This is a genomic window from Sphingobacterium olei (assembly GCF_005048855.1).
In the GTDB taxonomy this organism is placed as follows: Bacteria; Bacteroidota; Bacteroidia; order Sphingobacteriales; family Sphingobacteriaceae; genus Sphingobacterium; species Sphingobacterium olei.
This window is the reverse complement of sequence record NZ_SUME01000012.1, coordinates 57,672-115,342: the sequence shown is the minus strand read 5'-3', so window position 1 is coordinate 115,342 and position 57,671 is coordinate 57,672. Positions and strand designations below refer to the sequence as shown.

Annotated in this window: 51 protein-coding genes (1 of these 51 only partly in view); 32 read left to right on the top strand and 19 right to left on the bottom strand. The window is 39.1% G+C overall.

The window, feature by feature from the left end; all coding sequences use genetic code 11:
* Nucleotides 1–34: 34 nt before the first annotated feature.
* On the bottom strand, nt 35–1,378 hold the full coding sequence (locus FAZ15_RS21200) for a deoxyguanosinetriphosphate triphosphohydrolase (protein ID WP_136903378.1): 1,344 nt from the start codon (nt 1,376–1,378) through the stop codon (nt 35–37).
* A gap of 78 nt (nt 1,379–1,456) precedes the next feature.
* Nucleotides 1,457–1,939 carry a hypothetical protein gene (locus tag FAZ15_RS21195; protein WP_136903377.1) on the bottom strand — a complete coding sequence of 161 codons (483 nt, stop codon included), beginning with the start codon at nt 1,937–1,939 and terminating at the stop codon, nt 1,457–1,459.
* A gap of 57 nt (nt 1,940–1,996) precedes the next feature.
* On the opposite strand from FAZ15_RS21195, the gene FAZ15_RS21190 reads away from it, so the two are divergent.
* A complete protein-coding gene (locus FAZ15_RS21190; RefSeq protein WP_136903376.1) occupies nt 1,997–3,055 on the top strand; it encodes an aldose epimerase family protein in 1,059 nt (352 codons plus the stop codon).
* A 30-nt stretch (nt 3,056–3,085) separates the two neighbouring features.
* Here the strand turns inward: FAZ15_RS21190 and argH are convergent, their stop codons facing one another.
* Nucleotides 3,086–4,417: an argininosuccinate lyase gene (gene argH, locus FAZ15_RS21185; RefSeq protein ID WP_136903375.1), complete on the bottom strand. Its 1,332-nt coding sequence runs from the start codon at nt 4,415–4,417 to the stop codon at nt 3,086–3,088.
* A gap of 203 nt (nt 4,418–4,620) precedes the next feature.
* Here argH and FAZ15_RS21180 point away from each other — a divergent pair, with 203 nt between their 5' ends.
* The 5 genes from FAZ15_RS21180 to FAZ15_RS21160 all read left to right on the top strand — a co-directional run bounded on the left by FAZ15_RS21180 (nt 4,621) and on the right by FAZ15_RS21160 (nt 10,736).
* A complete protein-coding gene (locus tag FAZ15_RS21180) occupies nt 4,621–7,539 on the top strand; it encodes an alpha/beta hydrolase family protein (RefSeq protein ID WP_136903374.1) in 2,919 nt (972 codons plus the stop codon).
* Between the two features lie 433 nt (nt 7,540–7,972).
* On the top strand, nt 7,973–8,344 hold the full coding sequence (gene rbfA / locus FAZ15_RS21175; RefSeq protein ID WP_136903373.1) for a 30S ribosome-binding factor RbfA: 372 nt from the start codon (nt 7,973–7,975) through the stop codon (nt 8,342–8,344).
* 22 nt (nt 8,345–8,366) lie between these two features.
* Nucleotides 8,367–9,035 (top strand): leucyl/phenylalanyl-tRNA--protein transferase, encoded by a 669-nt coding sequence (aat, locus tag FAZ15_RS21170; protein WP_136903372.1) that lies wholly within the window; start codon nt 8,367–8,369, stop codon nt 9,033–9,035.
* Complete coding sequence (locus FAZ15_RS21165; RefSeq protein WP_136903371.1) at nt 9,013–10,104, top strand: aminotransferase class V-fold PLP-dependent enzyme; 1,092 nt, start codon at nt 9,013–9,015, stop codon at nt 10,102–10,104. The genes aat and FAZ15_RS21165 overlap by 23 nt, the downstream gene beginning before the upstream one ends.
* Nucleotides 10,089–10,736, top strand: a complete 648-nt coding sequence (locus FAZ15_RS21160) for a hypothetical protein (RefSeq protein WP_136903370.1) — start codon at nt 10,089–10,091, stop codon at nt 10,734–10,736. Before FAZ15_RS21165 ends, FAZ15_RS21160 begins: the two co-directional genes overlap by 16 nt.
* Nucleotides 10,737–10,748: 12 nt before the next feature.
* On the opposite strand, the gene FAZ15_RS21155 is transcribed toward FAZ15_RS21160, so the two are convergent.
* On the bottom strand, nt 10,749–11,159 hold the full coding sequence (locus FAZ15_RS21155) for a hypothetical protein (RefSeq protein WP_136903369.1): 411 nt from the start codon (nt 11,157–11,159) through the stop codon (nt 10,749–10,751).
* A 378-nt stretch (nt 11,160–11,537) separates the two neighbouring features.
* Between FAZ15_RS21155 and hemA the strand changes: the two genes are divergently transcribed.
* From hemA to FAZ15_RS21125, 6 genes are all read left to right on the top strand, one after another.
* Nucleotides 11,538–12,779, top strand: a complete 1,242-nt coding sequence (gene hemA / locus FAZ15_RS21150) for a glutamyl-tRNA reductase (RefSeq protein ID WP_136903368.1) — start codon at nt 11,538–11,540, stop codon at nt 12,777–12,779.
* Between the two features lie 105 nt (nt 12,780–12,884).
* The gene (hemC, locus tag FAZ15_RS21145; protein ID WP_136903367.1) at nt 12,885–14,471 is read left to right on the top strand and encodes a hydroxymethylbilane synthase; all 1,587 of its coding nucleotides are present in this window, start codon (nt 12,885–12,887) and stop codon (nt 14,469–14,471) included.
* A 67-nt stretch (nt 14,472–14,538) separates the two neighbouring features.
* On the top strand, nt 14,539–15,510 hold the full coding sequence (gene hemB, locus FAZ15_RS21140) for a porphobilinogen synthase (protein ID WP_136903366.1): 972 nt from the start codon (nt 14,539–14,541) through the stop codon (nt 15,508–15,510).
* A 22-nt stretch (nt 15,511–15,532) separates the two neighbouring features.
* Complete coding sequence (gene hemL, locus FAZ15_RS21135) at nt 15,533–16,846, top strand: glutamate-1-semialdehyde 2,1-aminomutase (RefSeq protein WP_136903365.1); 1,314 nt, start codon at nt 15,533–15,535, stop codon at nt 16,844–16,846.
* 69 nt (nt 16,847–16,915) lie between these two features.
* Nucleotides 16,916–17,728, top strand: coding sequence for a hypothetical protein (locus FAZ15_RS21130; protein ID WP_136903364.1), 813 nt, complete (start codon nt 16,916–16,918; stop codon nt 17,726–17,728).
* Between the two features lie 154 nt (nt 17,729–17,882).
* Nucleotides 17,883–18,311, top strand: coding sequence for a hypothetical protein (locus tag FAZ15_RS21125; RefSeq protein ID WP_136903363.1), 429 nt, complete (start codon nt 17,883–17,885; stop codon nt 18,309–18,311).
* 49 nt (nt 18,312–18,360) lie between these two features.
* On the opposite strand, the gene FAZ15_RS21120 is transcribed toward FAZ15_RS21125, so the two are convergent.
* From FAZ15_RS21120 to porD, 4 genes are all read right to left on the bottom strand, one after another.
* Complete coding sequence (locus tag FAZ15_RS21120; RefSeq protein ID WP_136903362.1) at nt 18,361–18,900, bottom strand: SAM-dependent methyltransferase; 540 nt, start codon at nt 18,898–18,900, stop codon at nt 18,361–18,363.
* Between the two features lie 69 nt (nt 18,901–18,969).
* Nucleotides 18,970–20,358, bottom strand: coding sequence for an APC family permease (locus FAZ15_RS21115; protein ID WP_136903361.1), 1,389 nt, complete (start codon nt 20,356–20,358; stop codon nt 18,970–18,972).
* Between the two features lie 136 nt (nt 20,359–20,494).
* Nucleotides 20,495–22,153 (bottom strand): DNA repair protein RecN, encoded by a 1,659-nt coding sequence (gene recN / locus FAZ15_RS21110; RefSeq protein ID WP_136903360.1) that lies wholly within the window; start codon nt 22,151–22,153, stop codon nt 20,495–20,497.
* Between the two features lie 4 nt (nt 22,154–22,157).
* A complete protein-coding gene (gene porD, locus FAZ15_RS21105; RefSeq protein ID WP_136903359.1) occupies nt 22,158–23,054 on the bottom strand; it encodes a type IX secretion system protein PorD in 897 nt (298 codons plus the stop codon).
* Between the two features lie 79 nt (nt 23,055–23,133).
* On the opposite strand from porD, the gene FAZ15_RS21100 reads away from it, so the two are divergent.
* Genes FAZ15_RS21100 through FAZ15_RS21090 form a run of 3 tightly spaced genes read left to right on the top strand, consistent with a single transcriptional unit; the run spans nt 23,134 to nt 25,917 of the window.
* Nucleotides 23,134–23,754 carry a SprT family zinc-dependent metalloprotease gene (locus FAZ15_RS21100; protein WP_136903390.1) on the top strand — a complete coding sequence of 207 codons (621 nt, stop codon included), beginning with the start codon at nt 23,134–23,136 and terminating at the stop codon, nt 23,752–23,754.
* 24 nt (nt 23,755–23,778) lie between these two features.
* On the top strand, nt 23,779–25,443 hold the full coding sequence (locus tag FAZ15_RS21095; RefSeq protein ID WP_136903358.1) for a M28 family metallopeptidase: 1,665 nt from the start codon (nt 23,779–23,781) through the stop codon (nt 25,441–25,443).
* Between the two features lie 57 nt (nt 25,444–25,500).
* Complete coding sequence (locus FAZ15_RS21090) at nt 25,501–25,917, top strand: hypothetical protein (protein ID WP_136903357.1); 417 nt, start codon at nt 25,501–25,503, stop codon at nt 25,915–25,917.
* 53 nt (nt 25,918–25,970) lie between these two features.
* On the opposite strand, the gene FAZ15_RS21085 is transcribed toward FAZ15_RS21090, so the two are convergent.
* Entirely contained in the window at nt 25,971–27,362 is a 1,392-nt protein-coding gene (locus tag FAZ15_RS21085; RefSeq protein ID WP_136903356.1) for a pectate lyase family protein, read from the bottom strand.
* Between the two features lie 256 nt (nt 27,363–27,618).
* On the opposite strand from FAZ15_RS21085, the gene FAZ15_RS21080 reads away from it, so the two are divergent.
* The 8 genes from FAZ15_RS21080 to FAZ15_RS21045 all read left to right on the top strand — a co-directional run bounded on the left by FAZ15_RS21080 (nt 27,619) and on the right by FAZ15_RS21045 (nt 35,896).
* Nucleotides 27,619–28,467 carry a transketolase gene (locus FAZ15_RS21080; protein ID WP_136903355.1) on the top strand — a complete coding sequence of 283 codons (849 nt, stop codon included), beginning with the start codon at nt 27,619–27,621 and terminating at the stop codon, nt 28,465–28,467.
* Between the two features lie 73 nt (nt 28,468–28,540).
* Nucleotides 28,541–29,494, top strand: coding sequence for a transketolase family protein (locus FAZ15_RS21075; RefSeq protein ID WP_136903354.1), 954 nt, complete (start codon nt 28,541–28,543; stop codon nt 29,492–29,494).
* A gap of 5 nt (nt 29,495–29,499) precedes the next feature.
* Nucleotides 29,500–30,045: an RNA polymerase sigma factor gene (locus FAZ15_RS21070; protein ID WP_136903353.1), complete on the top strand. Its 546-nt coding sequence runs from the start codon at nt 29,500–29,502 to the stop codon at nt 30,043–30,045.
* Nucleotides 30,038–31,045 (top strand): hypothetical protein, encoded by a 1,008-nt coding sequence (locus FAZ15_RS21065; protein ID WP_238387334.1) that lies wholly within the window; start codon nt 30,038–30,040, stop codon nt 31,043–31,045. The genes FAZ15_RS21070 and FAZ15_RS21065 overlap by 8 nt, the downstream gene beginning before the upstream one ends.
* Entirely contained in the window at nt 31,045–31,467 is a 423-nt protein-coding gene (locus FAZ15_RS21060) for a hypothetical protein (protein ID WP_238387333.1), read from the top strand. The genes FAZ15_RS21065 and FAZ15_RS21060 overlap by 1 nt, the downstream gene beginning before the upstream one ends.
* A 56-nt stretch (nt 31,468–31,523) precedes the next feature.
* Entirely contained in the window at nt 31,524–32,711 is a 1,188-nt protein-coding gene (locus tag FAZ15_RS21055) for an aspartate aminotransferase family protein (RefSeq protein ID WP_136903350.1), read from the top strand.
* Between the two features lie 132 nt (nt 32,712–32,843).
* The gene (locus FAZ15_RS21050) at nt 32,844–33,596 is read left to right on the top strand and encodes an SGNH/GDSL hydrolase family protein (RefSeq protein WP_136903349.1); all 753 of its coding nucleotides are present in this window, start codon (nt 32,844–32,846) and stop codon (nt 33,594–33,596) included.
* A 38-nt stretch (nt 33,597–33,634) separates the two neighbouring features.
* The gene (locus FAZ15_RS21045) at nt 33,635–35,896 is read left to right on the top strand and encodes an inorganic phosphate transporter (protein ID WP_136903348.1); all 2,262 of its coding nucleotides are present in this window, start codon (nt 33,635–33,637) and stop codon (nt 35,894–35,896) included.
* A gap of 40 nt (nt 35,897–35,936) precedes the next feature.
* Here the strand turns inward: FAZ15_RS21045 and mtaB are convergent, their stop codons facing one another.
* The gene (mtaB, locus tag FAZ15_RS21040) at nt 35,937–37,256 is read right to left on the bottom strand and encodes a tRNA (N(6)-L-threonylcarbamoyladenosine(37)-C(2))-methylthiotransferase MtaB (protein ID WP_136903347.1); all 1,320 of its coding nucleotides are present in this window, start codon (nt 37,254–37,256) and stop codon (nt 35,937–35,939) included.
* Nucleotides 37,257–37,455: 199 nt separating this feature from the next.
* On the opposite strand from mtaB, the gene FAZ15_RS21035 reads away from it, so the two are divergent.
* Nucleotides 37,456–38,277, top strand: coding sequence for a thymidylate synthase (locus FAZ15_RS21035; protein ID WP_136903346.1), 822 nt, complete (start codon nt 37,456–37,458; stop codon nt 38,275–38,277).
* A gap of 43 nt (nt 38,278–38,320) precedes the next feature.
* Nucleotides 38,321–38,821, top strand: coding sequence for a dihydrofolate reductase (locus FAZ15_RS21030; RefSeq protein ID WP_136903345.1), 501 nt, complete (start codon nt 38,321–38,323; stop codon nt 38,819–38,821).
* A 25-nt stretch (nt 38,822–38,846) separates the two neighbouring features.
* Here FAZ15_RS21030 and FAZ15_RS21025 read toward each other — a convergent pair whose 3' ends face one another.
* On the bottom strand, nt 38,847–39,854 hold the full coding sequence (locus tag FAZ15_RS21025) for a D-alanine--D-alanine ligase (RefSeq protein WP_136903344.1): 1,008 nt from the start codon (nt 39,852–39,854) through the stop codon (nt 38,847–38,849).
* Nucleotides 39,855–40,322: 468 nt separating this feature from the next.
* Here FAZ15_RS21025 and FAZ15_RS21020 point away from each other — a divergent pair, with 468 nt between their 5' ends.
* The 6 genes from FAZ15_RS21020 (at nt 40,323) to FAZ15_RS20995 (ending at nt 46,477) form a co-directional block, all read left to right on the top strand.
* The gene (locus FAZ15_RS21020) at nt 40,323–41,075 is read left to right on the top strand and encodes a PASTA domain-containing protein (RefSeq protein WP_136903343.1); all 753 of its coding nucleotides are present in this window, start codon (nt 40,323–40,325) and stop codon (nt 41,073–41,075) included.
* Between the two features lie 6 nt (nt 41,076–41,081).
* A complete protein-coding gene (gene mltG, locus FAZ15_RS21015; protein WP_136903342.1) occupies nt 41,082–42,122 on the top strand; it encodes an endolytic transglycosylase MltG in 1,041 nt (346 codons plus the stop codon).
* 2 nt (nt 42,123–42,124) lie between these two features.
* A complete protein-coding gene (locus FAZ15_RS21010; RefSeq protein ID WP_136903341.1) occupies nt 42,125–42,532 on the top strand; it encodes an acyl-CoA thioesterase in 408 nt (135 codons plus the stop codon).
* A 1-nt stretch (nt 42,533) separates the two neighbouring features.
* Nucleotides 42,534–43,502, top strand: a complete 969-nt coding sequence (locus FAZ15_RS21005) for a YihY/virulence factor BrkB family protein (RefSeq protein WP_136903340.1) — start codon at nt 42,534–42,536, stop codon at nt 43,500–43,502.
* 112 nt (nt 43,503–43,614) lie between these two features.
* Nucleotides 43,615–45,549 carry a 30S ribosomal protein S1 gene (gene rpsA / locus FAZ15_RS21000; RefSeq protein WP_136903339.1) on the top strand — a complete coding sequence of 645 codons (1,935 nt, stop codon included), beginning with the start codon at nt 43,615–43,617 and terminating at the stop codon, nt 45,547–45,549.
* Nucleotides 45,550–45,646: 97 nt separating this feature from the next.
* Nucleotides 45,647–46,477: a sulfurtransferase gene (locus FAZ15_RS20995; protein ID WP_136903338.1), complete on the top strand. Its 831-nt coding sequence runs from the start codon at nt 45,647–45,649 to the stop codon at nt 46,475–46,477.
* 5 nt (nt 46,478–46,482) lie between these two features.
* Here the strand turns inward: FAZ15_RS20995 and FAZ15_RS23065 are convergent, their stop codons facing one another.
* The 6 genes from FAZ15_RS23065 to hutH are packed head-to-tail and all read right to left on the bottom strand — an operon-like array spanning nt 46,483 to nt 53,230.
* Complete coding sequence (locus FAZ15_RS23065) at nt 46,483–46,608, bottom strand: pirin-like C-terminal cupin domain-containing protein (protein ID WP_317130500.1); 126 nt, start codon at nt 46,606–46,608, stop codon at nt 46,483–46,485.
* On the bottom strand, nt 46,572–47,357 hold the full coding sequence (locus FAZ15_RS20990; RefSeq protein ID WP_317130499.1) for a pirin family protein: 786 nt from the start codon (nt 47,355–47,357) through the stop codon (nt 46,572–46,574). The genes FAZ15_RS23065 and FAZ15_RS20990 overlap by 37 nt, the downstream gene beginning before the upstream one ends.
* 42 nt (nt 47,358–47,399) lie before the next feature.
* On the bottom strand, nt 47,400–48,377 hold the full coding sequence (hutG, locus tag FAZ15_RS20985; RefSeq protein ID WP_136903337.1) for a formimidoylglutamase: 978 nt from the start codon (nt 48,375–48,377) through the stop codon (nt 47,400–47,402).
* 5 nt (nt 48,378–48,382) lie between these two features.
* A complete protein-coding gene (locus FAZ15_RS20980; RefSeq protein WP_136903336.1) occupies nt 48,383–50,389 on the bottom strand; it encodes a urocanate hydratase in 2,007 nt (668 codons plus the stop codon).
* A gap of 6 nt (nt 50,390–50,395) precedes the next feature.
* Nucleotides 50,396–51,646: an imidazolonepropionase gene (gene hutI / locus FAZ15_RS20975; protein WP_136903335.1), complete on the bottom strand. Its 1,251-nt coding sequence runs from the start codon at nt 51,644–51,646 to the stop codon at nt 50,396–50,398.
* A gap of 15 nt (nt 51,647–51,661) precedes the next feature.
* Nucleotides 51,662–53,230, bottom strand: a complete 1,569-nt coding sequence (gene hutH, locus FAZ15_RS20970) for a histidine ammonia-lyase (RefSeq protein ID WP_136903334.1) — start codon at nt 53,228–53,230, stop codon at nt 51,662–51,664.
* A gap of 77 nt (nt 53,231–53,307) precedes the next feature.
* Here hutH and FAZ15_RS20965 point away from each other — a divergent pair, with 77 nt between their 5' ends.
* Complete coding sequence (locus FAZ15_RS20965; protein WP_136903333.1) at nt 53,308–54,198, top strand: LysR family transcriptional regulator; 891 nt, start codon at nt 53,308–53,310, stop codon at nt 54,196–54,198.
* Between the two features lie 60 nt (nt 54,199–54,258).
* On the opposite strand, the gene FAZ15_RS20960 is transcribed toward FAZ15_RS20965, so the two are convergent.
* On the bottom strand, nt 54,259–56,493 hold the full coding sequence (locus FAZ15_RS20960; protein ID WP_136903332.1) for a sodium-translocating pyrophosphatase: 2,235 nt from the start codon (nt 56,491–56,493) through the stop codon (nt 54,259–54,261).
* Nucleotides 56,494–56,589: 96 nt separating this feature from the next.
* On the bottom strand, nt 56,590–57,671 hold the 3' portion of the coding sequence (locus FAZ15_RS20955; protein ID WP_136903331.1) for a RecQ family ATP-dependent DNA helicase. 817 nt of this gene lie beyond the right edge of the window; the window shows 1,082 of its 1,899 coding nt (coding positions 818–1,899); its start codon lies off the right edge, out of view; its stop codon occupies nt 56,590–56,592.

Here is a 57,671-nt window from a genome sequence, read left to right as displayed (position 1 = left end):
CGGATACCAAATAGAAAAAGTAAAATTCAAAAAACTACAGCGACGGTATTGAAATGCCTTTCATCTTCCGATACAAATCTACGGCATAGATATCGGTCATCCCGGAGACATAATCTAATACGGCACGGATTTTCGAATACGTATCCGTTCTATCAGTATGAAATTGTTGTGGAATCATGGCGACGATCTTTTTATCAAAGTGACCTTTATCTGCTTTCAGGTAAGCCGGAATAAATTCTTCCAGCAAGGCATTCATTACTTTGAAACCCGCTATTTCTATTTGTACTACTGTTGGTGCATTATAGATGCGCTTTACCGATATTTCTTCTATTCGCTCCATCTGCGCTACTATTTGCGAATCTAATGCATCCATCAGTGGTTTTTCAAATGTACCCGCCAGAAACTTATCCTGATTTCGGGCAAAAACTCCTGCACAACCATTGATCAAGGTATTGATCGCTTTGGCCCGCAACAATTCCACCCGGCTACCACTATCTGCCAATCCAGCTAATCGACCTCTCAGACCTCCGCCTCCGCATAAAGGCAGCAACAATTCCTCTACCTCCTCATAGGAAAGTATTTTCAGATGATGTGCATCTTCCAGGTCGATGATATTATAACAGATATCATCTGCAGCTTCTACCAAATACACCAATGGATGACGTAAATAGCCCCGTGGATTAGTAGGATCTTTCTCCAAGCCCAATTCGGTTACTATTTTTTCAAATGCCTCTTTCTCCGAATCAAAAAAACCATATTTCTTGCGGTGATGATTTCCTTTAACATGTCCATCGATGGCCGCACAAGGATACTTCACGATGGAAGCCAGCGTGGCATAAGTCAACGCAAAGCCTTTGCCATCCTTTCCATTAAAAGGGTGTGTCAAAATTCGCAATGCATTTGCATTGCCCTCAAAATGGGTTAGATCTGCCCACTCTTCTTCGGTCATTTCCTTTTGATAATCCTGTCCTTTTCCTTCGGTAAAAAAAGACGATATAGCAGCTTCACCTGAGTGTCCAAAGGCGGGATTCCCTAAATCGTGGGATAAACATGCCGCGGAAACAATATTCCCCACTTCCTGTAAAAAAGGATATTCCGAATCGAGATCTGGATTCTGTTGTTTCATCAGATTATAAAATAGCCTTCCTAACGATCTTCCTACACTGGCTACCTCTAGACTATGGGTCAATCTGTTATGCACAAATACCGCTCCCGGAAGCGGAAAAACTTGTGTTTTATTCTGTAAACGACGAAATGGGGACGAAAAAACCAACCGATCATAATCTCGTTGGAATTCAGAACGCGCATCAAATTGATCATTCGGTATACGCGCTTCATAGCCCCATCGCTTTGCAGATAACAGTTGTTTCCAGTTCATATAATATTCAGATTTTGCTGAGCAAACTTAGATAAAATGCTTTTATCTAAGTCAAAATATTTAAAAAAAGGTTTGTAATTACTGCAAAACGCGGTTCTTTCCTCTAGACAATAATCCGGCAACAAGATTAACAATATAAACCGCTTGCCCCAGCAATAAGATGATAAACAAAATAGTAAAGTTTCGTCTTATTGTAGCATTTTTAGCGACCAATCGGCTCCACTCACCATCCACACTATATTCTACCAGTTGCAATTGCCTAAGGAATGCGGAATCGTAATAACAATAGACCGTCAACGAAATACAGAGACAGGTGTACAACAGTACATGTGCCGAAATCCAATTTGCCAAATACATCCATTTTAATGTAAGTTGATAAAGCAGAGCCCAGCCAAATGAAAAGATAAACAATAGTTTGAACATTTGATGAAGATCAAAAACAAGAAAAGAGAGCGCACCTTGAACTGTAGCCGAATACGGTTTACCAATACCCAATCCATATAATACAAGAAATAGCAGACCGTAAAAATAAAATACGTAAAAGGATTTTTGATGAACCATAATATTATTCAATAATAACTTAAAAATATGTATTTTTATACGATATAAAAATATATTATGACAACTTATTCCCTACCCGATCCTTCACACTTTGTACGTAACATACATGGCAAAAATACGCACTTAATTATCCTGACGAATCCCGCGGGTATGCAAGTCGCGTTAACGGACTATGGTGCTCGTCTAGTAAGTGCATTAGTCCCGGACAAGGGTGGAAACCTTGTGGACGTTGTCCTCGGCTTTGGTTCCATAGATGGATACCTTCATGCGCATGAAAAATATCATGGAGCAACGATTGGACGTTTCGGGAATAGAATAGCGAATGGAAAATTTAGTCTGGATGGCGAGGACTACACCTTAGCGCAAAATAATGGCCCAAACAATCTCCATGGTGGCGAGGGAGGCTTTCACTCAAAAGTATGGGACAGACAGGTAAGTTTCAAACAAAAAGTAGATTTTTATTACGTTTCGCCCGATGGTGAAGAAGGTTTTCCCGGTGAAGTGAAGGTCAATGTATGCTATGAACTGACGAACGAAAACGAGATTATCATCCGTTTTAGAGCGACAACGAATAAACCTACCGTGATCAACTTGACGAACCACGCATATTTCAATCTAAATGGAGAAGGTAATGGCGATATTCTAAATCACATTCTTCAAATCCCATCCACGCACTTCATTCCAATTGATGACAATCAAATTCCTTTTGGCGAAGAGTCTCCGGTAGAAAATACGCCTTTTGACTTTAGACGTCCCAAAAAAGTTTCGGAAGATATTGGTCAAGATAATCTCCAGATAAAAGCCGGAAGCGGATATGATCATACCTTTGTAAATCCAAGTCCACTTTCTCAAGCGGCAGCAACCGCATATGCCGAAGACTCTGGCATTCAACTCCAAGTGTACACTACCGAACCTGGAATTCAATTGTATACTGGTAATTTCTTATCCGACGACACCGGAAAATCTGGAAGTAAATACCTGAAGCGAGGTGGGTTTTGCTTCGAAGCGCAACACTATCCAGATAGCCCAAACCAACCGAATTTCCCAAATGTGGTATTACGACCGGGAGAAGAATTTCAATCACAAATTAGTTATAAGTTTAATATCGTAAAATAAGAAATTCGGTCTTTTGAAAGACCAAATTTCTTATTTTATCAACTCCTGCAATGCATATTCTACTTTTTCAAATCCAAAACCTGCCTTTGCCTCATTAAACATTCGCTGAATCTGATCGTTGCACAGGTTGCCTATACTTCCTTCGTGCGTATGATGTACTTCCTTAGAAGGTTGAAAAGTACCGTCCTCAATTGCCAAACCAATATTCTTATAAGCTTCCCGAAACGGAACGCCTTTCAACACTTCATTATTTACAACTTCTACACTGAAAAGATAGTCATATTTTGGATCATCCAGCACATTCTCTTTTACCGTGATATGCTCGAGCATAAATTTAGCAATTTCCAAACAGTCACTCAACGATTGAAATGCCGGAAATAGATTCTCTTTCAACAGCTGCAAATCGCGGTGATATCCTCCCGGAAGATTTGTTGTCATCAAGGCAATCTCATTTGGTAACGCCTGAATTTTATTACAGCGCGACCGTATCAATTCAAAAACATCCGGATTCTTCTTATGTGGCATGATGCTCGACCCTGTCGTAAGATTTGCCGGAAATGAAATAAAACCAAAGTTTTGGTTTATAAATAGCGTCACATCCATCGCGAACTTCGCTAAAGTAGCAGCTACAGAGCTCATTGCCTGTGCTAAGATGCGTTCTGTCTTCCCCCTCCCCATTTGTGCATATACCACATTATAGTTTAAATCGTCGAAACCTAACAATGTCGTCGTCATGGTACGATTCAGGGGAAATGAAGAACCGTAGCCGGCAGCCGACCCCAGGGGATTTTTATTGCAAACCCGCCATGCAGCCTTCATCATTTCCAAATCATCCACCAAGCTCTCGGCATAAGCGCCAAACCATAAGCCAAACGAAGAGGGCATCGCAATTTGCAGGTGCGTATATCCGGGAATCAAAATATCTTTATGTTGGTTACTTAACGTTATCAGTTGTTCGAAGAGAAGTGTGATTTGTCCGACTAGATGTTGAATTTCGGAACGAAAATAAAGCTTCAAATCCACTAGAACCTGATCATTTCTAGAGCGACCCGAATGGATTTTTTTACCGGCATCACCAATGCGTTTTGTTAACAGCATTTCTACTTGCGAATGCACATCTTCTACTGAATCTTCAATCGCAAAATCACCTTTTTCAATTTCTATATATATATGTTTTAATTCGGCTTGTACTGCATCCAAATCGGCAGCCGTCATTAGCCCAATGGCATGCAGCATACGTGTATGCGCCAATGACCCCAACACGTCAGCTGCAGCCAAGTGCATATCCATGGCTCTATCATTTCCTACGGTAAATGATTCAACAAAGGAATTTACATCGATATTTTTTTGCCAGATTTTCATCTATCTATAATTTTTTAGTGGTTGATGAGCGCTCGAAGTAAATTGATAGTGCTTTTTACTACTACGAAAAACACACTACTATTTACATCTCCTTGGCAAAAATACCATTTCCAACGTAAAATCTTCCATACAAATCCAAGCATTTCATTTATCCTGCTTTAAAATATATAAATTTACGGTCGACAATTAATGTAACATCTTCTATGAACATCAAAACCCTCCTTTTTCTTTGTTTTCAAGTCGCTTGGCTAACAAATTATGCACAAGAAAACAAAACACCTATTAGCTGGACAGATATTCCATCCTGGTCGTACATACGAATGAACGGTCTGCAATATACAAACGATGGCAAATGGACCGCATTTATTTCGGGACCGACCCAAGGCGACCTCACGCTCACTCTGCGAAAAACACTTGACACGACGGTTTATAATTATAAGATTGGTGGACAAGCAAGTCCTATCGAGTTCGATGATGACAGTAAATATATTGCGTTTTTTGAATCACCAAGTTACAAAGACATCAAAGCTAATGAAAAAGCTAAAAGACCAATTTCGAAAAAGCTAAGAATCGTTGCGCTCTCGGATACTCTTTCCACTGTTTTTGACAATGTGCAATCGATCCAGTTTTCAAATGAAGATGGCAAATGGATAGCTGTTCGCTTTTCAAAAACCACAAATAGACCTGATGGCCCACCATCTGCAGAATCCGGAAAAGGAAGTGATCTACTCCTTTATAATCTGGAAAGTAAAAAAAGCTTCAATCTGGGAAACGTGAGTGATTTCAAGTTCAATAAATCGGGACAATACATTGCATATACTGTTGATGCCGATGGAAAAAATGGAAATGGCATTTTCCTTTTGGACCCAAAAACAGGCCTAAATTCCGTCCTGCAGAATGACAAAGCAAATTATTCTAAAATCAACTGGAATAAAGAAGGCACAGCGTTCGCCTTACTTAAATCGAAACAAGACAAAAACTATAAAGAGCCTATTTACACGTTAATTGGGGTTAAAAATATCAAAGGAGATCAAAGCGAGCTATTCACATATACCGGTTTAGATGAAAACCAAATTACCTCCGGTTATGGTATAAGCCAAAATAGTATTCCTTACTGGAGTAAAGACTTAAGCACGATCTTCTTCGGTATCGCCAAAATCGAGAAGGTCGAAAACAAGAAATCAAGCGAAGCGAAAATTGATAGTGCTGCGAAAGATAGCACCGATCAGAAAATAGCTTTAGCGAAAGACTCTGTGGCGAAAGATACAATCTCCGCAACAGTTGCCAACGTGACTCCTAAAAAGCCGAACGATAGCGGCAAAAAAGACTTAGAAAAGCCAGATATGATTATTTGGAACTGGCAAGATAAAAGGCTACAATCCAGCCAACGGAACCAATTAGAATCCGACAAAAACTATATGGTAATGAGTACGCTATATGTTAAAGACAATAAATTTACTTCATTAGCCGATAGTAACATACGTTCTATTGCACTTGCTCCTACGCAACAGATTGGTTATGGACTAGATTTCAGCCCATATGAATTTGAGTCAAGCCTCAGCGGGCAGCGTTATGCCGACCTGTATATTATCGATGTAAAAACAGGTGACCGAAAGCTGGGCGTTGAAAAATTATATCTCAATGCGGCACGAGGCATAAGCTTTTCACCATTAGCTGATTATCTACTTTATTATCAGGACGGCAATTATTACAGTTTGCATATTGCTACGTTAGCAAAAACCAATCTCACGGAAAAAATCCCGGCTTCATTTATTGATGCCTTTGATGACCACAATGTTTCAAAGCCTGCTACGTCGAATTTCGGTTGGACACAAGATGGAAAGTACGTTCTTCTAAAAGACAATTACGATCTTTGGAAAGTTTCGGCAGACGGTAAAAGTTATATTAGTCTCACCGACAATTGGAAAACCCGAAAATTAACCCCTTCTCGTTATAACAGAATTTATGAAGATGACGATTTTATCGATCTAAAGAAAGATCAATATTTTACCATCTTCGACGATAATACGAAGCAGTCGGGAATAGCGCTGTTGTCGGCCAATAAACAGGCGCTGGAAATCTTATCCTTGGCGGATATATCCGTTGGACTATTTAACAAAACCAAACATGGTAATCAGTTTTTCTATAGCAAAGAAAAGAGCAATGAATCTCCTGAGCTCTTTACGAGTACGGACAAAACACTAAAAAATGAATTAAAATTAACCTCAAATACACCAGATACGGAGAAATTTGCACTTTCGTCGGGTTCTAGATTAATAAGCTACGTAAACGATTTTGGAGACACGCTACAAGCTACATTGTTTTTACCGGCAGATTATATAGAGGGTAAATCATATCCTACAATAACCTACATTTACGAAAGATTAACCGATGGGACAAATAGTTATTCCAACCCGGCTTTTCCCGGTGGCGGATTTAATAGGGCCGTATACAATAGTAATGGCTACGCTGTATTGATGCCGGATATTACATACAAGCTTAATGACCCAGGAATGTCTGCTGTTGCCTGTGTGGTACCGGCGGTCAAAGCTGCCGTAGCAACCGGCATAGTGGATCCTGACAAGGTAGGGTTACACGGGCATTCATGGGGAGGCTATCAAACTTCCTTTTTAATCACGCAGACCGACATCTTTAAAGCGGCTGTAGCAGGAGCCCCGTTAACGAATATGATCAGCATGTATAGTTTGATCTACTGGAATTCGGGTTCCACTAATCAAAGTATATTTGAATCCAGTCAAGGTCGTTTGACATCCGGATATTGGGATAACTGGGATGCCTTTGCAAGAAATTCTCCTATTTATCATATCAAAAAGGTAAACACGCCTTTAGTTATTATGCACAATGATAAAGATGGTGCGGTAGACTACACACAGGGTATTGAATATTTTAACGGACTTCGCCGTCTCAATAAACCTGTCGTGATGCTTACCTATAATGGAGAAAATCACGGCCTTCGTAAAGAGGTAAATCAAAAGGATTATGCCGTGCGTATGATGGAATTTTTTGACCACTACCTTAAAACAAGTGAATCACCAGATTGGTGGTCAAAAGGTATTGATTACATTGATCTACCAAAACATCTTGAAGAGCGGGCATTCTAACTTCAGTTTCAGGGGAGCAGATATTCTATTCCGCTCCCTTTATATAGCCTTAAAGAGCTGAAAAGCACTAAAAAAGTGACCACTTACTTTTTTTTAAAAAACATCTTTGTACAAAGGATTTATATATCTATGTTTGTAACACAAGGGAGATGAAAAAGTATAAGTGCAAGTGAGCTAACACTCACAAAATCTTATGACCGAGAGATAAACAAACTAAATGATGATAGACCCCAATGTCTTAAAACTTGAAAAAGAAATTATTCTATCCAGTTATAAACTATTTTTTTGATTAAGACCTGTCAATGCCCACGACAGGTCTTTTTTCCTTTTATAGATAGGGGATTTAAAATTAAAACTTGTTATAAAAAGCAAGTTTGTCTAAGTTTGTATCATAACATGGAAAGTTGAGGCTTTCTTTAACAGAAAAAACACTATGGGAACAGAAAGCAAGAGACAGCAACGCTTTGCAGGAGTGATTCAGCAAGATTTGGCCGAATTATTCCAACGCGATGGAAAGGCATGGGCACCGGGTGCATTCATTACCGTTACCCGAGTAAGAGTAACACCGGATTTAGCCATAGCTCGCGTATACCTTAGCTTTCTGAATACCAAAACGGCTAAGGATGACATCGCTAACATCAAAACGAAAACAAATGAGATACGTTATAAGCTTGGTGCCAAGATAAAAAACCAGGTACGTGTGGTTCCTCAATTGGAGTTCTTTTTGGATGACACCAATGAATATGTCGAACACATGGATAAATTATTCGATGAAATAAGCAAAGAAGATAGACAGCCGGATTAATTCATTTGGCTTTTCTAAGTATATGATTTTTGAATTAGAAAGTGAGAATTTTTCCTTTCCTCATCCCAAATATGCCGAAGACGATGGCCTATTGGCAATAGGTGGCGACCTTACGCCTAAAAGATTACTCACCGCATATAAGCATGGCATATTTCCTTGGTATGCAGATGATTCTCCAATTCTTTGGTATGCGCCACATGACAGATTCGTTTTATATCCCAACCAACTCAAAGTGAGCAAGAGTATGAGAAAAATCCTGTCAACGACTTTATTTAGTTTTACCTACAATACAGCGTTTGAAGATGTCATCGCAAACTGCTCCAAAATCGACCGTAAAGATCAAGATGGAACATGGATCGTAGCGGATATGCGAAATGCATATACAGAACTTCATCATTTGGGATTTGCCCATAGTATAGAAGTGTGGAAAGAGAAGGAATTGGTTGGAGGTTTGTATGGCGTATTGGTAGGAAAAGTATTTTGTGGAGAAAGTATGTTCTCTAAAGTTTCCAATGCTTCAAAAGCAGCATTGATATTTTTAGTTCAGAATTTTGGAATAGACCTAATAGATTGTCAAGTCCATACGTCGCATTTAGAAAGTATGGGGGCCATTTATATGCCACAACAGCAATACCTTGATATTTTACAACAGCAATACTTGAAACAAGATGGACTACAAAGAATATTTTGATATACCCGAAGATACAATTTACCTAAACACGCCTGGAAACGGATTAATGCCCAAAAGCCATCACATTTGGAGGCAACATAGAGATGCTGCATTTTTTGCACCTTCTGGTATGCTACGTGAACAGCAAGGAGAATTTATCACCGAAGTAAAAAACGACATTGCCGAATTATTTCATTGCAGCACAGATCGGATCTTTTGTGTACCCAACTTTTCATTCGGATTCAATACCTTAATTGAAGGATTTTCTGCTGACACCACCTTCGCATTAATTTCAGAGGATTATCCCTCGCTCAATTACCCTATTATAAGTAGAGGATTCCAACATGTCTACATTGAGGCGAATGAAAACATAGAAGAAAATATCTTTAACATCGTTGCCGAAAAGAGGCCTGATGTATTACTACTAAGTATCGTCCAATATATCACAGGTCTAAAAGTTGATCTGAACTTTATCAAAAAGTTAAAAGTAGCATTTCCGGATCTTATTATCATTGGCGATGCCACGCAATTTTTAGGTACAGAACCTTTTGATTTTGACAATTCTGGCTTTGATGCCATTGGAACAAGTGGATACAAATGGATGATGGCTGGATTTGGCAACGGTTTTTTGATGGTATCACAAGGCCTTAGCTTAAAAATTTATGAAGACGCGCAATCCCGGCCTCGTCCACAAGAAGGTATGTGGTCAAAAAAATCAATTTTAGACACCTATTTCGAACCGGGGCACCAAGATACCTTAAGTCATGGTACATTACAACAATCTATACGATTTCTCAAAGAGATTGGATTAGATCAGATACAACAACATATCCATCGGTTAAGCATATTGGCATATGATGAACTGATAAGCAGGGGCCTTATTCTTCCTTTTATTGAAAGAAAGGAGATAAAATCGTCTTTAATAAATATACAAATACCACAAGAGCTCTACCCGGACCTTACGGCTGATGGACTTAAATGTTTTCCACGGGGGACAGGCATACGTATTGGTATACACCTATACAACGACGAAAGCGATATTGAAAGATTACTACAATTAATAGACAAACACATATGGAATTCAAGATAGGAGATTTAGTACGATTTGTAGACGAGCCGATTGAGGGACATATTACGTCTATACAGGCCAATGATATCGTTGGTGTAACAGATGACACAGGTTTCGAAATACCGGTATTAAAGACGAAGATTACCTTGGTACACGGCAACATGCGTTTACCCGAAGACGACATAGAAGATAGTCCAAAAATCGCACAGGGACCTTTTGTAGACAAAGGTATATATCTAGCGGTAGCCGGTGAGCAAAAAGATGGTTTGGCTAAATTTTATGTTGTTAATGAGACATCTTTTGAGTTGCTTGTCAGCATATCAGAGATTTCAGGTTCCAAAACGACAGGCATATTTGCCAATAGTATTCCGAAAAGTGACTATGCACAGGTGTACACTGCAAATTTTTCGACGGTAGGAAAATGGCCTACTTTTCAATTCCAGCTCATCCGTCATTCGCGGAGCCAACAGACGCAAACCCAGCCACTAAGTAAGGAGTTCAGGGTAAAACCTTTGGATTTGATTAATTCCAAAGAGATGAATAATATTCTGGGCGAAAAAGTATGGTTATTTGAATTGGATAAAAAAGAAGAGAATATTGGATTGGATAAATTAAAATCGCATTTTATATCCCATCGGCCAACAAAGAAATAAGGAGATCTCTCCTTATTTCTCTTCTTCTTTAATAACTTTAATCTTTCGAACACTTAAAATTAAGATTAGTGCGCCAAGAAATAAAAAGAACCAACCCCATTTTAGGTGCAGGGTCTTAGCAAGCACGCCATCTAAGAATTTCATTCCGAAGTAATTATTGATTTTAAAATAAACTGCTAAAAATCCGAGAACAGTCCATGCAGCAAATACCCTCGTCACTATTCGAAACGCATTTACTTTACGAATAAACAATACTAATACACTCAATGCCAATACTCCGATTGTCACAACGAATAGGCTGGTATCCGTCTGGTACAGGTTCCAGTTGCCTACTAATGGTACTTTCAGAAACGGACAAAATACCGTACTTAATGCAGATATTCCGATGCCAGTCCAAGCTAAAGGTTTGTTTAAGATATACATTTTATAATTTTGATTATACAAAAATGCAGAATCACATTCATTTTAACATATCGTCCGATACTATTTTTTCTTAATCTGTTTATTTTATTAATAATATTTCGTTTCTATCCAAAACCTTCACAACACTTTTAGCGCTGTTGGGATACCGATCTATCGCGAAGGTTTTTATGCCTTTGATTATTTTTTTTAGATCGAATAAATGATTGTTATCATATACCAAAAAGACAAACTTTAAAACAAACTGAATATCAATATATTAACAATAATTTAACACTATTTAAAAACATTCTAAATTAATTGGTTTGACAGATTTTTGACATTATAACCCTGCTTTTGCTCTACATTTGCATCAAAGATTTGGGCTAGAAAGAAAAAGCATTGAAGAATTTAAAAGTAATAGCATTTACGCACCGACATGTTGACCTAAAAGATCTAGGCAATTTGGTAATTTGTAACGAAGAGTTAGATTCCAGATTGATCAATCTAAAAAACAATCTAGATATCCCTGAGATTTTCTATATTGCTACATGTAATCGTGTTGAATTTGTTTTTTACGGTGCTCATGAATTAACCGATGATTTTATCGCCCATTTCATGGACAAAATGAACTTTTGTGTTCCTTCAGAAAGACTTCATTGCTATTTAGGGCAGGTAAACCGTTATTCCGGGATAGAGGCACTGAATCACTTATTCCGAATGTCATGCTCCTTGGAAAGCCTAGTTGTTGGAGAAAAGGAAATTTTGGCACAGGTACGAAGAGCGTATGAAAAATGCAGAGACTCTGGATTTACTGGCGACTTTCTACGTTTAATGATGGATCGTCTAGTGAAGACAGCAAAAGAAGTTTACACGTTTACCAATATTTCCCGTAATCCCATTTCTGTCGTTTCCTTAGCCTATCGTAAATTAAAAGAAACGAAATTACCTGAAAACCCACGCATCCTCGTTATTGGCTCTGGAGAAACAAACCAGAATTTAGCTAAATACCTTAAAAAACATAAGCATTCTAATTTTGTCGTATTTAATCGTACAGTAGCAAATGCAAATGCTTTGGCGAAAGAATTAAATGCTGAGGCCTATCCTCTTTCGGAATTAAAAAACTACAAGAAAGGATTTGATGTTATGATTACCTGTACCGGTGCGCCCGAGGCAATCATTAACAGCGATCTATATCAATCCATTTTGAATGGTGAAACTGACAAAAAAGTCGTCGTTGACCTGGCTATTCCAAATGATTTGGACGCTGAAGTATTGGTAAATTATCCTATTCATTATATTGAAGTAAGCAGCCTTCAAGCTATCGCAGAGAAAAACATCCAAGAGCGCTACAACGAATTGGAGAGTGCGGATAAAATCATCTGTGAGAATATTAAAGAATTTCTTCCTCTTATTAAACAACGTCGGGTAGAAGTAGCGATGCGTCAAGTTCCGGATAAAATTAAAGAAATACGTGCCACTGCGCTAAACGAAGTATTCGCTCATGATTTGCGCAATTTAGATCCTCAAGCCCGTGAAGTTCTGGAAAAAGTAATTAACTACATGGAAAAAAAATACATTAAGGTTCCTATGGTGATGGCTAAAGAAATTTTAGTAAAAAATAACGAGGTAGAGAATAATTAAACATTATTTTTTCCTAAACATACTTTAATCTGACAGATTCCGTCGGGATTATCCTTCCATTTGGTTAACTTTGCTGACGTAGTTTTACACCGAAAATCTTTCATTGTGAATAGAAAATTAATAATTGGCACACGAGGGAGCCAACTTGCACTGTGGCAAGCTAATTTTGTAAGAGATCGATTAGCTGAAATCGGAATTGAAGCCGAGCTAAAAATTATTAAGACACAAGGCGATATTATCCAACACCTCAGATTGGATAAACTGGAAGGTAAAGGATTTTTTACCAAAGAACTCGAAGAAGAGTTACTAAGTGCTCAAATCGATCTTGCGGTTCATTCACATAAGGATTTACCTACAGTAAACCCTCCCGGACTCATCATTGCAGCTGTATCCGAACGGGAGGACGCTTCAGAACTTTTAATCATTCACAAAGACTGCGTAGATATAAAAAAACGACTTTCTCTCAAACACAATGCGAGCGTTGGCACATCCTCTAATCGTCGTAAGGCCCAACTGCTATCATTACGTCCCGACTTAGAGTTTACAGATCTTAGAGGCAATTTGCAAACGCGTATTCAGAAACTACGTGATGAAAAATACGATGCGATTGTATTGGCCAAAGCAGGTGTAGCGCGTATCGAAATGGATCTTTCTGATTTTCACATTGAAGAGATTTCTCCCGTTGAAATCATCCCGGCACCTGCACAGGGGGTTCTAGCCATTCAGATCCGCGAAACAGATCAGGATCTATTTGATATTCTTCAAAAAATACATAATAAAGAAGTTGCCGAGACCATCGCTGTGGAGCGTAAAGTATTGAATTTATTTGATGGAGGTTGTCATGCCCCGTTAGGTTGTTACTGCCGCAAACGTGACGGCAAATATGAAACATGGACATCAATTGCAGAAGATAATGAAGACTTTCCAGATCGTTTTTTTGTGCAATCAGATACTACGGTAGGGTTGGCCGAACTTATTTTTTCAAAATTCAAAAAAGACAGAAAACTACCTTCTAGTATATTCATTACAAGAGATCTGGATGAAAGCTCCTATTTGGCGAAGGCGCTAAAAAAGCACAGCATTTCAATTGATGACCGCTCTCTTATTAAAATTTATCCGACCATCAACAAGTTGGATTCTTTTATTTTAAAAAGAGCGGATTGGATTTTCTTTAACAGTAAAAATGCCATTGAGCATTTCTTTAAACTAGAGCCTTTCATATTAAAGAAAACTAAAATTGCTGTTTTGGGTAGAGGTTCCGAAGATGCCTTACGCAAATACGATCGCATAGCTGATTTCTCGGGTGATAATTTAGGAATTAAAACCGAAGACATCGCCAAAGAATTCGCGAAATTAGTCGACGGACAAACGGTGTTAATACCACGTGCTGAAGGGTCATTGCAAACTATCCAAAAAGAGCTTTCTGAAAACACAAAAGTAATCGATGTTCCTATTTACGAGACTGTGCTTGCAGAAAATGTAAATAAATCAAATGCCGATGTACTGATATTTACAAGTCCAAGCAATGTCGATGCCTATTTTCAGGAGAATTTAGTAGATCCTGATCAAAAGATCATTTGCATCGGATACTCTACTGCTGGTGCTATTGAAAAAATGGGGTTAAAGTATACACTCCCCTATACTCCAGATGAAATTGGTCTTGCTGAAGCCGTGTTTGGATTAGAATACTAGACAGGGGTTAGGCATTTGGGGTTAGAGGCCATGAAGTTTTTTTATTTTTTACTTTTTACTTAGAACCATGTTACAACGTCCAAGAAGAAATAGAAAATCTGCTGTCATCCGTGACATGATTCAGGAGACACATTTATTACCTTCAAATTTGATTTTCCCACTTTTCATTGTGGAAGGTGAAAATCAGAAAACAGAAGTATCATCAATGCCAGGGATATATCGTCATTCTGTTGATAATTTGCTTCGTGAAATTGAAAGTTGTCTAAAATTAGGATTAAATGCTTTCGATATATTCCCCGCTGTTGAAGAATCACTAAAAGACAAATTTGCTACCGAAAGCTACAGGGAAGGCACCCTTTACTTGAGAGCTATAGAGGCTGTAAAAAAGTATTTTCCAGAAGCCTGTGTTGTTACCGATGTCGCCATGGATCCTTATAGTTCTGACGGACACGATGGTATTGTTGAAAACGGCGAGATATTAAACGATGAAACACTTGTTGTATTGGGAAAAATGGCATTGGCACATGCGCAAGCGGGTGCTGACATCATCGCACCGTCGGATATGATGGACGGACGTATCGGTTACATCCGAAACGTATTGGATGAAAATGGTTTCACCCATGTCTCACTGATGTCTTATACCGCAAAATATGCCTCATCATTTTACGGACCTTTCCGTGATGCATTAGGTTCTGCTCCAAAAAAAGGAGATAAAAAAACATACCAAATGAATCCGGCAAATGCGCGTGAGGCATTAATTGAGGCACAACTCGATGTGGAAGAAGGAGCAGATTTTTTAATGGTAAAACCTGGTCTGCCTTATTTGGATATCATTAAGTTATTACACGATAATTTTGATCTTCCTATCGCCGCTTATAATGTATCGGGAGAGTATGCCATGATTAAAGCTGCTATTCAGAATGGGTGGTTGCAAGAAAGTGCAATTCTAGAAACTTTATTAAGCTTCCGCCGTGCCGGAGCGACTTCAATTCTCACTTATCATGCTAAAGAAGTGTTGGAAAAAGGTTTGTTGAAATAAATTTCAAATTAAAAAAATAGATATGACAAGTCAAGTACACGATATTTCACGTACAAAATCAGCAGAACTATTTGAAAAGGCAAAAAATTATTTTCCTGGAGGCGTCAATTCTCCAGTTCGTGCATTTAAATCTGTCTACGGTACCCCACTCTTTATTGAACGTGGAGATAAAGCACATTTATGGGACGCGGATGGAAATGAGTTTATAGATTACTGTTGCTCTTGGGGTCCGTTAATTTTGGGGCACAACAATGCTGAAATCCGTGAGGCCGTCTCCGCTCAACTGCATAAAGGATTAAGCTTTGGTGCACCAACTCAACTCGAGAATTCATTAGCCGATCTAATCATATCAAATAATCGATATATCGAAAAAATTCGCTTCGTCAGCTCCGGCACGGAAGCGGTCATGTCTGCGATCCGTCTCGCGCGCGGATATACCAAACGGGACAAAATCGTCAAATTTGAAGGTTGCTACCATGGACATTCTGATTCGTTATTGGTAAAAGCCGGATCTGGATTGGTGACATTTGGAGAAACATCTTCAGCAGGTGTTCCGAAGGCTTTTGCCGATGAAACAATCGTCATCGCGTTAAATGATAAAGCTGCTTTGGATAAAGTATTTTCAGATTTTGAAGGCCAGATCGCAGCTGTAATTATCGAGGGTGTACCTGCAAATAACGGACTCCTTATTCAGGATAAAGCATATATACAGTATTTAAGGGATATCACTACTTCCAACGGTTCGTTACTGATTTTTGATGAAGTCATCACAGGTTTTCGACTGAGCTTTGAAGGTGCGGCACGGTATTACGATATCCAGCCCGATATTTTGACTTACGGTAAAATTATTGGCGGTGGAATGCCAGTAGGTGCATACGGAGCGTCCAAAGAAATCATGGGGCATATCTCTCCGGATGGAGGTGTTTATCAAGCTGGCACATTGTCTGGCAATCCTGTTGCTATGGCCGCTGGGATTGCAACACTTTCTATCTTATCCCAACCCGGATTCTATGAAAAATTGGAAGAAACGACGCTAACTTTTGTCAAACGCATCCGTGATTTTATAACAGAAAAGAATTACCCTGTATCCATCTTCACAATTGGCTCTATCTTTTGGTTTGCATTTTCTCAAGATGAAAAAATTCAAACTGCTGATCAAATTGCCCCCTCATCTATGGAAAAATATAAAGTGATGCACCGTGAATTATTAAACCGTGGTATATATTTTGGACCTTCGGGCTATGAAGTCGGTTTTATTTCTGCAGCACATACATCCGAAGATCTGGAGACCACACATGCTGCTATTCAAGAAGCATTAGAAATTGTATTTAAATGAAAACAAAACATCGTTTTAGCTGTTTAATCATTTATGAATATATCTAGTCTAAAAAGAAATTGTACACATATGAAAACATGGAAATCTACGTTGGCAATTTTAGCTGTTTCTGCAACGATTGTCTCCTGTAATAATACTACAAAAAACGCGGATGGTGAAGTTCAAGATTCAACAGCCTTATCCGATACGGTAGGTGCAGTAACAGTAAACGCGCTTGCGCATGCAAAAGAATTCCCCGGTGCTACATTGAAAATTGCATCAATAACTTCAGAGAAAGTGGGTACCGATTCGGCTAAGATCACTGTAAAATACGACGTACAGGACTTCAAATTAACCGAACAAACAGAACACGATCATCAGATGGCGAATTCGCATGAGGGCCAACATATCCATTATATATTGGACAACAAACCCTATGTTGCACTTTACAAACCAGAACATTCGGAGACCGTAGCGGTTAATTCCGAGCACTATTTATTGTCTTTTTTATCACGTTCCTTTCACGAGTCGATTAAAACGCCCGAGGCTTCTAAATTGATTAAATTTAAAGTAAATGCTGATGGCAAAATTGAAGAGCTACCGACCCCAACAGAGGCTTCACTATTTTATAGCCGTCCAAAAGGCGATTACAAAGGAGCAGATACAAAAACGTTACTATTAGACTTTTTTGTCGTAAACACGTCTTTAGGTGCTGATGCGAACAAAATAATAGCCACTATAAACGGTCAAGACTTCACATTAGACCAATGGACTCCCTACGAAATATTAAATCTTCCTTTGGGAGAAACAAGTGTAAAATTATCTTTAGTAGATAACGATGGTAATGCACTCACAGGTGATAATGTATCCGTAGAACGGAAAATTAATCTTGCGGCTGAATAGTCCGACATATATATATATGATAATTTAAAAAGGTCAACTCGAATTCGAATTGACCTTTTTTATGGCAATATATTTGCTAACATTAAACCAACAACATTTTATCAGGTCTTAAAATTATTAAAAAACATATTTTACCAACTTAACAATTGATCCCATGAAAAAAATATTACTCGCTCTCGCCATAGGCAGTATTTCTTTGCTAACGTTGAATTCATGTACTAAAGAATATATTACGAACAACTATTTACCAGGTATATCTTACACTACAACCGTCCAACCTAATCAATGGGAAGAAGATGGTGAAGGTTCGGGCGTTTACGCTGTAGACCTTGAATTCCCAGAATTGGACGCCCAATATTATAATTTTGGCACAACACAGGTCGCATTAGAATTTGCAAGAAGTAATGGTTCTTTTGACGTGATACCCGCTACGATTAGAGGCACGCATTACTCTTTTGGATATCAAGTTGGTTGGGTTACAGTATTTGCGGAAATCAGGACAACTAATCCGGCAGATATTGATATTGACAGACCTATAAAAGTCAAAATTACGTTAACGGATGCGGACAATGGAGGAAACTAAAAAAGAAGTCTTAGGACTTCTTTTTTAGTTTGATGATGTTGTTTTAGCATTATTTTTTGCCCCGTTCGGGAACAGTCCATAAGTAGATCGTCGTACCACCTACATTAACTTCTTTTTCCGGTTTCCAATCACCCATACCAAATGCGTGGGATACTACTCGGGTTCCCGGCTTTAATTCTTCTAAAATTTTCGGGCGTAATTTAAGATTTACGGAAGATAACAGATAAAGCGTTAGCACGTCCGCTTTGCTAAAATCGAAATCGAATAAATCACCTTCGATAAAGGTGACTTTGTCTGCTACACCTGCTTTTACTGCATTAGCATTAGCTTCTTTGATCCGTTCTGGATCAAGGTCAATACCGGTAGCCTCGGCAGCTCCGCGTTTGGCTGCTGAAATAACGATTCTGCCGTCACCGCATCCCAGGTCAAAGTGAACATCTCCAGCTTTGATACCTGCTAAGTCAAGCATGGCATCCACTACCACTTGGTCGGTAGGTACGTAAGGGACATCTAATCTTTTGGTTTGTGTGAACACATTCGAACCGATCAGGACAAAAAAAACTGCTAACATTGTTTTTAAATAACTCATAATCTTAAATTTTAATATGTAACAAAATTAATTTTACTTGCGAACTGATTATGTATTAAATCATATACTTTAGGTTCGATGGTCTAGTTTCGATCTATTGTTTTTTCGGGTAAAAAAGAAAAACACCATGCCCAATAGTAAGACTCCAATACCGAGCCAAGTGCCCATGCCTGCAAACAGTAGACTAGAATAGAGCAAATAAGCTGAAGCCAAACAGAATATCGCAGGTAACACCGGATATAAAGGCACTTTAAACGGCCGAAGAGCATTGGGCTCCCGGATACGCAACACAAACAAGGCCAGCCCTGTACATAGTATAAAAAACCAGAATATAGGCGCTGTAAAATTCACCATGGCTTCAAAACCACTACGTGCAAAAGAACCGACAACAATCAGCGTCGTTGCGATTGCACCTTGCGTCAGGAGCGCATTCACGGGCGTAGAACGCCCTGTTTTCCAAACATTCATAAATGACAACAAGGAGAAGTCTTTTCCAAATGCATAATTTGTACGCGCACCTGTAAAAATGGTGGCATTGGTAGAAGTGAGCGCGGCAAGCATGACCAACAGTCCGATAAAAACAGCGCCCCTTTCTCCTATTGCCGTACGCATCATATCCACGCCGACAGCTTCGGAACGGGCTATACCGTCTATTCCCAAAACATTGAGGTAGGCAAAATTGATCAGCAGATATATTGCTGTAATGATGAGAATACCTGCTATCATAACAGTGGCCATTTTCTTGCTGCCACCTCGCATCTCGGATGATATATACCCTGCTTCATTCCATCCACCAAATGTAAGGAGCACCATGATCAGGGATGTCCCAATAGCCATTGAAAAATCTACATCGGTCGCTAGAGTTTGTGCAGCAAATTCCCGATCTGCCGGAGCAAAGAAAAGTCCGGCGATAATAAGCACGATCAACCCTGAAAACTGTAAGCCGACGAGGAGTTTTTGGGTTCCAGTACCCACGTGAACCCCAATTATATTGGTTATTGTAAGACCAATGACTACCACGATAGCATAAACCGAAGATGAGTAACCACTTAAGCGGTAAAATTCACTCATGTAATCGCCAACGATAAAGGCAAGTAAAGCAATGGAGCCCGTTTGAATAATACTCATCCGTGCCCAAGCGAAAAGAAAGGCAAAATGTCGACCAAATGCCCGATATAGAAAATGATATTCGCCACCTGCACTCGGAAATGCCGTGGAAAGTTCGGCATAACACATGGCGCCTATCAGAGATATGGCTCCACCAAGCACCCATACAAAGAGGAACATTTCCCAAGTACCGGTACTGTTGGCAACGATGGGAGGTGTTCTAAAAATACCTGCTCCCACGACAATACCAACAATCATGACTATGGCATCGAACACCGTAAGTACCTGCTTGGGGGTGTTTGTTTGAGCGCTTAAAGCAGCACTATGCGGTAATTTCTTCATTTCCTTCATAGGCAGAAGTGTGTTGTCGTATCAACAATACGTATATACTCCACTTACATAACCATAAAGAAATCAAATAGTTCACTGCTGCTCTTACTTTAATAGCAGAAGTGAACTATTCGAGACTGACTTAAGAGCCGAGAGATTACCCCAACAATTCCTTCGCATGCTGAAGTGCAGCATCCCCAGGATTGGCACCACTTAGCATCTGTGCAATTTCGAGAATACGTTTATCTTGATCTAAAAGTCGAATGTTAGACTTGGTTCGCTCGTCCCGATCTTCTTTATATACTTTGAAGTGGGCTGTACCCTTAGAGGCAATCTGAGGCAGGTGTGTAATAGCCAGCACTTGCATATGCCGCGCCAGATTCTCCATCACCTCGCCTACCCTTAACGCCACCTCTCCTGAAATACCCGTATCGATTTCATCAAATATGATGGTCGGTAAAGCAGACCGTTGGGACACGAGGGATTTTATAGCGAGCATGACCCGCGACAACTCCCCACCGGATGCCACTTTGTGGATTGGCTGCAAAGCTTGTCCTTTATTAGCCGAAAATAAAAACTGAACTTTATCCAATCCTTTGGGAGAAATTTTGTCTTCTGTTTGCGGTTCCAAATGTATCTGGAGGTTAGCATTGGGCATACCTACAGCAACGAGCGTATTAATTACACTATCTTGAATAATTGGCAGACTTTGCTGACGCGTCTTGCTGATCTGACGAGCTAGTTCTAGCACCGCATCAAGTTGTTTTTTAACTTCGTTTTCAAGCACAATTAGTGCTTCGTCCTGACTGGATGCCAATTGAAGTTTCGTTTTCAATTGTTCCCGCAGTTCAATTAATTCAACATCCGTATCAAGCCTGTGCTTTTTCAGTAAGGTATAAATCTCACTTAGACGGGAATTCACATGGTCTAGACGATCCCCATCCAAATTTACGCCTTCATTCGCTAATTCTACCTCATTTGCGATATCCTTAATCTCAATATAAGCGCTTTGCAATCGATCGGAAAATTCTTCTGTACGTTTAAAAAATTTGGATACGGACTGCAACTGCTGAACAGCATCTTTTAACAAAGTCTGAATATTAGTATCACCTTCAATTAACAGGTACTGCGTGGTCGACAATCCTTTCTTAATGTCCTCCGCATTTTCGAGTTGCTGCTGTTCCGCTTCTAGTTCTGCCACTTCTCCTTCGACAAGGTTCACCTTTTCCAATTCGTCAAATAGAAATTGGTTATAGTCAAGCTCTGCATTGGCGGCATAAATGTCTTCCTTTAGGGTTAACAGTCGTTGTTCGTATTTTTTTAAATGTTTGTATTCCGCGTTATAGGCCTGCAACAACTTAGCGTTAGCAGCCACGCTATCCACCACAAACAGTTGAAATTCTTCGGTATTAAGCTGTAATGTAGCATGTTGGGAATGGATATCAATTAATTTTTCGCCCAACGCTTTGAGCACATTTAATGTAACTGGTGAGTCGTTGACAAAAGCCCTCGATTTTCCGTCGACGGCTATTTCCCGCCGAATAATAGTTTCTTCCTCATAGTCTAAATCCGTCTCACCAAAAAAATCATTCAATGCATAGGAAGAAACATCGAAATAACCCTCAATAATACATTTCTGACTTTCGTCAAAAAACTGTTTCCCCTCTGCCCGATTACCAACGATTAAACCCAGTGCTCCCATAATGATGGATTTACCAGCACCTGTTTCACCAGTTATTATATTCAGTCCTTTATTGAACGAAATATCAAGATTATCTATTAATGCGTAATTCTTTATATATAAGCGTGTCAGCATGTAATTATTTTTTTAGTGTCTCGTATTTTGAAATATTGGCAGGATCCAGTTCGGCTAACAAATTGTAAATCTTTACGCTTTCATTTCCCGGCATTTTAGAAAAAATGCCGACAAATTCATTTGACTTTGCTGTAAATAACACATTGGTCAATACGTTACCTGTATTGGTACGATCCACCTCCTTTAATCTGGCCATCATTTCCCCCATAGCTCCTTTGGCTTTTGCTTCATTCTCAACCATATTATCAAGCCCCTCTCTATGAAAGGAATACGAAAACTCGCGGTAAGGCATATATATTCGATCTACCAGATTTGTAATCAGCCAATACCGGTTATCCATAGCTTCCATCCCTCGCCAGCCTTCAACTTGGGAGCTCTGCGAATAATTCATGATCGTACGCGCTTTTGAAAACATGGCCGTACCTCCGGATTTCCGGAATGAATCCATATCCATTCCGATAATGATATTGGCATAAAAGCCCAATAAAGAAGATAACGGCCCCAGATTCTGATTATCATTAAAATCCAACTGTTCTCCTTCAACATACGAAAAATTAAAATATTTATCCCTGAAACTTAAAATCGGGCTGTTATAGTTCGTTCCATATACCGGTCGAGCAGAATTTACCTGTGCAGTAGCTTTATATTGTTTGGATCCATCATACTCTGTAATGATGATATTAAAGCTACAATCAATACGTTCTTCTGGACGAATCGCTTTATCCGTCCACGACCTGTTGTTTAAAAAATCAGAAATAACACGTTGAAGCAATTCTAATGTTCTGGCATTTGTATTCTGCAATTGCGGTGCAGAAAGTTCTACTCTTGCATTTAGTTCCTGAGCGAAAACACAAGCGATGGAGACAGATAGCAAAATTATAGTTACGTAAATTCTTCGCATATGATTTGATTATGACTCAAACTTAGACAAAAGTTTTTTGAACTTCTATAAATCAATAGAAAATAATATGTTTGTATGGATGACGGACTTTAGTAAACAATTAAGCAAATACATGCCGGATGAAGCAGCGCCGATTATTTCACAATGGATAAACGATACTAGTTGTCGATTCAAAGTGACGCGAAGCAGATCTTCCAAGCTAGGGGATTACAGAGCTCCCTTTCGAGGCAGCACACATCAGATTACGGTCAATCATGATCTCAACCCATATTCCTTTTTGATTACAACAATACATGAATTTGCGCACTTGAAGACCTGGCAAGCCCATAAGAGTCTTGTAAAACCACATGGATTGGAATGGAAAGAAAATTTCAAAATACTGATGCATCCATTTTTAAAATTGAATATTTTCCCGCAGGAGATAGTACATGCTATTTCGAACTATATGTCCAATCCAGCGGCGTCCTCCTGCACAGATCTGCATCTTTACCGTATCCTTAAAAATTACGATCAGCTCGATGCTTCTATCCATACGGTAGAAGAACTTCCTGAAAACAGCATCTTCCAACTCAAAAATGGCCGTACCTTCCAAAAAAAGGAAAAATTGAGAAAACGATATAGATGTATTGAAGTAGAAACCAACAGAATATACCTCTTTCATCCTATAGCCGAGGTCACACCACTAAATACCGACATATAAGTTATTTATTTTACTCCAATACTCATGAACAAGATAACATTACTCATACTCTTTTTTTCGTCAATGGCTTTCTTGTCTTGCCAGAACGCTCAACAGGCTGTACACGATACCACCACTTTGGATAGCATAGCACTGGAAGCCATACAGGAAAACACCTATAAGGAAGCGGTATCCAAACTATCCTCCGACGACTTCTTAGGTCGAAAGCCGTTTACTAAAGGTGATACATTAACGGTAAACTATATTCGGGAACAATTTAAAAACCTAGGACTAAAACCCGGCAATGGAGATTCGTATTTCCAAGAAGTCCCGTTAGTAGAAATAACATCTAAACCGACCTCACCTTCCATTACGTTAACGGGTAACAAGGGAGATTTGACAATTAACTACCTGGAAGATTTTGTAATCGGAACAAAAAGACTACAGGAGCATATTACAATCCCTTCGACAGAACTAGTTTTTGCGGGGTTCGGAATCGTAGCGCCTGAATACGGGTGGAATGATTATGATGGACTGGATGTCAAAGGCAAGACTGTCGTCGTGATGGCATCTGATCCAGGAAGATATGACAAAAATCTTTTCAAAGCGGATACCATGACATACTATGGCAGATGGACGTATAAATATGAAGAAGCGGGTCGCCAAGGGGCAACAGGCATATTAATTATCCATGAAACTGCCGCTGCCAGTTATGGGTGGAATGTGGTGAGAACTGGCTGGAGTGGCCCTCAATTGGATATGGTCACGGAAAACAATGGTGCTTCAAATGTGGAATTTGAGGGATGGATTTCGAACGAAACCGCTAAAAATCTCTTTCAAATTGCAGGTATTGATGCAAAAGTAATGGAAGAAGCCAAAAAACCAGGATTTAAAGCAGTGCCGCTTCAAGTCACTATGGCGGTAAGCTTGAAAAACAACTTCCGTAAATCTAAATCAAATAATGTAATAGCGAAAATAGAAGGGTCTAAAAGGACTGATGAAACGATTATCTACACGGCACATTGGGATCATTTGGGTGTAGGAGAAGCCGTGGACGGAGATTCTATTTATAATGGGGCAGTCGATAACGCCGCGGGTGTAGCCGCACTATTTGAAATTGCGAAGGCGTTCAATGCGGCTAAAGTAAAACCCGAGCGCACTATCGTATTCATGGCACTCACGGCTGAAGAAGAGGGGTTATTGGGGTCTGCCTACTATGCAAGCAATCCGATCTATCCAATTAACAAGACGGTGGCTAACTTAAATATGGATGCTTTTAGCCCTTTGGGAGCGACAAAAGATGTATCCGTTGTAGGGCTGGGTCAAACAGAATTAGAAGATTATGTCAGACAATCAGCTGCTAAATTTGGAAGATTTGTAAAGGGAGAAGGGAATCCATCCTCTGGTGGATTTTACAGATCAGATCACTTCAACTTTGTAAAAAAGGGCGTACCAGGCTTATTCATGGGGAGCGGAGATCAATTGATTTCAACAGATACAACATTGAATACCAAAAGAAAAGAAGCTTTATCAGGCCGTTACCATAACGTTACAGATGAAATCGACGAAAATTGGGACTTTGAAGGCATATTAGCGGATATCCGTTTATTTTTCGACATTGGATATACCTTGAGTTTAGAAAAAACATTTCCCGGGTTCAAAGCAAATTCAGAATTTAAAGAATTAGGTGAGAAACGTCTTTCAAAATAGTACCTTTGTAACGAAGATTAAGATACAATTTAACACATACAAACTATGTTAACAGGAATGAAACATTTACACTCGACTCTAGCTGTAGTGCTCTTATTAGCTTTAGTCATTTCTATTATTATTACTGCAGTTAATTATTTTAAAAGCAATCCTTACAATCGTAAAATAGCACTTATTGGATTTATCAGTGCACATCTACAACTATTGATTGGATTGGTTCTATATTTCACCTCACCATTGGGACTAAAAAGTTTTTCCGGTGAAAACATGAGCAACAGCCTATCGCGTCTATACTTTTTAGAACATCCGTTGCTTATGCTTATTGCTATTGTTTTAGTCACTATTGGGTATTCGAAAGCGAAAAAAGCTAAAGAAGATTACAAAGCGAATAAAACGGTGTTTTTCACCTATACGATCGCTTTAATATTGATTTTGTCACGGATTCCGTGGAGTACGTGGTCTCTTTTAAATTAACATATCATAAAGGCGCTAGCGAGATAGCGCCTTTATGATTAAAATGCTCTTACCTACTTCACAATAGAGTTAAGGTAAACTTCAATATTTAGATATCCTTTCCAATCGGATTGTGAACTAAATTGTAATGCATCACTGCTATCGTTTTTGTTTAGATTCAACCTTTCTTCCCACCCATCGGGAATTCCGTCGTTGTCTGTATCTTTTTCGACATGGATTTCTTTCTCTTGCACTTGCGCCAGATCCATATTGAAAAAATCAGTCTCGCTGTGGACGTTTCTTCCGCTCAGGCCCTTACTTTTTAATTCTTCGATTATTGAATGGTCTATTGCATCGCGCCTTGGAAAAACAGCACCGGCATTATCAACGATATAATCAAATGCAGATAAAGCAGACATATTTGGCACCACACTTGGATAAGCTGCAAAATCTTGCGCATTTTTAAAATTATGATTTGGGATTCCTGGATACCAAAAGTCGTTTGATTCAATCATCGTCCCATCAAGTTTACCATTTTGGTTGTTATCATAATAATTTCCTTTTTGGAAGAGATTAAAATTCTGATTTCCCCTAGAAAATGGTGTGAGTTTGGTTTGAGGAGTTGAAGGACCTCCAATAAAGTAATTATTTAAAATCAACACATTTGAAATCACAGCTGACTCCCCTCCCAGAATATAAGCATCAGCTGAAATGGAATGCGCAGGATTAACGGTATTTTTATTCCCAAAATTATAAACAATATTATTAACAAATTCATTGATTCCTTTTACCTTAGGATTACGGGTTTTATTACTGTGATAAAGACATTTGAGTATGCTAATTTTCCCACCAGATTGAATTAATCCTCCAGCCGAATGATTAAAAGCATGCAGGCCTTGACCAATTATGCTATTTTGCAAGGTTATATCGGAAGGTTCGTCGCCTTTCTTATCCCAACTGATTGAAAATACTTCATCGAGTCCCCAGGTAATTGACATGTGATCTAAAATGATATTTTTACCGTTGGATATTCCCGAGGCATCTTCATTTTTACTTGCTCCGCCATTGACACCCAATCGAACACGCAAATAGCGGGAAATTGTATTATTTGCCCCCGTAAATGACATCGTTCTACCATAAACAGTCACACCATCTCCCGGAGCAGTCTGCCCAGCGATAGTGGTAAAGGGTGCAACACTTAGCTTACTCTTAAGTTTAATTACCCCGCTAACTTTAAAGATTACAAAGCGCCCTGGTTGACTTACGGCATCCCGTAATGACCCTTCTCCTTCGTCTGCTAAATTTGTCACAAAGTAGACCTGTGGTTGATCTGCTCCCCTCGCTCCTTTGGCAAAACGGCCAAAACCTTCGGCTCCAGGAAATGCCATGGTTTCTTGTGAATACACGTTTTGGGACATAAATAGCGATATGACAATCGGTATAAAAAAATGTTTTATTGGTGTCATAGGATTTAAAATTTAATGGTTAGAAATTTCAACTCACAAACTTCAACTATTTAATTTAATAAATTGACCTGTGCCATCCTGCTCGAAATATGTTTTGAAAACGAAAAAAAGAGGTCTGCTAAAATTGAGTTTTTAGTTTATTTTAAATTTATAAAAATATTTATGTTTATTTGTAGCTTTTAGGTTACATAACGTGGGGCATCTATATTAAAATCGTTAACTTTACAACCTAATTTTCAATGAAAATCAATTAAAAATGAGTGCAGATATCAATAAACTAGAACAGATTGCATCACAAGTAAGACGAGACATTGTACGTATGGTACATGCTTGTCAATCTGGACACCCTGGAGGATCATTAGGATGTACAGATTATTTCGTTGCATTGTATTTCCATGCAATGAAACATAATCCTTCTTTTAATATGAACGGTGATGGAGAAGATTTATTTTTCTTATCAAATGGACATATTTCGCCGGTATTTTATAGTACATTGGCGAGAGCAGGATATTTTCCGGCAGACGAACTGGCCACTTTCCGTAAGATTAATTCTCGGTTACAAGGGCATCCGACCACACACGAACACCTACCAGGAATTCGTGTTGCTTCCGGATCTTTGGGGCAAGGGTTATCCGTTGCAATTGGTGCTGCACAAGCAAAAAAATTAAATAAAGACAATCAATTGGTATACGTACTGATGGGAGATGGTGAGCTACAAGAAGGTCAGGTATGGGAAGCAGCAATGTACGCTCCTCACAACAAAGTAGACAATCTTATTGCTGCTGTAGACTATAATGGTGCGCAAATCGATGGGCCTACTAATCAAGTGCTATCATTAGGTAATTTAAGAGCCAAATGGGAAGCTTTTGGATGGGATGTGTTGGAAGTAGAAAAAGGTAATGATATGACATCTGTGGTTGCTGGCATCGAGGAAGCGAAATCACGCACCGGCAAGGGCAAGCCTGTGATGATCTTATTGCACACCGAGATGGGATTTGGTGTTGATTACATGATGGGATCACATAAATGGCATGGTGTAGCACCCAACGACGAGCAACTACAACTTGCGTTGGATCAGATCCCTAGAACGGTTGGAGATTATTAATATTAGATAGGAGATGTTAGATAGGAGATGTTGGACTCCTAATATCTAAACATTATAAAAGAAAATTATACGGATGAAAAAATTCACATATACTGAATCAAAAGATACACGTTCAGGCTTTGGAGCTGGTTTATTGGAAGCGGGGAAAACGAACGACAATGTAGTAGCGCTTTGTGCAGACTTAATCGGCTCATTAAAGATGAATGACTTCATCAATGAATTTCCGGAGCGTTTTTTCCAAATTGGAATTGCGGAAGCAAATATGATGGGAATTGCAGCAGGTTTGACTATTGGTGGCAAAATTCCTTTTACGGGAACTTTTGCAAACTTCTCAACAGGCCGAGTGTATGATCAAATTCGTCAGTCTATTGCCTATTCAGACAAAAACGTAAAAATATGTGCTTCGCATGCGGGCCTTACATTGGGTGAAGATGGCGCGACTCACCAAATATTAGAAGATATCGGCTTGATGAAAATGCTTCCCGGTATGACGGTTATCAACCCATGTGACTTTAATCAAACAAAAGCTGCAACAATAGCATTAGCCAGCCATATTGGGCCTGCATATTTACGTTTTGGCCGTCCAGTCGTACCTAACTTTACACCTGCTGATCAAAAATTTGAAATCGGCAAAGCGGTTCTATTGAATGAAGGTAAAGATGTAACGATTATTGCTACCGGTCACTTGGTATGGGAAGCTATTAAGGCTGGTGAAGAGTTAGAAAAATTAGGTATCGATGCCGAGATCATCAACATCCACACGATCAAACCATTAGATACGGAAGCTATTTTAAAATCAGTTGTCAAAACAGGGTGCGTTGTTACAGCGGAAGAACACAATCGTTTGGGAGGCTTAGGAGATAGTGTAGCGCAAGTATTGGCTCAAAAATTACCTACTCCACAAGAGTATGTAGCGGTAAATGATAGCTTCGGTGAATCGGGAACTCCTGCACAGTTGATGGAGAAATATGGACTGACTGCATCAAGTATCGTGGCGGCAGCAAGAAAAGCGATTAGCAGAAAATAAAACAAATGGAAGACGCCTTAATCATATCAAAATTTGCTGATGAGCGTACGCGCGAAGAGGCGTTCGGCTATTTGCTAAAAAAATATCAACAAAAAATCTATTGGCATGTCAGACGCATGGTCATTAATCATGACGATGCGGATGACGTGACACAGGATATTTTCATAAAAGTGTGGCGTAATTTAGAGAAATTTAGAGAAGATTCGCAATTATACACTTGGCTGTACCGCATCGCGACAAATGAATGCATTACTTTTCTGAACAAGAAAAAGCAAAAACACAATGTATCCTTAGACGATGATAGTTCAGCATACTTGTCGGAGACATTAGCAGATGGACACTATTTCAATGGAGATAAGGCACAACTTAAGTTACAGCAAGCTCTACTTACTCTTCCCGAAAAACAGCGGTTGGTCTTTAATATGAAATATTTTGAAGATCTTAAATACGATGAAATATCGGAAATACTTGGAACAAGTGTAGGTGCACTAAAAGCCTCTTATCATTTGGCGGTGAAGAAAATAGAACATTTTTTTAACGCGAATGATTAAACCTTTTAGTGATAAAAGTATCTATACCCATACGATGAAGGAAATAAACACATACCATGACGAATTAGGAGGAAACAAGCTTCCTGAAGCATTGCGTGTCAATCCTTTTGCCGTACCTCCAGACTATTTCAGAGCACAAGAATCGACCATTCTCTCCCTCGTAAAATTAGAGAAATTAGCGGTTCAAAACGAGAATGGTGTTATACCAGATGGATACTTCGAAAAACTTCAAGACAATATATTAGCCAAAGTTGTCGAACAAAAATTAAAAGATCAAGTTAGTGCCACAGGATTTAAAGTGCCAGAGCATTATTTTGAAGAATCAGCATATCAAATTCAAAGTAAACTTTTTGAAGAAACACTTCGCAGTCAGGTTATAACGACGGGTTTTACCATTCCTGTAGACTATGCTGATGTAGCCGAAGATACTATTCTTAACCGAATAGTAGAGGAACAGTTAAAGGCTACCGTAAATCGTGATGGCTATGAGGTTCCAGCAGATTACTTTGAAACACTAGCGCAAGATATTATATCAAATATCGCTGTGGAAAAATTAAAAGCCAAAGTTACGGAAACCGGATACGGTGTACCTGTTGAATATTTTGATCGTTTGTCCGAAAAGACCTTGATGATGTCGGCTCACGCCAATAGTCAGGAAAATGTCGTGAAGGTTTTAACGCTTCCTACAGAAAAGGGTACAACGGTTACTCCACTACTCTCGCGAAAAAGATGGGCAAGTTATACCGCCGCTGCCGCCGTCACTGCGATAATAAGTATAGGTTCATATTTTTCGTTCAACCAGCAGGACAACACCGCATCGTCGGAAGGTATATCTCTTTCGGGAATACCTGATGAAGCAATAGCTAGTTATTTAGCTCAGGTTTCGGACGCCAACGATCTGGTCTTTTTCTCGGAGTATTTGGATATTCCTGAAAATGTGGAAATAGGTAATCAAGTTAAAGATAACGATATCGAGGAGTACTTAAATTATATGCTATAATGCTACGCTTTAAACAAATATTAATTACACTCTGCTTTTTATTTACACTTCAATGGGCTTCGTTCGCACAGCAACGGAACTTTGAAGTTATTGAAAATAAAAAAATTGCTTATATCACCAAGGAGTTAAAGTTAACGCCTGCCGAATCGCAAAAGTTCTTTCCGATTTACAACCAGTATAATCAGGAAATTTGGGATCTTAAAAAGGCAAAAAGAGGCTTGAATGCGCCGCAAAACACGAATTCGTTCAATGGGAAAAGAGATGTAATTGCTTTTGATGCGAAAGAAGTGGATGTAAAAAAAGTATACAGAAGTAAATTCGGGCAGATAATCGGACAGGCGAGAGCCTCACAATTCTTTCAAGTAGAAGAAGATTTTATCAACATGCTTGCCAAGGAATACAAAAGCAGACCAAAAAAATAATAAAAACATAATATACTTCTATTATTTTTAGCGAGAATCTTCCTTAACTTCGCATAATGATTAGTAATAGAGAGCTGTTTTTAAAAAACACCGCACAAACTTCTGATAGCCCACGTCTTATTGAAATAGAACGGGCAGAAGGTTCATTCCTCTACGGACCTCATGGAGAAAAATATTTAGATCTGGTCTCTGGATTTAATGTAAGTAATATCGGACACCGCCATCCCAAGGTGCTCGAAGCGATCAAAGAACAACTCGACAAATATCTACATGTAACTGTATACGGCGAATTTGTACAGGCACCTCAAGTACAATTTGCGACGAACTTACTCAAACAATTACCTACTCATTTTGAGTCGGTATACTTGACCAATTCGGGAGCTGAGGCTGTGGAAGGATCCATGAAGGTTGCAAAAAAATATACAGGTCGTAGGCAAATTATTGCCGCTAAAAAGGCTTATCACGGAAGTACACAAGGAGCCCTTAGTCTTATTGGCAATCCAGCATATCAACAAGCGTACGCTCCCCTCTTGCCTGAGATCGAATTTATTGAATACAACAGTATTTCTGATCTAGCCCTTATCACCCATGATACCGCCGCAGTTATTATCGAAGCTATACAAGGTGAGGCGGGCGTACGGGTACCTAGTGTAAGCTATATGCAGGCCTTGCGTACCAAATGCAATGAAACCGATACTTTATTAATATTTGACGAGATACAAACTGGTTTTGGCCGCACCGGAAAATTATTTGCCTTTAATCACTTCGGTATCATTCCCGATATCCTCATGTTGGCCAAGGGAATTGGAGGGGGTATGCCCCTAGGTGCCTTTGTTGCATCCAAAAAGGTTATGGATGTCATAAAAGATAATCCAATGTTAGGCCATATCACTACATTTGGAGGACACCCCGTATCCTGTGCCGCAGCTTTAGCTTCATTGCAAGTGATTATCGACGAGCAACTTATAGAACAAGTTGAAATAAAAGAAAAATTATTTAGGCAGGAATTAAATCACCCCAAAATTAAAGAAATCAGAGGCTTGGGATTGATGATGTGTTTACAATTGGAAACTTTTGACCAAGTATATGCCGTAAGTAAATACTGCGCAGAAAAAGGAATTATGATAGACTGGTATCTGCATTGTGAAACAGCATTACGTGTAGCGCCTCCATTAACCATCTCCGAACAAGAAATAAAACAAGCCTGCAAAATAATAAAAGAAGGAATTGATAAATTCTGTTAATATTCTTATTTTTTTCTATAAAGATAATATGCAGATAGCAGAGAAGAAGTCTATAAATTTGTTTTTATATGAGATTATAATTGCATATAAAAACAAATTTATCTAAGTTTAAAAAGACATAAACCTATAACAATGGACAACAGAAGAAACTTTCTACAAAAAAGCTTACTTACTCTCGGAGGAGCCTTGGTTGGTACTTCATTATTAAATGCTAAAGAGAATATTGGCGTCGCTGCTAAGAAAATAACCATCAATCAAAACGATGTTATTTTATTCCAGGGGGATTCGATAACCGATCACGGCCGTAAAAGAGATAATTTAGAACCGAATAACACGGATGCTTTCGGAAAGGGCTATGCTATGATTGCTGCAAGCCAGTTGTTAAACAAATATGCTGACAAAAATATACAGATTTACAATAGGGGTATAAGCGGAAATAAGGTTCCGCAACTTGCGGAACGATGGACTACAGATTGCATAGCGCTTAAACCAAATATTTTAAGCATTATGATTGGGATCAATGATTATTGGCATAAAAGGAACGGGAATTATGAAGGTTCTGCTGAAACATATAAAGATAACTATAGAAAATTACTTGATCAAACCTTGGTAGCATTACCTCAAGTAAGATTGATTATTGGCGAACCTTTCGGGGTCAAAAATGTGAGTCACGTTGACGACACTTGGTTTCCAGAATTAACACGATATCAGGAAGTCGCAAGCGAAATAGCAAAAGAATATCGTGCTGTATTTATTCCATACCAATCTATTTTTGATAAAGCAGAAAAAAGAGCTAACGGAAAATATTGGACTACAGACGGAGTACATACCTCATTAGCGGGCGCGAACTTAATGGCTCAGCATTGGCTTGATACCGTAAAATAATAATACAAGTCTACCATCAGAAACAACAAAAATTAACTATGGAAAACTATCTCTTCCTTATTATTCTCACCTTAATAGTTCTAGCGATAATCGATCTGATGGTCGGCGTTAGTAATGATGCCGTAAATTTCCTTAACTCGGCTATCGGCTCTAAAGCCATTCCTTTCAAAACCATCATGATCGTAACAAGTATTGGGATTATATGTGGAGCTGTTTTTTCCGGTGGTATGATGGAAATTGCCCGAAGTGGCATTTATATACCGAGTGAATTCAGCTTTAATGACGTCATGATCATCTTTCTTGCTGTCATGATTACTGATGTTATTTTATTGGACGTTTTTAATTATTTCGGACTTCCCACTTCGACTACCGTATCTATCGTTTTCGAACTACTGGGCGCTGCGGTATGTTTGGCCATGTACAAGATCATTAGTGAAGATGCAGCTTGGAATACCATATCTAACTATATCAATACCGAGAAAGCAACAGCGATTGTAGGGAGTATCTTACTATCTGTATTTCTATCGTTCACTGTCGGTATGATCGTACAATATATTTCAAGGCTTGTTTTTACTTTCCAATTTGAAAAGAAAATAAAATCCATTGGTGTATTATTTGGCGGAATAACATTAACAGCAATAAGTTATTTCATTCTAATAAAGGGGCTCAAAGGCGCTAGTTTTATCTCTGGTAATGCTCAAAGCTGGATTAAAACCAATGAAGTCTATCTACTCTTAGGTTGCTTTCTAATGTTTACATTGATAAGCTTTATCCTCACGCGTCTCAATATCAATATCCTAAAACTTATTATAGGCGTAGGTACGTTTGCACTTGCACTATCCTTTGCTGGAAATGACTTGGTTAATTTTATTGGCGTTCCGGTTGCTGCATTACAATCGATCAATATTTTCCGAACGACAGGCGCTGATCCAGACACGTATATGATGACTGCATTAGGTTCGGACGATATTGTTGCACCCATGTGGATATTAGCAGCAGCTGGCGTAATAATGGTCATAACCTTGTGGACTTCTAAAAAAGCAAAAACGGTCATCGAAACGGAGATGAGCTTAAGTAACCAAGACTCTGGTGTTGACAAGTTCAAGTCAAACGCTTTGGCCCGGCAGATTGTACGGTCTTTTATCAGCTTTGGCAACATTATAAGCCATGTAATGCCTCGGACACTACAAGCTCGATTAGACAAACAATTTGAAAATCCTTTATTAGAAAAAGGAGCAAATAAAAGATCGGGAGAAGAACCTATGTTTGATATGGTAAGAGCTTCGGTAAATTTAATGGTGGCAAGTAGCTTGATTGCACTTGGAACCTCTATGAAGCTCCCTTTATCGACCACCTATGTTACATTTATGGTAGCCATGGGTACTGCGTTTGCAGATAGAGCTTGGGGTAGAGAAAGTGCCGTATATCGAGTTTCAGGAGTATTTCACGTAGTAGGCGGGTGGTTTGTCACCGCAGGTTGCGCATTTGCAGGTGCTTTTATATTGGCCTATCTACTAAAAGTTGGTGGCATCGTCACCTTTGTCCTAGCGATCATTGTATTGACGATTTTCTTGTATAGAAATTCCAAAAGTCACGACCGGAAAGTGAAAGAGCAATCAGCAAGAAAACTTCAGTTAGAAAAAAAAGACATACAAACGCTACAGCAAGTGACAGAGGCAAGTGCAAATCAAATCAGTGAGATCATCACCAAAACGAACATGCTCTTCAAAGATGTTATAGAAGGATTGATTAACCAGGATCTATTGGTTTTAAATACAGATAAGAAACTAATTAAAAAATTACAAAAAGACCTCAATTCCACCAATTCGTCGCTTTACGACTTTATCCGGAATCTCGACGACTCTTCTGTAAAAGGGAGCCGGTATTATATTCAATCTTTAGGATACCTTCAGGATATCGTCGAAAATGTAGGCGTCATTTCATCCAACATCTACGATCATGTGGACAACAATCACAAACCGCTTAAAATTAATCAGGCGAAAGATCTAAAGTATATTGTGGAAAAATTGGGCCAATGGTATTCCAAGATAAATGATGTGTACAAACGACAGGACTTTTCTAAAATTGATGATATTATTGAAGAAAGACTGGAACTACAGGATATAAATAACCAATTTTTGGATCGGCAAATCGAACGCATTCGAACGTCCGAAAACAGTCCGAAAAATTCAAAGTTATATTTTTCTATTCTACTCGAAACAAATGAGCTGATTAGTTCTACATTCAAACTTATCCGATTGCACCAAGAGTTTGAACGTTTCAGAAGTTCAACTTCATAAAAAAGTGAACCGGAAGGTTCACTTTTTTTATGAAGCTTTTTTAATGCGTTAAAACTTGGGGAAGTTCCTCAATTTCTACTTCTCCACTCTCTGTAAGAGTGACGAATTTTACCGGAACAATCTCGTTTACTAGAAGTGGATCATAGGGTGTGCGTACCTTGACGTAATTTTTAGAAAAACCATGCATATAACCATCCTTTACATCGGATTCAAACAACACCTCTCCTACTTCTCCTAATTGAGATTCGTAAAAAGCTCGTCGTTTTTTTTCAGACAAAATATGTAACATTTTGCTCCTATCACTTCGTTGTGCCCCTGGAACAGCGCCTTCCATTTGAGCTGCTATTGTATTTTCGCGTTCTGAATAGCTAAAAACGTGTAAATAGGAAATATCCATCTCATTGATAAAGTTATAGGTATCTATAAAATCTTCGCGAGTTTCCCCTGGAAAGCCTACTATTACATCTACTCCAATACAACAGTTTGGCATCAAGGATCTTATTTTAGCAACTCGTTCCGCATATAACTCCCGTTTATAACGACGGCGCATCTGCGCCAGTACCTTATTATTACCGGCCTGTAACGGCATATGAAAATGTGGCACAAATCGTTCGGACTGCGCTACGAATTCAATAATCTCATTGGCTAAAAGATTTGGCTCAATAGAAGAGATACGGATACGATCGATACCTTTCACATGATCCAACGCTTTTACCAAGTCTAAAAATTTATCCTGACGTTTACCGTCTCGGACACCGAAATCACCGATATTAACCCCAGTTAACACGATTTCTTTAACCCCGGAAGCGGCAATCTCTTCCGCCTGACGCACAATGTCTTCAATCTTACCTGAACGACTAGCACCGCGAGCTAAAGGAATGGTACAGAATGTACAGGAGTAATCACACCCATCCTGAACTTTTAAGAAGGTACGCGTACGATCTCCGATGGAAAAAGCAGAAACAAATTGATTTGTTTGATCGATGGGTGCATTATGAATAATTGTCTTCGCTTGCTTTGTCAAATCATTGATGTGTTCAATGATATTAAATTTTTCGGCGGCACCTAATACCATATCCACGCCCGGAATTTCAGCAATTTCTTTTGGCTTCAATTGAGCATAACATCCCACTATGGTTATATACGCATTCGGAGAATGTTTCAATGCCTCCTTTACCACCTTTCTACATTTTTTGTCGGCATGATCTGTAACCGAGCAGGTATTGATCACATATACATCTGCTTGACTGTTAAACGGTGTAGTTTCATAACCCGCATCTTTAAAGATACGACCAATTGATGACGTTTCTGAGAAATTCAGCTTACATCCTAAAGTGTAGAAAGCAACTTTTTTATTCATCTTTATTATACGCTCTTAACTTTTATATACCAGCCTGCTGTAGGCAGGATATTATCCATGTGTTAGGATATTTAAAACATGAATATGTGATAATATCCGCAAAAATACACAAAAAGACACAAAATGTGAGTTGTTGAAAAATTGTGATATTCTAATGATGCAAAAACACTTATCTTCGTAACATTCAAAAATAAAAATCATGAAACAGTATTTAGATTTGCTAAAGCATGTGTATACGACAGGCATAGAGAAAACGGATCGTACGGGAACGGGTACTAAAAGTGTTTTTGGCTATCAAATGCGTTTTAATTTAAAGGAAGGTTTTCCACTCGTTACTACCAAAAAGCTACATCTTCGTTCGATTATCCATGAGTTGATTTGGTTTTTAAAAGGAGAAACGAATATTCAGTACCTGAAAGAGAATGGTGTCAGTATTTGGGACGAATGGGCGGATCAAAAGGGCAATTTGGGACCGGTTTATGGTTCGCAATGGCGTTCTTGGCCTACTCCAGACGGAAAACACATTGATCAGATCTCGCAAGTGATCAATCAGCTAAAAATGAATCCGGACTCACGCCGTATCATCGTATCAGCCTGGAACGTTGCTGAAATTGAAAACATGGCTTTACCTCCATGTCACGCATTTTTTCAATTTTATGTAGCTCCAGCACAACCAGAAAAAGGAATAATAAGACCTCAGTTATCCTGTCAGCTGTATCAACGCAGTGCAGATATATTTTTAGGTGTTCCCTTCAATATTGCTTCTTATGCTTTGTTGACGATGATGGTAGCACAAGTTTGTAATATGGAGGCGGCTGATTTTGTACACACCCTTGGAGATGCACACATCTATAGCAATCACTTTGAACAAACGGAATTGCAACTTTCAAGGGATCCGAAGTCACTTCCAAACTTGAAAATCAACCCTGATGTTAAAGACATTTTCGACTTTAAATTTGAAGATTTTGAATTGACGGATTATGAATATCATCCACATATCAAGGCTCCTGTAGCTATATAAGCTTATATTCATATCAGGAAGAGTAAAGAAATATTTTTAAGAAATGAACAATCCCAAACTAACTTTGATAGTCGCCGCTGCGGAGAACAATACCATTGGAAAAGGCAATAAAATGCCATGGCACTTACCTAATGATTTTAAATATTTCAAGAAAAACACCCTTGACCACTCTATAGTGATGGGTCGTAAAACTTTTGAATCCATTGGAAAGGCTTTGCCCGAACGGAGGAATATTGTGATTACACATGATCTTAACTATAAAGCAGAAGATATTGATGTCGCAAATAATCTAGAGGAGGTCTTAACGTATTGCAGAGATGAACGTGAAATATTTATTATTGGTGGTGCTGAAATCTACAGACAAACACTTCCTTTTGCACAAAAAGTTCTTTTAACACGTGTACATACTATAGTTGAAGGTGACGCATTCTTTCCTGAATTAGTTCCTGCATCATGGAAACTTGTTAGTTCAGAAGCTCATCAAAAGGATGAAAAACATGCTTTTGATTATTCATTCGAGGTCTACCAAAAGATTGAGATTTGAGAACAAAAAGGTCCATGGGTGTAAATTACCATCCTTTTAAAGCAGCTTCTATCAACTCGCTATAAAATGCTGTCTCGCTCATTCCGGATGCTCTTACCTGCTGGGGGATAAAACTCTGTGCTGTCTGCCCAGGAATAGTATTAATCTCTATAAAATAAAATTTATCTGTGTCGTGCTCTAAAAAGAAATCGACACGAACCATACCTTTGCAGTTTAGGCGGATATAGATTTCCTTTATAAGACGTACCGCTCTTGTTTGCTGTTCTTCATTCAAATCCGCCGGTGTGATTTCTTCTGTAAGCCCAGGGCTATATTTCGCCTCGAAATCAAAAAATTCGCGGGTAGTTTTTACTTCGGTAGCTGGCAAAACAACAAGCTCCCCTTGCGGATTACGAAATATACCTTGCGAAAATTCCCGACCGTTTACAAACTCTTCGACGAGAACCTGCTTGCCCGTATTTTCGGCATCGAAAGCCTTATCCAATGCTTCCCTTAAACCCGCCGCTTCTTTTACTTTTGTCATCCCAATACTACTACCACCAGCATTAGGTTTTACAAAATAAGGCAACGTTAATTTTTCTTCGACCAATTTCACACCGTCTTTTCTATGACTTTCAAAAAGTAACACCGATTTAGCTAAATGAAGCTCAGAAATGTCAGAAAGTATCGCTTTCGTATACCCTTTATTCATCGTTAACGAAGAGGTCAGCGCGCTGCAGGAGGTATATGGCAATCCAATCATATCAAAATAGCCCTGCAAACGTCCATCTTCGCCCGGCGAACCGTGCAGAATAATAAAAGCAACATCAAACCGAACCGAAGTACCGTTGAAATTGAGCGAAAAATCTTCTTTATCAATCACATGCTTTACGTTCTCGTCATCTTGATAAAACCAGCCTTCCACAGTGATATCGATCAGGTAAACCTCATATTTATTTTTATCCAGCTGACTATACACGAATTGCGAGCTTTTATAAGATACTTCCGCTTCGCCGGTATATCCTCCAGTAATTAATGCTACTTTTGTTTTCATTATTATCATTAGTTCATCTGCACAAACTTAGATAAAATGCTTTGCATTCACGAAAGCCCAATAGAAAAAATACTATTCTTAATTTGCTTTTATATATAATTAAGATCACATCGAATATAAATGTAAACTATTCATCAATATTTGTTTTAAGGCACGAATGAGCGCTACGCGGTTTATTGGTCTCTCCTCTGCCTTTGAAAATTTATTTATCGGGGAAACCTACTTGAGTTGCTGCTAAAAAAAGCATGAATAACTCATGCAAGCTTCATCGCCATTAAAACTTAGCGTAGCGATCTCATTGATACCGATAAAGGACAGCAAGAGATCAATAAACAATTTATTCGGATGAAATATAATTTGCGATACACGGAAAAACGAATATTTTTGCTAATATTAAATATTAATACAATGTAACAACGACCACACTCGTTATTAGATAGTGGGAAATAAAAAACTTGAAAAAAATTCATGTCTAAATTATTATTTTATTTACGAACAGATACCTTCAGAAAGAATCTGATAGGAGCTATCATAGCCATATTTGTATTATTCCTTTTAATATATTTTGGGTTAAAAATTTACACTAAACATGGAGATGCACAGGAAGTACCTGTCCTCAAAGGTATCCATATTGAAGAAGCCAAACGTATCTTGGATCGCGCGGGACTTGAATATGCTGTAGATTCTGTATACCAGATGGATGCAAAACCAGGCTTGGTAATAGAACAAGACCCCGAAGCCAGTGCATTGGTAAAAAATGGACGTACCATTTACCTAACCATTATTACACAGATAGCACCTGAAATAGCATTTCCGGATATCATTGACAAGACCTTTATTGAGGCGTCTGCCATTATCAAAAATCATTCACTGAAGATTGGAGACACGGTCTACGTGTCTGATATTGCCCGGGATGTTGTACTAGATGCCAAATTTGCAGGGCAACCTATCAAAGCAGGAAGAATGGTCTCGAAGGGATCGAATATTACCTTGGTGCTAGGGAATGGACGTGGTGCCAACGAAGTAGAGGTACCTATGGTATTAAATCTTACATTGGCCGAAGCAAAGTTTGCGATTCAGGGGTTGGGTTTGAATATTGGTAATATTACGGGAAATATCATTGACACAGCGACAGCAAGAATTATAGCACAATTCCCAGATACTTCAGCACACATTATCGGTATTGGCACACCGATTGATTTGACTTTATCAAACGACTAATCTTTTATGGAGAAAAAAAGATCTTTCCCGAAATTTCTAAGCATTACTTTGATTATTCTTGTCGTAGTAGGTGCTTTTATTGGCTGGAAGGCCTACCAGACTTTCATCGGACCTTCTGTCACAGATAAGGAAGAGTTTTTCTATGTGCATACCAATGACACGTACGATCTTGTACTAGCAAGGTTGAAATCACAAGGTATTGTAAAACATCCCGATTTATTTGACTTCGCCGCAAAAAAAATGGATTACCCAAACAGTGTGAAAGCAGGTCGATATAAATTGATCCCCGGGATGAGCAACCGCAGGTTGATTGGGAATCTTCGAGGAGGATATCAAGAAGCTGTGAAATTTCGATTTGCAAATGTACGTCTTAAAGAAAGTTTTGCAGCCTTATTGGGTAATAGCTTTGAAGCCGATTCGACAAAGTTCAATGATATATTGAATAACGAAGCTGTGGCTGAGCAATACGGATTCACTACAGATAATTTCTTTTCGATGTTTGTTCCCAACACCTATGATATCTATTGGAATACTTCCCCAGATAAAATAGTTGCTCGTTTTCATAACGAATACAAAAAATTCTGGACGGATGAGCGTAAACAAAAAGCACAGGCTGTCAACCTTACTCCTATCGAAGTATCTACACTAGCATCTATTGTAAAGGGCGAAGCACTTCATGTAGACGAGATGCCTAAAATTGCGGGACTATATTTGAATAGACTTCGGAAAGGGATGTTATTACAGGCCGATCCGACTGTTATTTTTGCGAATAATGATTTCACTATCCGCCGTGTATTGAATAGGCATTTGACCATAGATAATCCGTATAATACGTATCGGTATAAAGGTTTACCTCCTGGACCGATCATGATGCCGAGCATCGCATCAATCGATGCCGTTTTAAATCCAACAGATCACGATTACATCTACATGTGTGCCGAGGCTGATTTTTCAGGATACCATGCCTTTGCCGTAACGGTGGCCGAACATCAGGTTAATGCGCGTAAATTCCAAAAAGCATTGGATGAAAGAAATATTAAAAAATAACTATGTACGTTTTTGAGCACCGATTAAGAGTAAGGTATGCCGAAACAGATCAAATGGGCTATGTTTACTATGGCAATTATGCAGCATATTATGAAGTAGCACGTACTGAAATGTTGCGTAATACCGGTATATCTTACAGAGAGTTGGAAGAAATGGGTTTTATGCTGCCGGTCATAGAATTGCAGTCCAAATTTATACAAGCAGCAACCTACGATGAACTCATTACCATCAAGACAACGATACGAGAGAAACCGAATATCCGAATTAAATTTGAATACGAGATATTTAATGAGGCGGCGACGTTACTTAATACAGGAATGACACAATTGGTTTTTGTAGATATGCAAAAAAATAGACCTTGCCGTCCTCCGCAAATTTTTCAAGATAAGATGAGCCCTTACTTTGAGTAAGATGAAGAAAGTCCATCATAATTTATTGCATTTCAAACCATATGACAACTTCATAGAATGGTCTAAAACCGCTATTCTTCCAGGTTTCGGCAAACTTCCGTTGTATACTGTTGCTACATTTTTTTTTCAGGAGATAGCTCGTGAATCTATTCTTAATAAAGCATCTTCCCTAGCTTATAATTTTATGTTGGCTATTTTTCCGGGTATTATTTTCTTATTCACCTTGATTCCTTATATTCCTGTAGATAATTTTCAGCAAGGTCTAATGGATTTTTTAGCTATTGTCATTCCTTTTGACGCATTTACTATTATTCAATCCACTTTAGAAGACATTATAAAAAAACAAAATGGTGGATTATTATCTTTTGGTTTTGTATTGGCCACTTTTTTCTCAACCAATGGTATGACTACCTTAATGATGGCATTTAATAAGTCTTCTTTGGCAAATGAGAATAGAAGTTGGGGAAGAAGAAGATTAATCGCTTTGGGTCTATCTTTTTCTATCATTGTTGCTTTGACATTGGGAATTGCTTTCTTCACGGGAGCTGGTATAGTCATCTCCTATTTAAAGGAGCAGATTTCTTATGATCTTTCGTGGTTTTGGACCTTCATCATCAAAGCAGCACGCTGGATAATATTATTTGCTATTTATTTTTTAACCGTAAGTATGCTGTACAAATTTGGCCCATCTGTAGCCAAAAGATGGAAGCTTTTTAGTCCTGGTGCCACCCTAGCTACTATCCTCGCCATTTTAACTTTTTCAGGCTTTGCTTATTACATTAATAATTTCAATGCTTACAACAAACTGTATGGTTCTATCGGAACTATTATTGTGATCATGATTTGGATGTATCTGAATTCATTAATTTTATTGATAGGTTTTGAGCTAAATGCCAGTATTACATTATCTAAACAGAGTATTAAAATCGTCAAGCCAAAAATCTACAATTCATTCAAACAATCCGAATAAGATTCGGATCTGTAAAATATCTTCCAAAAAAAATCAACATAAAATCTTGTAAATAAAAGATTTTCGTATCTTTGCAGTCCTTACATAGTAAGGAAAAGGAGAAAATTAATTAATGGCAAAAAAACAAGAAGCAGAAAAAGAGTTAGCGGCGAAAAACGCAGAGCTACAAGGTGCTGACACTACAGTAGTGAAAGACACTGAAAAGATTGAGTCTGAAGCCGATTCAAACTTAATTGACGAAATCAAATCCAACACGTGGAGCACACCAGAAGGTGACTTCGATTGGGAGCTTGATGAAAAAGCTTTCGGTAATTACAGCGAAACTGAGCGTACTAAATTAGAAGAACAGTATGCTGGTACATTCAACCAAATCAACCAAGGTGAAATTATTGAGGGTATTATTGTATCTGTCAATAATAAGGATGTGGTTTTGAACGTTGGTTTCAAATCAGACGGTCTTGTAGCGTTATCTGAGTTCCGTGACTTACCTGACTTAAAAGTGGGTGACACTGTTGATGTATTCGTAGAGTCCCAAGAAGACGCAAACGGTCAATTGGTATTGTCACGCAAACGTGCTAAAACACAAAAATCTTGGGAAGCTATCAATGATGCATTGGAAAATGATGCTATTATCGATGGTTTCGTTAAGTCTCGTACTAAAGGTGGTTTGATCGTAGACATTAAAGGTGTAGAAGCTTTCTTACCTGGATCTCAAATCGACATCAAACCTATCCGTGATTACGATGTATATGTAGGTAAAACTATGGAATTCAAAGTTGTAAAAATCAACCATGAATTCAAAAACGTAGTCGTATCTCATAAAGTCTTAATTGAAGACGATTTAGAAAACCAAAAATCAGAAATCGTTGCGAAATTAGAAAAAGGTCAAGTATTAGAAGGTACTGTTAAAAATATTACAGATTTCGGTGTATTTATCGATTTAGGTGGTGTTGACGGTTTACTTCACATTACAGATATCTCTTGGGGTCGTATTGAGCATCCAAGAGAAGTTTTGGCTTTAGATCAAACAATAAACGTTGTTGTTTTAGACTTTGATGATGAGAAAAAACGTATCGCATTAGGTTTAAAACAATTATCAGAACACCCTTGGGAATCTTTAAACACCGAATTAGCTATCGGTTCTAAAGTAAAAGGTAAAATCGTAACAGTTGCTGACTACGGTGCTTTCTTAGAAATCATCCCTGGTGTTGAAGGTTTAATTCACGTATCTGAAATGTCTTGGTCACAAAACTTACGTTCTCCTCAGGAGTTCCTAAAAGTAGGTGACGAAATCGAAGCTCAAATCTTAACATTAGACCGCGATGAGCGTAAAATGAGCTTAGGTATCAAACAATTGACTCCAGATCCTTGGAAAAACATTACAGAACGTTACCCTATCGGTTCTAAACAAAAAGCTGTTGTTAAAAACATGACTAACTTCGGTGTATTTGTTGAATTGGAAGATGGTATAGATGGATTAATCCATATCTCAGATTTATCATGGTCTAAAAAAATCAACCATCCTAATGAATTCACTAAAGTAGGTGAAGAGTTGGAAGTTGTAGTTTTAGAACTTGATGAAGAAAACCGTAAATTATCTTTAGGTCACAAACAACTAGAAGAAAATCCTTGGGATACTTTCGAAACAATTTTCACAATTGATTCTATCCACGAAGGTACAGTAATCAAAGTTGGAGACAAAGGTGATATCGTAGCTTTACAATATGGTGTAGAAGGTTTCTGCCCTTCTAAACACTCTGTAAAAGAGGATGGTGCTGCATTGAAAGTAGACGACGTTACGGATTTCAAAATCATTGAATTCAATAAAGAAAACAAACGTCTTGTAATTTCTCACTCTCGTATCTGGGAAGATGCGAAAGAAGAAAGTCGTAAAGAGGAATCCAATGCTCGCAAAAAAGATGCAAAGGCAGCTAATACGGCAGTGAAGAAAGTAAAAGACTCTGTTGAGAAATCTACTTTAGGTGATCTTGATGTATTAGCTCAATTAAAAGAGCAAATGGAAGGTGACGAAAAAAAATCTAAATAATTTTAGATTTCACTAAATAATAAGGCCCCAATCGTACGATTGGGGCTTTTTTTATGTCGGTATTTTGTTGTAATTTTATTAATTAAATTAGTTCGCTATGCCTATTTCTACGCCAATCATTGATATCCATGATTTTTTGCAATTAATTAATAATCCCGGCCTTATCATTCTTGATTCGACAATAGATAAAGTTGATCAAAAATTGGATAAAACAAATTTGCAATTAATCCCCAATTCTGTATTCTTTGATATTGAGGGAACTTTTTCTGAACACAACAGTCCCCTTCCGCATACTATGTTAGCCCGTGAAGATTTTGAACAAGAAGCTCGTAGCCTGGGTATCAATAACAACAGTATATTGGTCATTTATGACCAATGGGGTGTCTACTCCAGTCCTCGTGCTTGGTGGATGTTTCGCTATATGGGACATGAAGAGGTATACGTTTTGAACGGAGGGATGGAAGCTTGGATAAACGAAGGCTTACCCGTGAAAACTGACTATATAACGCCAACAGAAAAAGGAAATTTTATCGCTAAACCGAACAACAACTGGTTTGAAAGCAAACATACGTTATTAAAGAAATTAACTTCGCCCCATATTACCGTTACAGATGCCCGGAGTGCAGGCAGATTCAATGGGATAGCTCCTGAGCCTAGGGAGGGGTTACGATCCGGCCACATTCCTAATTCGACAAACCTTCCTTTTAACCAGTTAATGGATGGTACATTGATTAAACCGGTACAAGAATTGGAGAAAATTTATGTGGGGCACACAGAGCAAAACAAACACAATATATTCTCCTGTGGATCAGGAATTACAGCCTCTATACTCGCACTGGGTGCTTATCAAATCGGTCATAAGGATATCGCCATTTATGACGGTTCATGGTCGGAATGGGGCGCTGATTCAAATCTGCCTATTGAATAATTAATTTATTTCGTACCTGGTAGCGGAACATAGCCGTCATCACCTGATACTTTTGGAAACCGATGGTTTTTCCAGTCTTCTTTTGCTTGCTCGATTATTTCTTTGTTCGTTGCGACAAAATTCCAATAGATAAATCGTTCCTCAGGGAAAGTTCGCCACCAAAAATATATACTGTTGTATTTGCTTTCATTGTAAAAGAACATAGGTACGCTTCTTTGGTAATTAAAATCTGCTTCGATCCATATTCAAATCCATTACTTTCAATATCACCTTCTAAAATATAAAGTCCGCTCTCACCGTACAAGACACCCCGAAGATCAATTAATGTATCTTTTGTAGTTTTAATTTCAATCATATAAAGCGGGCTATAAACAGGTACAGGTGACTTCCTTTCAAATGCCTCTCCTGCAATCAATTTATAATTGACACCTTCTTCTTCCCATCTTGGAATATCCTTTGCTTCTATGTGGAAAAACTCGGGTTCCATGAATTCCAATGTCTTGGGAAGCGCAATCCATATTTGGAGCCCGTGCATATATTTATCTTGATGTCTTAAGTATTCTGGTGTTCTTTCAGAATGTGTTACCCCTTTACCCGCCGTCATCCAATTGACTGCGCCAGGTTGTATCTCCATAGCCGTTCCCAAACTGTCACGGTGCATGATCGCCCCATCAAACAAATAAGTTAAAGTCGATAATCCGATATGTGGATGCGGACCTATATCCAAGTTTTCGTATTCGCTTAGTTTTGCAGGGCCCATATGGTCGATGAATACAAACGGGCCAATAGATCTTTTTTGACGAAACGGCAGTAATCTTCCTACCAAAAAGTTACCGATATCGGCGGCTTTTTCTTCCTGAATAAAATCAGTATTCGACATAACTTATTTACGTTGATGAACAGCTTAAAGTTACGAAAAGTATTAACGTTTTTGAATGGCCCTGAAAATTAAATCAGCCCCTAGACGAGCTGTTCGGTTGTCGATATCATAAGTAGGATTTAATTCCGCTAAATCCATACTTATCAAATTAGGACGTTCTATAATTGTTTCGTAGATTTTATGGAAGGCATGATCTGGTGTTATACCGTTGAAAGCTAATGCGCTTACCCCGGGTGCATATGCTGCAGCAAAAGCATCCATGTCTATCGTTAAGTAGATAATATCTACTTGCTTTCCAAATGTCTGTATATCGTCTATTATTTGATCCACATTCGCCTCATAAATATCCTCAGCAGGAATAATCTTCACTCCTTTGTGCTTAGCAAAATTAAACAATGCCTTCGTGTTACTAATCTGTTGGACACCTATAGCTAGGTAATGAAATTCGACATTCTCCTCAGCAAGGTCGTCAGCTATTTGATAAAAACCTGTTCCAGAACTACCGTTACCATCCAAAGGTTGACGAATATCTAAATGGGCGTCTATATTGATAATACCCACTGTTTTAGTCGTACTCTTTTTGATTCCGCAAAAATGTCCATAAGTAAGTTCGTGTCCACCGCCTAATACAATTGGGAAACCTCCGCTGTCTATAATAGCGGATACAGCCCAACTTAAGGCTTCTTGTGCACCTTCCAGATCACTTAGTTCGCATACGATATCACCGACATCGATCAACTGTAGGTCTTCGGAAGAAAAATGAACGGGTAGATTTGCCAATGTTTTACGTAAATAGGCTGGTCCCTCTATCGCTCCAACGCGTCCCATATTTCGGCGGACACCTTCGTCACAACAGAAGCCCAACAACACCACTGCGTTAGAAAGATCGGCTTTATTTCGAAGATCAATATTTTTTATTAGCTGATGCCAGCGCAAGAATTCTGGCTGATCGCCATCTTCACGGCCGATCCAAAAACTTACATTTGGTATTCTATAAAGTGGACTGTCAAAGATACCCATCGCATTTAGTTAAAAAGATTATCAATTAGCATATCGTCAACGTGGATTGCCCGAGTTACATTTAACTGTGGACTGCGGGCCAACTCCGTTTCAAGTGCACGCTGGGCTTCCTTATTTCTTGCCCAAGCTCGTCTTGCGATTCCATTATTCACATCAAAGAACAACATTTGTTGCAACTTGACATCCGCTTCTTTTGTACCATCCAAAACCATTCCAAAACCTCCATTCACCACCTCTCCCCAACCGACACCACCTCCATTATGTATGGAGACCCAGGTAGCACCTCTGAAGCTATCACCTAGCACATTATGTATGGCCATATCTGCTGTAAAACGACTACCATCGTATATATTACTGGTTTCCCGGAAAGGCGAATCGGTTCCGCTTACGTCATGATGGTCACGTCCCAGTACAATCGGAGCCGACAATTTACCCTCCCGAACCGCTTTATTAAATTCCTGTGCGATCCGTACCCGCCCAAGTGCATCAGCATAAAGTATGCGTGCTTGGGAGCCAACTACTAAATTATTTTTATCGGCTTCTTTGATCCACTTTATATTATCTTCCAATTGTTGAACAATCTCGCCCGAAGCCTCTTTTTGAAGATCCAATAACACATTCAATGCAATCTCATCTGTCTGACGCAAATCTTCGGTTCTGCCTGAAGTACACACCCATCTAAATGGACCAAACCCATAGTCAAAACACATCGGCCCCAGAATATCCTGCACATACGAGGGGTATTTAAAATGTATACCATCCGATGCCATGACATCCGCCCCTACTCTGCTACAAGCTAACAAGAATGCGTTTCCATAATCAAAAAAATACGTCCCGCGAACGGTGTGCTTATTGATTGCCGCTGCGTGTCTGATCAACGAGCGCTGTACATCCTCTTTAAATTCTTCGGGCCGATTTGCAATCTTATGATTTGCTTCTTCAAATGATAGGCCAACCGGATAGTATCCTCCCGACCAGGGATTATGCAAAGAAGTCTGGTCGGAACCAATAGAAATTTGAATACCCTCTTCATAAAACCCTTCCCATACATCCACTATATTTCCGATGTAAGCGATTGATAGTACTTCGTTATTGGTTATAGCTAACCGTACTCGCTCCACCAATGCTGACATATCTGCTAATACTTCATCCACCCAACCTTGTTCATGACGTTTATAGGCTGCTGTAGGATTAATTTCCGCGCATACCGTAATACAGCCCGCGATATTTCCGGCCTTGGGTTGCGCTCCACTCATTCCTCCTAATCCCGATGTCACAAACACTTTTCCGCTAATACTGTCCTTCTTATCCAATAATTTCCGGAAAGCATTCATCACAGTTATCGTCGTACCGTGAACAATACCTTGCGGTCCAATATACATATACGATCCCGCTGTCATCTGACCATATTGCGTGACACCTAATGCATTAAATCGCTCCCAATCGTCTGGTGTCGAATAATTAGGAACCATCATCCCATTTGTCACTACTACTCTGGGCGCATGGGCAGATGAGGGGAATAAGCCCATTGGATGACCGCTATACATATGCAACGTTTGCTCGTCCGTCATATTTGCCAAGTACTGCATGGTTAGCAGGTACTGTGCCCAATTTTGAAACACAGCACCGTTTCCGCCGTAGGTGATCAACTCATGCGGGTGTTGGGCAACTGCCGGATCCAGGTTATTCTGGATCATTAGCATAATTGCAGCGGCATGTTTGCTTCTGGCAGGATACGCTTGAATAGGTCGCGCATACATGTCATATGCTGGTCGAAAACGATACATATAAATTCGACCGTACTGTTTTAATTCGTCCAAAAATTCAGCGGCCAATTCATTATGCCATTCTTTTGGGAAATAACGCAATGCATTACGGAGTGCTAGCTTTTCTTCCTCTTTTGTCAAAATAGCCTTCCGTTTGGGCGCATGACTAACCTCCGTATCATATTTTGCTTTGGGGGGTAACGTCGAAGAAATTCCATCTATTATGGCTTTTTGAAATACTGTCATTTGCTGTTAATTTTTACTAAATACTTCTTCTCCATTTTTCCATACTGATGACGGCTGTAATGATCCCTGCCGGTACGTTATATGCTGATAATTATCTGATTCATAGATGACAAAATCTGCTAATAACCCTTTTGCCAAACGACCTCTATCAGTCAAATTCAGTGCTTTCGCCGCCCTAAATGTCACCGCAGCAAGCACCTCGGCGTTTGTCAGCTTTTCCATGGCGGCTAAAATGCTCGCCGATGCGATCAACTGCCCCATAGGTGCTGAGCCTGGGTTCCAATCTGTCGCAATAGCTAAGCAGGCACCTGCATCCAATAACTTTCGGGCTGGAGTAAAAGTACAACCAATCCCCAATGAAGCAGCAGGCAACGCTACCGCTACCACATCAGATTTGGCAAGCAGTGCTATTTCGTGGTCTGTAGAAGCTTCTAAATGATCTGCCGAAACAGCATTAAAGTCGACCGCAACTTGCGAACCTGACGGGCTGAATTGATCCGCATGTACCGTGATATCAAAACCCATATTTTGTGCTGTTTTAAAATAATCTTGTATTTGGTCTGCTGTGAATGCACTTTTTTCAATAAATGCGTCAATTCGATTTGTCAGGCATTCTGCTTTCAATAACGGAAACAATCGTTCAGCAATGTCCGACAGATAATCTTCAGCCGTACCACTATAGTCTTTGGGAAGCGTATGAGCTGCTAAGCAAGTCGCTATTAAATCTGCTTTGCTTTGTTTATTGGCCCATGCTATCGCCCGCAATATCTTTAACTCTTCCTCTACTGTAAGACCATATCCACTCTTTACTTCCACCGTTGTCACGCCTTGTTTTATTAATTCATTCGCTCTCAGAACCGTGATATCAACTAATTGGTCAAGTTCACGCTCACGTGTATGCTTGACCGTATTCCAGATGCCACCACCTGATTCAGCAATCTCCAAATAAGAACTTCCCGCATTACGCATCGCGAAATCGTTAGCCCGGTTCCCTCCAAATACAATATGGGTATGGCAATCTATATAGGATGGCATACATACATATTCTTTTTGCAACTCGTAAACCTGTACATCTTCTGGAATGACCAACCGTAGCTCATCAAAACCAGCGATCTGCTTGATTTTGTCACCGCTGATCCAAATTCCGGCATATTCAACAATCTCCAGCTGTTTATCCGACAATGCTCCTTTGTCCGGTAGGTTGCACATAGTCAACAATTGTTTAAACGGCCCTATTAATACCTCTTTTTGTTCCATTTTTTGTTCCATCTTCTAAAACTGTTCAAAATATTCGACCCCATCGCCAAATACGTCTATGTTGTGAGAGTTGGCAGTTTCCCGCGCTATATCGATGAGTATTCCAGATTTTATCATATGCAGCGCTCCGTCTAAAAGCTCTTGCATGGGCTGATCTTCTTCCATATGCGGTATATGCTTCCGAATGTATTGATGAATAGCTTCTATTACTGGAGTAGATTGTAATGGATAATGGTAATCTTTCGCTTGTGCCGCACATAATAACTCGATACTTAATATTTTTTCCACATTATCGATCACCTGTAGCAACTTGCGTCCCGAAATAGATCCCATACTCACATGATCTTCTTGTCCCATCGATGTAGGAATACTATCGGCACTTGCAGGAAAACATAAACCTTTGTTTTCACTTGCTAACGCCGCCGTGGTATATTGCAAGATCATAAAACCTGAATTAAGTCCTGTTGCTTTCATCAATAGACGAGGAACACCATTTGTTTGACCTTCAAGAGACAGGTAAATCCTTCTGTCTGAGACATTACCCAACTCCGAAACCGCCAATGTTGCATAATCCAGCGGCAATGCTATAGGTTGTCCATGAAAATTCCCTCCACTGATTGTTAATTCACTATTAATTACAACCGGATTATCCGTTACCGCATTGATTTCAATTTCTATTATTTCCTTGAAATGCAACCATGCATTTCTAGATGCTCCGTGTACTTGCGGTATACACCGTAGTGAATATGGATCTTGAACCCGTGTACAATTTTTGTGTGACGCTAATATGTCTGATCCGCTCAATAAATTATATATTGTTGATGCCACATACTTATTGCCTTTATAGGGACGCAACTGATGCAATTCCGAATAAAACGGTTTTATTGAGCCATTCAATCCTTCCAACATGAGTGTCGCAATCAAATCTGCATTATTCATTAATCTATTCATATCTACGACAGCTCTTACTCCATGCGCTGTCATAAACTGAGTCCCATTAATGAGCGCAAGCCCCTCTTTCGCACCTAGCACTACAGGCTGTAAACCAAATGAGGCTAATGCCGACGATGAGTCGATCATCTCACCTCCACAGAAAACCTTGCCCAAACCAATCAGTGGCAAAAAGAGATGCGACAAGGGAGCTAGATCACCAGATGCTCCTACAGAGCCTTGTTTGGGAACTACAGGGATCACATCCTGCTGAATATGCCAGATAACGCGTTCGACTGTACTCAGCTGTACACCCGAAAACCCTTTCGCCAGAGCATGCACCTTCAAGATCAACATCAATTTGGAAAGTTCTTTGTCTATGGGTTCTCCTACTCCCACTGCATGACTCTTTAAAATATTTTCTTGCAGTTTTCGTGTATCATGTGCATCAATAAGGGTTGTACATAGTGGTCCAAACCCTGTATTAATCCCATACACGACTTTACCTGCGTCGACAATCTCTTGTACATAGGTAGCACTTTGATTTATTTCTTGTTTCGTCGCATCTGTCAATATACCCTTAATCTCATTCGCTGCTATAGCTACTGCCAAAGAGCTTGTCAGTATATCTTTTCCGTATTTAAATGTATTCATCGTTTATACTGTTTATATCAAATTTACCTTCTATATTTGATAATTAGTAATACCAATTTTACCAACAATTGATAACTATGAATTATCAAACAGAATTAAGACACCTGTTGTATTTTAAGACACTGGCAGAAGAATTACATTTTCGTAAAGCGGCAGAAAGATTGTTCATCTCACAACCGGGACTAACGCGCCAGATAAAACAGTTAGAAGAAATCTATCAAGTAAAGTTATTTGATAGGGGGAAACGTTTTGTTCGACTTACCGAAGCCGGACAATATATGAAGACGGAAGTGGATACTATTCTGCAACAGATCTGGCAGATGGAAGAACAGCTTATGAAAATAGGCGAAGGTAAGCAAGCTTCTTTACGAATAGGTTTTATTGGTTCAGCAGTACAGGGGGTTTTACCGGAGATCTTGCTAAAAATAAAACAACTGTTTCCTTTAATGGAGATTACTTTGCAAGAATTATCTAACGAAATACAATTGGATCTATTATCCAAAAATGAGCTTGAGTTTGGGTTTGTCAGAATAAATAATAACCCCAAAAATCTACGATTAAAACCGTTACTGACGGAACACTTTAGCCTGGTACTTCCGAACAACCATCCTATTCAAAGCGACAATTTCACGTCACTTGAAGCATTCAAAAACGAATCGTTTATTCTTTTTTCTAAAGATTATAGCTCGACCTATTACGAATTAGTCATGAGCATATTTGAAGACCATAACTTTACACCGAACGTCGCTTTACGATCGGTAAATGCATTGAGTATATTTAACTTAGTAGCGCAAGGGTTGGGTGTGGCGATTGTTCCCACCTCGCTTAAGAAAGGATATGAAATAGCCGTCAAATTTATTGAACTCGATACCCTTCCGCAACGCACTACACTGTCATTAGCTTGGAATGAAACCAATAGAAACATAGGAATGCCTCTTTTTTTGGATGTGCTAAAACAATACACCTAATAAAAAGTACACCCCGTAAGGATATGCTTGCGGGATGTGCTTTTTACTAAGCTTTGAAACTTATTTTTTATACACTACTTTTTCAATCAGCACTATTTTATCCAACGTTTCTTTTTCTTTTTGCTTCGCCATCTGAGCACTGTGATTTCCTAGAATTGGTGCGATGACCAATCCTATTAAACAAGTTAATTTAATTAAAATATTCATCGAGGGGCCAGAGGTATCTTTAAAAGGATCTCCCACGGTATCTCCAGTAACTGCTGCCTTATGTGCTTCAGAACCTTTATAAGTCATTTCTCCATTTATTTCCACGCCTGCTTCAAAAGATTTCTTTGCATTATCCCAAGCTCCCCCAGCATTATTCTGAAAAATAGCCCACAATACCCCTGAAACCGTAACACCCGCCATATATGCACCTAAAGCTTCTGCGCCCATTACAAATCCTACAATTATAGGTGTAATAATTGTCAGAGCACCCGGTAGCATCATCTCACGCAGTGCCGCTTTGGTAGATATATCAACACACTTACCGTATTCTGGTTGTCCCGTCCCTTCCATTATTCCCGGGATTTCTCGGAATTGACGACGAACTTCATTCACCATATCCATTGCCGCCTTACCGACCGATTGCATCGCCAATGCTGAGAAAACAACAGGTATCATTCCGCCTATAAATAATGCAGCCAAAACATCTGCTTTAAAAATGTTGATTCCATCAATACCAGTGAAAGTCACATAGGCTGCGAATAACGCGAGTGCAGTTAAAGCCGCCGACGCTATAGCAAATCCTTTTCCTACAGCAGCAGTCGTATTACCCACAGAGTCTAGTATATCTGTACGCTGACGAACTTCTTTCGGCAGTTCACTCATTTCAGCTATTCCACCTGCATTATCAGCAATCGGCCCAAATGCGTCTATTGCTAACTGCATAGCTGTCGTTGCCATCATCGCAGAGGCCGCAATAGCTACGCCATAGAAGCCCGCTAAGGAATAGGAACCCCAAATCGCAAAGGCAAACAACAAAACAGATGAAAATGTTGACATCATTCCAGTAGCTAATCCAGCTATAATATTTGTTCCGGCTCCTGTAGACGAATTTCGAACAATATTTAATACAGGCTTTTTACCCAACCCTGTATAATATTCCGTGAAAGCTGAGATCAACCCGCCTACTGTCAACCCCACAAGAGTAGAGTAAAAAACATTCATCCGTGGAACATCTTTATAGCCCTCACCGAAAAACTTCATTTGAATGGTCTCTGGCAACATGTAGGTTATAAGGAAAAAACAGGAGATAATAGTTAAAAAAATAGCTACCCAGTTACCCATATTTAATGCTTTTTGCACCTGAGCCTCTTTCGCATCATTGTTTGCTATTTTCACAAAAAATGTCCCAATGATAGATGCCAATATTCCTACCCCGGCAATTACAATTGGCAAAAGAATAGGCCCCATACCTTGGAAAGCATCAGTATATAGGGTACCTGTTGCTTCACTCATGTCTTTTATAATATAATTACCTAATACCATTGATGCTAATACAGTAGCCACATAGGATCCAAATAAATCAGCTCCCATTCCAGCTACGTCACCAACGTTATCTCCAACGTTATCGGCGATGGTAGCTGGATTACGTGGATCATCCTCGGGAATACCTGCTTCGACCTTACCTACCAGATCCGCTCCGACATCGGCGGCTTTAGTATATATACCGCCTCCCACACGTGCAAATAGTGCAATGGACTCTGCACCTAATGAAAACCCAGCAAGTGCCTCTAAAACCACGGTCATTTCACTATAAAAATTTCCACCTTCGGTAATAAACATTTTTAAGAAAAGTAAAAAGAAAATACTTAGTCCCAGTACAGCTAGTCCAGCCACACCTAATCCCATCACGGTCCCCCCGGAAAAGGAAACTTTCAAGGCTTGTGGAAGACTGGTTCTCGCAGCTTGGGTCGTGCGAACGTTACTTTTGGTTGCGATACGCATTCCTATATTTCCGGCCAGCGCAGAAAAAAATGCACCAAATATAAATGCTACAACAATAATCCAATGGGTTGTATCGACCAAAATAGAAACAACAAAAAGTGCTACTGAAGCAATCGCTACAAAAATCAAAAGTATACGATATTCCGCTTTTAAAAAGGCCAACGCGCCTTCTTGAATACTTTTGGAAATAATCTGCATACGATCATCGCCAGCATCTTGCCTGCCGACCCAAGTCGCTTTCGTCATCATAAAAAGGAGCCCCAAAACAGCTAATACTGCGGGTAAGTAAATAATATAGTTTTCCATACAATGTTTATTTGGTTATTAGCTAAAGCTATTAAAAATTCCGGGAGAAATAAAATGCTTTAACAAATTCTTTTTGAGTGTTTTCTAAAAGGTATATTATCTTCCGATCCAACGATACATTTCCGCTTCAACCCTTACTTCACCTTCGTCGATGAGTTCTCGAAGGATTCTGATCTTGCCATTTTCCCTACCGACAGAAATACTATCGATCAGTTCGTGTAGTGTCAATGCTTTTTCTAAAAGTAATACCCGAATTTCCTGACGGATTTTGGCAGCTTGTCCGTCTTTATGTTTTCGTACCAAACATAAATCGCACTCGCCACACGGCTCAGCATTATCCTCTCCAAAATAACCTAGTAAAGCTATACTTCGGCAATCTTTTGTATCTAAATAATGATAAATTGCCTTTAGTTGTTCTTCTTTAATTTGCTTCCGTTCCTGAATAAAATCTATATCAATGTAGAGATTCTTATAATCCACACGACTTTGTAAGAATTGAAGCTGAGGTTTGTCTGTACTTTTAATGTACGAACTTATCTGTTGCTTTTCCATTCCCGAAAGCAGTTCTACAATAACATCAAACGGAACTCCTAACTTTTTAGCAAATTCAAATTCATTAATAGGTACATACAAATCAAAGACGCCTCCATATGTCCGTAAAATAATTTTAATCAGCGAATCGTATTTCGCGGATTGTACTTGAAATTTATATAACTCTTGGTAATCTACTTCGAATTTGAAACGAGAAGGTATATATACAGCTTCGGAAAGTGCAAGCCATCCATCTCTCTCCAAAAATTTCAGTGCACTGATCGTCTGCAATAAATCAATTTCATATTTTTTACAAAAGTCAACAACATCGAAATCAAAAGTCGCACCACTCCCTGCCCCATAGGCAATCTGATAATAATTCCCTAAACAATGATATACCTTTTGAATGAAAGAGACAGCGGGGAAGCTAGATTCTAATATCGTCCATAATCGATCTCTATCATCTTGTTGATAAAGCAACACCGGAAACGCTTTTTTATTATCCCGACCTGCTCGACCGGCTTCTTGATAATAGGCCTCCAACGAATCCGGAATATCTAAATGAATTACAAAGCGCACATCGGATTTGTCAATTCCCATACCAAATGCATTTGTTGCAACAATTACGCGAATCTTATTTGACATCC

Excerpts from the sequence above, each read along its gene's own strand:
- FAZ15_RS21200 (WP_136903378.1), bottom strand. The coding sequence starts at position 1,378 with ATGAACTGGAAACAACTGTTATCTGCAAAGCGATGGGGCTATGAAGCG.
- FAZ15_RS21195 (WP_136903377.1), bottom strand. The coding sequence starts at position 1,939 with ATGGTTCATCAAAAATCCTTTTACGTATTTTATTTTTACGGTCTGCTA.
- FAZ15_RS21190 (WP_136903376.1), top strand. The coding sequence starts at position 1,997 with ATGACAACTTATTCCCTACCCGATCCTTCACACTTTGTACGTAACATA.
- argH (WP_136903375.1), bottom strand. The coding sequence starts at position 4,417 with ATGAAAATCTGGCAAAAAAATATCGATGTAAATTCCTTTGTTGAATCA.
- FAZ15_RS21180 (WP_136903374.1), top strand. The coding sequence starts at position 4,621 with ATGAACATCAAAACCCTCCTTTTTCTTTGTTTTCAAGTCGCTTGGCTA.
- rbfA (WP_136903373.1), top strand. The coding sequence starts at position 7,973 with ATGGGAACAGAAAGCAAGAGACAGCAACGCTTTGCAGGAGTGATTCAG.
- aat (WP_136903372.1), top strand. The coding sequence starts at position 8,367 with ATGATTTTTGAATTAGAAAGTGAGAATTTTTCCTTTCCTCATCCCAAA.
- FAZ15_RS21165 (WP_136903371.1), top strand. The coding sequence starts at position 9,013 with ATGGACTACAAAGAATATTTTGATATACCCGAAGATACAATTTACCTA.
- FAZ15_RS21160 (WP_136903370.1), top strand. The coding sequence starts at position 10,089 with ATGGAATTCAAGATAGGAGATTTAGTACGATTTGTAGACGAGCCGATT.
- FAZ15_RS21155 (WP_136903369.1), bottom strand. The coding sequence starts at position 11,159 with ATGTATATCTTAAACAAACCTTTAGCTTGGACTGGCATCGGAATATCT.
- hemB (WP_136903366.1), top strand. The coding sequence starts at position 14,539 with ATGTTACAACGTCCAAGAAGAAATAGAAAATCTGCTGTCATCCGTGAC.
- hemL (WP_136903365.1), top strand. The coding sequence starts at position 15,533 with ATGACAAGTCAAGTACACGATATTTCACGTACAAAATCAGCAGAACTA.
- FAZ15_RS21130 (WP_136903364.1), top strand. The coding sequence starts at position 16,916 with ATGAAAACATGGAAATCTACGTTGGCAATTTTAGCTGTTTCTGCAACG.
- FAZ15_RS21125 (WP_136903363.1), top strand. The coding sequence starts at position 17,883 with ATGAAAAAAATATTACTCGCTCTCGCCATAGGCAGTATTTCTTTGCTA.
- FAZ15_RS21120 (WP_136903362.1), bottom strand. The coding sequence starts at position 18,900 with ATGAGTTATTTAAAAACAATGTTAGCAGTTTTTTTTGTCCTGATCGGT.
- FAZ15_RS21115 (WP_136903361.1), bottom strand. The coding sequence starts at position 20,358 with ATGAAGGAAATGAAGAAATTACCGCATAGTGCTGCTTTAAGCGCTCAA.
- recN (WP_136903360.1), bottom strand. The coding sequence starts at position 22,153 with ATGCTGACACGCTTATATATAAAGAATTACGCATTAATAGATAATCTT.
- porD (WP_136903359.1), bottom strand. The coding sequence starts at position 23,054 with ATGCGAAGAATTTACGTAACTATAATTTTGCTATCTGTCTCCATCGCT.
- FAZ15_RS21100 (WP_136903390.1), top strand. The coding sequence starts at position 23,134 with ATGACGGACTTTAGTAAACAATTAAGCAAATACATGCCGGATGAAGCA.
- FAZ15_RS21095 (WP_136903358.1), top strand. The coding sequence starts at position 23,779 with ATGAACAAGATAACATTACTCATACTCTTTTTTTCGTCAATGGCTTTC.
- FAZ15_RS21090 (WP_136903357.1), top strand. The coding sequence starts at position 25,501 with ATGAAACATTTACACTCGACTCTAGCTGTAGTGCTCTTATTAGCTTTA.
- FAZ15_RS21085 (WP_136903356.1), bottom strand. The coding sequence starts at position 27,362 with ATGACACCAATAAAACATTTTTTTATACCGATTGTCATATCGCTATTT.
- FAZ15_RS21080 (WP_136903355.1), top strand. The coding sequence starts at position 27,619 with ATGAGTGCAGATATCAATAAACTAGAACAGATTGCATCACAAGTAAGA.
- FAZ15_RS21075 (WP_136903354.1), top strand. The coding sequence starts at position 28,541 with ATGAAAAAATTCACATATACTGAATCAAAAGATACACGTTCAGGCTTT.
- FAZ15_RS21070 (WP_136903353.1), top strand. The coding sequence starts at position 29,500 with ATGGAAGACGCCTTAATCATATCAAAATTTGCTGATGAGCGTACGCGC.
- FAZ15_RS21065 (WP_238387334.1), top strand. The coding sequence starts at position 30,038 with ATGATTAAACCTTTTAGTGATAAAAGTATCTATACCCATACGATGAAG.
- FAZ15_RS21060 (WP_238387333.1), top strand. The coding sequence starts at position 31,045 with ATGCTACGCTTTAAACAAATATTAATTACACTCTGCTTTTTATTTACA.
- FAZ15_RS21055 (WP_136903350.1), top strand. The coding sequence starts at position 31,524 with ATGATTAGTAATAGAGAGCTGTTTTTAAAAAACACCGCACAAACTTCT.
- FAZ15_RS21050 (WP_136903349.1), top strand. The coding sequence starts at position 32,844 with ATGGACAACAGAAGAAACTTTCTACAAAAAAGCTTACTTACTCTCGGA.
- FAZ15_RS21045 (WP_136903348.1), top strand. The coding sequence starts at position 33,635 with ATGGAAAACTATCTCTTCCTTATTATTCTCACCTTAATAGTTCTAGCG.
- mtaB (WP_136903347.1), bottom strand. The coding sequence starts at position 37,256 with ATGAATAAAAAAGTTGCTTTCTACACTTTAGGATGTAAGCTGAATTTC.
- FAZ15_RS21035 (WP_136903346.1), top strand. The coding sequence starts at position 37,456 with ATGAAACAGTATTTAGATTTGCTAAAGCATGTGTATACGACAGGCATA.
- FAZ15_RS21030 (WP_136903345.1), top strand. The coding sequence starts at position 38,321 with ATGAACAATCCCAAACTAACTTTGATAGTCGCCGCTGCGGAGAACAAT.
- FAZ15_RS21025 (WP_136903344.1), bottom strand. The coding sequence starts at position 39,854 with ATGAAAACAAAAGTAGCATTAATTACTGGAGGATATACCGGCGAAGCG.
- FAZ15_RS21020 (WP_136903343.1), top strand. The coding sequence starts at position 40,323 with ATGTCTAAATTATTATTTTATTTACGAACAGATACCTTCAGAAAGAAT.
- mltG (WP_136903342.1), top strand. The coding sequence starts at position 41,082 with ATGGAGAAAAAAAGATCTTTCCCGAAATTTCTAAGCATTACTTTGATT.
- FAZ15_RS21010 (WP_136903341.1), top strand. The coding sequence starts at position 42,125 with ATGTACGTTTTTGAGCACCGATTAAGAGTAAGGTATGCCGAAACAGAT.
- FAZ15_RS21005 (WP_136903340.1), top strand. The coding sequence starts at position 42,534 with ATGAAGAAAGTCCATCATAATTTATTGCATTTCAAACCATATGACAAC.
- rpsA (WP_136903339.1), top strand. The coding sequence starts at position 43,615 with ATGGCAAAAAAACAAGAAGCAGAAAAAGAGTTAGCGGCGAAAAACGCA.
- FAZ15_RS20995 (WP_136903338.1), top strand. The coding sequence starts at position 45,647 with ATGCCTATTTCTACGCCAATCATTGATATCCATGATTTTTTGCAATTA.
- FAZ15_RS20990 (WP_317130499.1), bottom strand. The coding sequence starts at position 47,357 with ATGTCGAATACTGATTTTATTCAGGAAGAAAAAGCCGCCGATATCGGT.
- hutG (WP_136903337.1), bottom strand. The coding sequence starts at position 48,377 with ATGGGTATCTTTGACAGTCCACTTTATAGAATACCAAATGTAAGTTTT.
- FAZ15_RS20980 (WP_136903336.1), bottom strand. The coding sequence starts at position 50,389 with ATGACAGTATTTCAAAAAGCCATAATAGATGGAATTTCTTCGACGTTA.
- hutI (WP_136903335.1), bottom strand. The coding sequence starts at position 51,646 with ATGGAACAAAAAGAGGTATTAATAGGGCCGTTTAAACAATTGTTGACT.
- hutH (WP_136903334.1), bottom strand. The coding sequence starts at position 53,230 with ATGAATACATTTAAATACGGAAAAGATATACTGACAAGCTCTTTGGCA.
- FAZ15_RS20965 (WP_136903333.1), top strand. The coding sequence starts at position 53,308 with ATGAATTATCAAACAGAATTAAGACACCTGTTGTATTTTAAGACACTG.
- FAZ15_RS20960 (WP_136903332.1), bottom strand. The coding sequence starts at position 56,493 with ATGGAAAACTATATTATTTACTTACCCGCAGTATTAGCTGTTTTGGGG.